Raw genomic sequence first — 41965 nt, 5'->3', positions numbered from 1 at the left:
AGTTTCTTCATACTTTTCTCCTGTGTGTAAAATTTTTTTCTTTTATTTTACATTAAACAGAAGAAAAGCAGGAAATCTCTGGGATTTTTATTGCGAAAAGTTTTTATTCTTCAGTGCTGGCACAAATAATCGGAGTGGACAGCCTTTTGGACAGTATTTTTTCATAACTCTTTTATATTTTTTCCATTTATTTGCACAAAATTATGGAAAGAATTCCAATAAAATTGTATAATAGTTGCAGAGCAAAAGAAAAGGGAGGACTCACAATGAAGCAAAACAGTATGTTAGCAATGATTTTAGCTGGTGGGAGAGGTACCCGTCTGCATGAGCTTACCACAAAAGTAGCAAAACCTGCCGTTTCATACGGTGGAAAATACCGTATCATCGATTTCCCTTTAAGCAACTGTGCAAACAGCGGCATTGATACTGTAGGAGTTTTAACTCAGTACGAATCCATTCTTCTGAACAGCTACGTTGCAGCAGGTCGTCGCTGGGGACTTGATGCAAAAAACAGCGGTGTTTATGTACTGCCGCCTCGTGAAAAAGCTGATGCGAACCTGGATGTTTACAGGGGAACCGCTGATGCGATTTCACAGAACATCGATTTTATCGACTCTTTTTCTCCGGAGTATCTCCTGATCCTTTCCGGAGACCACATCTACAAGATGAACTATGCAAAGATGCTGGCTTACCACAAAGAATGCAATGCCGACGCGACCATCGCCGTAATCGAAGTTCCATTAAAAGAAGCCAGCCGTTTCGGTATCATGAATACAGATGAAACCGGACGCATCTACGAATTTGAAGAGAAACCGGAGCATCCGAAGAGCACGCTTGCTTCCATGGGAATCTATATCTTTAACTGGAAGCTTCTACGCAAAATGCTGATCGCCGATGCGAAAGATCCGGATTCCAACCACGATTTCGGAAAGGATATTATTCCTCAGCTTCTTGCTGACGAGAAGCGTCTGTACGCTTATAAATTCAAGGGCTACTGGAAAGATGTCGGAACTATCGATTCTCTTTGGGAAGCAAATATGGATCTTCTTGACGCTCACAATGAACTTGATCTGAACGATTCTTCCTGGAAGATCTATACCGAAGACGCAACCACTCTCCCTCATTATGTAGGTCCTGATGCAGATATTCAGCGTGCATTCATTACACAGGGTTGTATAATCGACGGAACAGTTAAAAACTCTGTTCTGTTTACAGGTGCACGGATCGGTGCCGGTGCCAAAGTGATCGACAGTGTTCTCATGCCGGATGCAGAAGTCGCAGAAGGTGCGACTGTTGTCCGCTCTCTTGTAGCAGACGGTGTTAAAATCGGAAAAGATGCTGTTGTCGGAAGTGCTGACAGCGAACACATCGAATTAGTGGCGAAAAACGTAAAGGGGGCTGAATAATATGAGCAGAGCATTTGGAATTGTAAATTTTGCCGGAAATCATATCGGGGTTGACGGAATGACTGTATACCGTCCGATCGGAGCATTCTCCTTCCTTGGAAGATACCGCGTCATTGATTTTCCGATTTCAAACATGACAAACAGCGGAATTGACCACATTCATGTATATATCAGAAGAAAACCTCGTTCACTGGTAGAACATCTTGGAACAGGCCGTCACTACAACCTGAACTCCAAGAGAGGCAAACTTCTCACACTGTTCTCTGAATACAACGGTGAAAATGATGTTTACAACACAGATATCGCAGCATATCGTGAAAATCTGGAATGTATCGAAAACGCTCCGTATCCATATGTGATCCTTGCGCCAAGCTACATGGTTTATTCCCAGAATTTCGACACTCTGCTTCAGAATCACATTGATTCCGGAGCCGATATTACATTGCTCTATCACACAGTAGATACCGCAAAAGACGAGTTTTTAAAATGCGATATTCTGAATCTGAACAAACAAAAAGGTGTGCTCTCTATCGAGCCGAACAACGGAAACGCAAAAAACCGCAACATCTTCATGGATACCTATGTTATGAAGAAAGAGCTTTTCCTTGAACTGATTGCAAAAGCGAAAAAGCTCTCCTCCATTTACACCTTGTCTCAGATCGTTAATTTTGAGTGCGGCGAACTGGATGTACGCGGAGTTTCCCATCATGGATTTTTTGCTTCTATTACAGACTTCAAGAGTTACTACAATGCAAATATCAATCTGATCGATTTCAAAGCGGCACAGAATCTCTTTGAAAAGAACTGGCCGATTTATACAAGAACAAACGATTCCTGCCCGACACAGTACTTCGAGTCAGCTTCTGTGAAAAATTCTGTTGTTTCAAACGGCTGTCTGATCGAAGGAACCGTTGAGAATTCCGTAATCGGACGTGGCTGCGTAGTGAAGAAAGGCGCCGTTGTAAGAAACAGCGTGATCCTTCCTGGCGCATCCATCGGTAAGGATATTACGGTAGAAAATTATGTCGTAGACAAAAATTCCAGTATCCGCCACGTTTCCAATCTGATTGGAACACCTGAGAACCCTGGTTATATCAAACGTGGTGATACCATCTAATTACAAAAATTTTCGGGGATGCTTCATGCATCCCCGTTTTTTATTTCTTAATTATAAAGGATAGGTGAATACAATTGTATCGTTAATGGTGTACCGATAACTGTTCTCTGCTGTCTTTTCTATATCCTTCTTCGTAAATTCTCTTGCTCCATCTGTCTGGAAATATACAGTATCATTGACATTAACTTCAACTGCCCCATTTTGTATCATCCATGCCGATGATGTCAAATTATCTTCTCCTCCTAATATTTCAATATCACCTCGAAGCTGTGTTTCTGTGGATGCCGGCACACCATACGATACATACTCTCCGCTCTCTTTATCCACCAGCATTTCTGTGTAAATCGTAGCTGTCAGAATCAGGTCGTCCCCGACATTCTTATCTTTCGTCCGTTCTTCGTATACAATATTACAGTCTTCTGCCTTTATTCCGTAGCATGCCAGTAAAAACTTACGCTGGTTTTCTACCTCGGCCGGTGCTTCTTCCACAGGAATACTCTCCTGCTTTGCATAGGCAGAAAGAAAATCTTCCCGGCTGATTTCTCTTGGTTCATAAATCCGCATCTGCGTTGCCGCCAACTTTTCATCTTCCGTCACCTGAGTGATTTTCCCGTCTGAATCGCGGGTAAATGTAAATCCCGCTTCTTCCTCTCTGCCGCCCTGCATATACCGGACATGGACAGTCTCTGTATATTCACTTCTGTCTTCCAGCGTTATCTCCTTTACTTGGAGCTTGGTTCCCTCTTCTTCTGCCATCAGAAGGAATTTCATAGCCGGGCCTGAAGTAAGAAAATCCTGCATGCCGTTTTCTGTAAAATAGTCTCCGATCTTATCTTCCCAGTTCTCCATGACGGAGGCATTCTCTCCTGCTGTTTCTCCCGCATTCTCCTGCGCCTGTGTAGTGTCTACTCCTTCTCCCACTGCGGACGGCATGAACAGAAGATCTGCATTTGGGCCTGTCATCATGGCCTCAATCACTGCTTTTGCTTCCGCGCTGACTTCCTCTTCCTTTACTTCGGTCTTCTTTGGATCCGGCTCTTTCTCTTTCGTCGTCTTATCCTCAGACTGACATCCAGCCAGAAGAACTGCCATCATTAACATGAGAGCCCAGATCAGTCTCCATTTCCTTTTGCTCCTCATACTTTTCCCTCCCTTCAAAAGAAAATAGTCTTTCTATTGTTTTAATTATATCATATTTTCATTTTTTCTATTACTTATTACATGTTTTGCGAATCTTTGTGCGTTTTACACAAAAAGAGCGTCATGCTTTTCACACATCACGCTCTCATTCTTTCTTTCACTTCTTCGATTGTCTAAAACAGCGAGATCCCCATCTTGTTGGACAAGTATTCCAGGATCTTAATGCCCCCGGCACTGTTTCCCTTTTCATCCAGGGCAGGGCCGAATACGCCGATTCCCATCCGGTCTACAAGAGGAACTGCAATTCCTCCACCGACACCACTCTTTGCCGGAAATCCGACTGTCATGGCAAACTCACCGGATCCGTCATACATCCCGCATGTCAGCATCAGCGCGCGGATCGCCTTCGCATACTGCGGCTCGATCAGCTCTTCCTGATCCAGCGGATCCACACCATGATTGGCAAGCACCAGACTCATGTACGCAATATCGTGAGCGGTCACATTGACCGAGCACATCCGGAAATAAAAGTCCAGACACTCCTCCACATCACCTTCCAGAATCCCGGATGCCTTCAGATAATACGCCAGAGCCCGGTTCCGGTCTCCAGTCTCCCTCTCAGATTCGTAAACGGCCTGATTCAGGCTGATTTCCTCGTTGTTGCAGAGTTTCCTCGTAAACTCCAGAAAACGCTCAAATTTCTCATCTGCATCCTTTCCCTTGATACAGCTTGCCACAGTAATGGCTCCCGCATTAATAAACGGATTAAACGGGCGGGTCTTTGTCTCCAGCTTTACAATGGAATTGAACGGGTCTCCGGTCGGCTCCACACCAACCTTCTCATGGAAAAGATGATCCGCTCCACAGTCCCGGATCGCAAGAATCAGCGATACCAGCTTGGAAATACTCTGGATCGTAAACGGAATTCTCGTATCTCCCGCTTCCAGCACATTGCCGTCCAGATCCATTGTACAGACCCCAAGATAATATTTATTCACATCCCGCAGCTGCGGAATATACTGCGCTGTCATGCCCAGTTTGGTAAATGCTTTCCCATATTGCAGGGCATCCTTCAGAAGCTCTTCTGTCAGCATCACGCCTCTCCCTTCCTTTCTCATCCTGTCATTTCGATAAAATTATCCATAATTTTTCCGTCCATGTCAAGAAGAAAGAAACGCTTCACCGGCTTTTCCGGACTCTGTCCGTACAGCTTCCATACACTGCTATCTATTGTATGCATCTTCGTACAGACGTTCCTGAGAATTCAAAGGCTCTTCGTCATTATGCACTCTATAGTACATACCGTCCTCATGCATCTCACGCGCTTTCTGATTGTCACGATTCATCGTGTCAAAAATGTATTCCAGCTTTTCCTGAATGGCCGGATCATAAACCGGAGATGCGACTTCCACACGTTTGACTGTATTTCTTGTCATAAAGTCCGCAGATGCTATGTAATATTTTCTCCGTTCCTTCGTACCGAACATATAAATCCGGGAATGTTCCAGGAAACGTCCTACAATGCTGATAATACGAATGTTCTCGGTCTTTCCTTTCACTCCTGCCACCAGACAGCAGATTCCACGGATAATCATCTCGATCTTCACGCCCGCGCAGGAAGCCTCAATCAGCTTGTCGATGATCTTCTTGTCTGTCAGGGAGTTCATCTTGATGCCGATGTATGCCGGTTCCCCCTTCTTTGCGTGTTCGATCTCCTCGTCCATCATATCCAGTACCCGGTTCTGCAGACAGTGCGGCGCCACAAGCAGATGCTGCATGTCTTCCACCACTTCCCCTTTTGCAAGGGCGCGGAATACCTTTGCCGCCTCAATACCGATATCGGTATTTGCCGTCATCAGGGAAAGGTCTGTATACAGTCTGGACGTCTTTTCATTATAGTTTCCGGTTCCGATCTGTGTAATGCACTCAAACTGCTTATCTGTCTTTCTTGTGATCAGGCAAAGCTTGGAATGTACCTTATAGCCGTCCAGGCCGTAAATAACCTGGCATCCGGCATTCTCCAGACGGCGGGACCATTCGATATTATTTTCCTCATCAAAGCGGGCGCGGAGCTCCACAAGCACAACAACTTCTTTTCCATTCTCCGCAGCCTCAATGAGCGCCTCAATCACCTTACTCTGCTTTGCAAGACGGTACAGTGTCATCTTGATGGAAACCACGTTCTCATCCTCCGCAGCCTCGGTCAGGAGACGCAAAAACGGCCTGATTGACTCATATGGATAGGAAAGGAGCTTATCTCCCTCTTTAATCTGCTCAATAATGCTTCTTCCATCCTGAAACATCGGCGACTTCTGCGGAGTACGTTTTTCGTAAAACAGACTTTCATTTTTTCTCAGCATATCCTGAATCTGGAATACAAAAGAGAAATCCAGCGGGACTTCGGAATGGAACACATACTTCTCCTCCAGTCCCAGATAATTATCCAGCATCAGCATGCTTCCGATATCCAGATCTCCGGACATCTCAAGCCGGATCGGAGCAAGCTTTCTTCTCTGCTTCATCAGATCCGCCATAAATTCCCGGTAGTCCAGATCCTCATCATAAAGTGCATCCGCATCAATATCGGCATTTCTCGTCACACGGATCAGCGCTTTACCCTGAATCTTGTATCCCGGAAATACCTTGGATACAAAGTGAAGAATCAGATCTTCACCAAGAACATAAGATCCCTTTTCTCCCGGAATCTCAATCATCCTCTGGAAAATATTGCTTGCACACGGTACAATTCCAAGACGGACCTTCTTGCTGCTCTTTGTCGTCAGAGAAACAACCGCATAAATTTCATTATTTTTCAAAAACGGGAACGGCTGTCTCCTGCCGACCACGGTCGGGGAAATCAGCGGAAGAATCTCCGACTGGAAGAATCTTTCCATCTTCTTCTCATCTTCAATCTGATCCATGCGGTACAGACGAACGCCTTCCTTTGCAACTTTTTCAATCAGCTTCTGATATACCTTTTCTTTCCTTTTATTCAGCTTTCTGACCTCTTCAAGTATCGCGTCAATCTGCTCCTGTGAAGACATCTGTGTCTTATTGTCCCTGATATCCTGAGGCAGCAGCGTCTGGTCGTACAGGGAACCAACCCGGACCATAAAAAACTCGTCCAGATTCGTCTGATAAATCGATACGAAAGTGAAACGCTCACAGAGCGGTACGGACTTATCCTCCGCCTCTTCCAGTACCCTTTCATTAAATTTCAGCCACGAAAGCTCTCGATTCATATATTCGCTTCCCATATATTCTATACGCTCCTTCATTCCTTTTCTGCAGTACACTTTTCCTTATCGGCAGTTCCTGTATGGAACGCTGTGAAATACCTTCTTCGCATTCCCATCCACTTTTGTCTCCATGCAATAATAACGAACCACCATATCGTTTTTTATCTGTTTTCTACTGCGCTTTTCTCTTTTCATCATATACCCCTTTTCCTGAAAAATCAATTTATAGTTTCTGTTTGAGTATATAAACTTTACAACAAAAAAAGAATAACATATTGCCCCTGTAATCCGTGTCAAATCTACATTAAATTCATGTAAAACCGTGCGTCTCTTGCGTAAATCCAACGTAAAATCAATGTAAAAACAGACGTGGATCATACTACTGTATCTCCTACGTCTGTTTTATAATCCACTGATTTAATGTCACTTTTCCCCTTTATACCCCGGAATGATCATCACATCTTTTGTATACGATTTTTCTGATGGAATCGGTAGATAATTTAAATTCATCCGCAAGCGAATCTATACTATCTCCATTATGAAATTTATCCCGGATTCTTTCATTCCGTTCCTGATAATAGGTACGGGCCCCTGATACCGCTCCCCATCTTTTCTTTTCCTGCGAACGGGGAATATACACTGTTTCTCCCGACACATATTTTTGCAGTTCTTCAAGTAAATGATCCGGAATAATATCCCGAGCATTTCTATATCTCATGAAGAAATTCCTCCATGCTCTTATACTCGTGTATTTTTCCTCCCCCTTCTGTAATAATAGTTCGCATTTTCTCTTCCAGATGATCTGCATAGTCAGCAAATTCATTTAATCGATTCACATTATAATGTTCCATAAGCCCCATTCTCTTTATTCCAAAATCATCACATACAATGTTCAACTCTTGCTGAAGCAAAATTCCCCACATATAGGTCTTAACCGGATCATTCCTTCTGGAATAATATCGAATACGCAGCCATGTATAGGATAATTCCGCATACCAGTCAGCCAGCATCTGAAAGTCCGTATTGTAATTTAAACTATCTTTATCGACATTACTTTCCTTTTCCAGAAACTCCCGTACAACGCACACTGCCTCATGGCACAACTTTCTTTGAACTTCCACATCAGACTCATCAATTACATTGCGATATAACTCAAGAAATCTCTTTGGGACTTTTTTCATATCGGTAAGTTCTTCGATCTGATCGGTCTGAGATTTTCTAAAATATTGATGATTAGAAAAAGCTATCGCCTGAGCCAGATAATCCAATACATAACCTGCGCACATTTTCGCATCGCTTATCGCAGCAAACATCATTTCCGCAAAAATATTCTTTGCTTTTTCATAAGAACTCAAAGCACACTGCCTCATTTTCTCCGGATTTGAAAGATTTTCTGCCTGACGTCTTTTTAAATGATACATAAGAAATAAATGTAGAAATTCTTTCCTCTGAATAGCAATTGATGCTGAAACTTGATTATATCTTTACTATACTTTACTAGTTTTTAATCACCCTGTCATAAAGCTGCAATGAAATAGCTGAAAAACAGAAAACACAGTAAAAAACTTCTATGACACATCTCATACGAATTCTAATCTGGCAGAAAAGAACCACACTAATAATTGGAAAATGACTAAATTAAACAAAGGGGAAAAATATATGAAATACTATAGAACACGAAATACAACACAAAATAAAAAAAGCCCGCTATTTCGGGCTTTTTCGACTGCGGATGACAGGAATCGAACCTGCACGTCATGGACACCAGATCCTAAGTCTGGCGCGTCTGCCAGTTCCGCCACATCCGCGTACATTAATCCGGCCTTATTTTGCAAGGCCTCAGATAAAAGAATAGACAAGCAGTACTGCTTGTCTAAAGTGAGCGTGCGGGGATTCGAACCCCGGACAACTTGATTAAAAGTCAAGTGCTCTACCGACTGAGCTACACGCCCGTATAATATAATTCAAACCTGGGCTAGTTGGATTCGAACCAACGAGTGCAGGAGTCAAAGTCCTGTGCCTTACCGCTTGGCGATAGCCCAACAGCCCATATTGGGACTAGGGTGGATACAGGGATTCGAACCCTGGGCCTCCAGAGCCACAATCTGGCGCGCTAACCAACTGCGCTATATCCACCATGAAACGTGCCTGCGGGGATTCGAACCCAGGACCTACGGCTTAGAAGGCCGTTGCTCTATCCAGCTGAGCTACAGACACATTGTATAGTTCTTAAAGCATATCCTGCTTTAAGAAAGCGGGTGATGGGAATCGAACCCACGTATCCAGCTTGGAAGGCTGGTGTTCTACCATTGAACTACACCCGCAGATCGCAATATTGATTCCTGTCTCTACCAGGAATCGGGGTGACAGGATTCGAACCTGCGGCCTCCTGGTCCCAAACCAGGCGCTCTAGCCAAGCTGAGCCACACCCCGTTTTTTCGTCTCATCTGTTTTTTCCTGACGACAAAAGTTATTATATATGAACTCCTGATATTTGTCAACAACTTTTTTCATTTTTTTCTACATATCTGATTTCACCCGTCACAGTGCCGTCTTCTGCCATCTCCAGAACAATATAACTCGGCAGCCGGTTCTCCTGCCGAGGGTAGGTAAGGCTGCCCGGATTCATGATAATCATGTCTTTTTCAAACTTCAGACAAGGCTTGTGTGTATGGCCGAAAATAACAATGTCCGCTCCTCTTGCTCTTGCCTCTCTTCTGAGATGATCCAGAGTCATGGATACAAAATAATGATGTCCATGTGTCATAAAAATCTTGTGCGTCTCCATCTGTATTTCCACTTCCGGCGGAAGCTCACCAAAGAAGTCATTGTTTCCGGCTACCACGTAGGCCGGGCATCCGCTTCCATACTGAATTTCCCACTCTCTTCCTTCAACATCACCTGCATGAAAGAGAAAGTCTACCGGTTTCTCCTGTTCCAGAACCTTCTCGAAATTCGTATGTATTTTATGAGTATCACTTACTACCAGGATTTTCTTTTTTTTCATCCACTATCTCTCCTCTATCATCTTCTTCATCTGCCGGAGCCCTCTTCCCCTGTGGCTGATTTCATTTTTCTTTTCCGGCGGAAGCTCTGCCGTAGTGCATCCGTACTCAGGCAGGTAAAAGATCGGATCATAGCCGAATCCGTGTTCACCTTTGATTTCATAGCCGACTCTGCCCTCGATTATACCAAGTGTTGTCTTCTCCTCTCCATCCGGAAAGACTGCTGCAATCGCACATACAAACCGTGCGCTCCTCTTTTCATCCGGCACACCCTCCATACGTCTTAGGAGTTCACCATTCTTGATATCATAGGAAGTATCTTCCCCCATGTATCTGGCAGAATAGATGCCCGGCTCCTTGTTCAGATAGTCGATTTCAAGCCCTGAATCGTCCGCCATCACAATATCGTCCGGCAGAAGCGCATGAACTGCTCTCGCCTTAATCAGCGCGTTCTCCTCAAATGTAGATCCATCCTCAACGATTTCCGGGTTCACCCCTGCCTCTTTCATGGAAAGTATCTCCATGCCAAGGTCTTTTAAAATCTCCCTGATCTCCACCATCTTATCGGCATTGCCTGTGGCAAATACAATTCTGCTCATCTTACTCTTCCTTCTTTCTCCTGTTTTTATACACCCTGCTCCTCTTTTTTCCTTCTTGGCGGCTTCGGCCCCATAAACTGGTAAAAGTAGGTCTTGATCATTCCATTGTAAATCTTGCGGTTCTTATCCGCCTTTCTTCCAAACCACCGTTCTGTGTCCTCATAGCTTGTGATCATATAGGCCGACCAGTCTTTCAACCCGCGGAAGCTCTCTCCAAAATCCTGATAGATCTGCGGGAGTGTCTCCTTTTCCTCCAGACGTTCTCCATAAGGCGGATTGGTAATAATAAATCCGTACGGCTTTGGATGTCTCAAATCCCTGACCGCCCTCTGCTGGAAGTGGATCAGATGGTCTACCCCTGCGTTTACCGCGTTTTTCCGGGCGGTACGGATGACTTCCGCATCAATGTCATATCCCTGGATGTCTGCGGTCACATCCTGTCTGATCCTGTCCTGCGCCTCCGTAGACGCCTCATACCAATGCTTTTTCGGGATCAGATTGCCCCAGTTCTCCGCAGTAAACTCCCGGTTCATTCCCGGCGCAATGTCTGCCGCCATCATGGCTGCCTCAATCACGAAAGTCCCGCTTCCGCAGAACGGATCTACCAGAATCCGGTCTCTCTTCCAGGGAGTAAGCAGAATCAATGCCGCCGCCAGTGTCTCTGAAATCGGAGCCTTTCCGCTCTGCGGACGATATCCCCTCTTGTGCAGAGATTCTCCCGTCGTATCAATCCCCACTGTCACAACATCTTTCTTGATAAAGACACGCACCGGATATTCACTTCCATCTTCCGGGAACCAGTTCTTATGATAATGTTCCTTCATCCGCTCCACCATCGCTTTCTTCATGATAGATTGGATATCAGACGGGCTGAACAGACGGCTTTTGACCGATGCTGCCTTTGCCACCCAGAACTTTCCGTTCTCCGGTATGTACTGCTCCCACGGGATCTGCTTCGTCCCCTGAAAGAGCTCTTCAAATGTACCCGCCGAAAATTCGCCCGCCTTCAGAAGGACCCGCTCTGCGGAACGCAGGAACAGATTTGCCCGGCACAATGCCAGCTCATCCCCGTAAAAGGACACCCTTCCGTCCTCCACCTGTGAAATCTCATAACCGAGATCCCGGATCTCTCTTTTGAGTACCGCCTCCAGGCCGAAGTGGCACGGTACAACGTATTCTATCTGCATATTGCTTCTCCATTTCCGATTTTCTTCTTACTATATCTTACGTGCTGTCCGCCCGCTTGTCAATAAAGTCTTTTTTTACCAGATGCTGCCGTTCCGGACTCCCCACAAAAAACCTCCCCGCTTTCTTAGTGATGAAAGCGGGGAAATTCTGTTTCCTGAGACCATATTCCTAATAGTTGCTGTTGTTGTAATCGCTGTAGTCCTTGGTATGGCAGTCTGTTGTCTTATTTGTGTTTTTGTTTTTTGCAGCGTTTTTCGTACGGTCTGTCTGTTTGCTGTTTTGAGTGTGCATATTTCCGTAAGAAGAGCTGTAAGAATTGTTCTCGCTGTTGTTTTTGTTCATATTATTTGTGTTTTTGTAGTTTTTTGCCATTTCCATATCCTCCTTATTGAATTATGGTACGCTTTTAGTATGCTCGGTTTAAACTAGTTTATACACTTGCGTTTTTCCAAAAAGTGGACAGGAAAAATAAGATTTTCTTCCGATTCTTTAGTATTTTTTAACATTTTGCTTGCTTTTTTCTTTATCTTATATTATACTAACTTTTGTAGAAAGCAGGCTTTCTACACCCCTTATTAATTATTTATACTCCCCTCAAAAGACCGGTGGCTCCCCCATCGGTCTTTTATTTTAAGTTTCTGAAATAAGGAGGTACTGCCGCACAGACAGTACCTCCTGTTCTTTTGTTATCGCCCTCCCATGATGCGGAGAACGAGAATAAGAATCAAAAGCGGCAGTGCAAATGGCAGCACAGCAGCAATCAGGCCGGTCACAATCGATACGATAATCAGAAAGACAATGATGACGCCGGCAAAAAACAAGAGTCGCTTCCACCATGTGTCAATCCCCATCAGGTGAAGAATCGGATGGCGGATCTCCTTTTCTTCCTCTTCTTCTGTATACATACTCTGCCCGGAACCGTAGGCACCGGAGGTGCCGCCGTAGTAGTCCCGTTCATTTTCAGCGGAATTAATGATCGTGCGGGCAATCACCCACGGATCGCCAAGCATATCCAGTATCTCCTGCTCCGTTCTGCCGTTTTTTATCTCGCTTCTTATATAAGAATCATAGTATTCGATATTCTCCTGAACCGCCTGCGCATTCAGATCGTTTTCGAGAGCTTCGCGCAGTTTATTCAAAAATTCGCTTCGATTCATCTCTTATACCTCAAAAATCAAATCCCCGTAAGACGGCATCGGCCAGATTTCCTTATCCACAATCATTTCCAGTCTGTCAACCGGAATTCTGAGTGCTTCCATAGCCGGAACTACCTGTTCGCGGAAGTATTCTGCCTGTACCTTCCCTTCTTCTTTGGTGGATGCCTCCTGTGTCACCTGCTCCAGTGTGGTGAGTGCTGCTTTTGTCTCTTTTAAGAGGCTGCTTGTTTCAACCAGAAGATCTCTTTGCACCTCAGCGTCTACACCTGCCTGTACCACTGCGTTGACAGTCTCAGCCAACGTCTTTGTTCCGCGGATTACCGCCGGAATAATGTGTTTGCTTGCAATATCAATCATCGTACGGGCTTCAATATTCACCGCTTTTGCATAGGCTTCATATTTGATTTCCGCACGGGAATCCAGTTCCGCTCTTGTAAATACATGGAATTTTTCAAACATTTCCACGTTTTTATCCGCTACAAGCGCCGGAATCGCGTCCACCATGGACGGAAGATTCGGAAGCCCTCTTCTTTCCGCCTCTTTTACCCATTCTTCTGAATAACCGTTGCCGTTGAACACAATCTTCTGATGCTCCGTCGCATATTCCTTGATCAGATCATGTACAGCCTGTTCAAAGTCCTCCGACTGTTCCAGAATGTCGCAGGCATCGCAGAGAGCCTCTGCCACAATCGTATTTAATACGATATTCGGCGCAGCCGCAGAATCTCTGGAGCCGAGCATACGAAATTCAAATTTGTTACCTGTAAAGGCAAACGGTGAAGTTCTGTTCCTGTCTGTCGCGTCCTTATTCAGACCCGGAAGCGCTTTGACGCCTGTCTGAAGCTTTCCGCCTTTAATACTGTGTGTCGCATTTCCAGAAATAACAAGCTGTTCCAGCACATCCTCCAACTGTTCTCCAAGGAAGACGGAGATGATTGCCGGCGGCGCCTCGCTGGATCCAAGTCTGTGGTCATTTCCCGGATCTGCCGCAGACTCTCTTAAAAGGTCCGCATGTCTGTCTACAGCTCTGAGCACACAGAGAAGCATCAGAAGGAACTGAATATTCTCATGAGGTGTTTTTCCCGGATCCAGAAGATTTTTCCCGTCATCGGTTGTCAGAGACCAGTTGTCATGCTTTCCTGATCCGTTCACTCCCGCGAACGGCTTCTCGTGAAGCAGGCAGTGAAGTCCCTGCCGTTCCGCTACCTTTTTCAACGTCTCCATAATCAGCTGGTTGTGGTCAACCGCCACGTTGCACTCTACATAAATCGGAGCCAGCTCGTGCTGGGCCGGAGCAACTTCATTGTGCTGTGTCTTTGCAGTCACGCCCAGTCTCCAGAGCTCCTCATTGACTTCTTTCATAAATGCCGCGATCCTGGCGCGGATGCTTCCGAAATAATGGTCATCCAGCTCTTGTCCTTTCGGAGGCATTGCTCCAAAAAGTGTACGGCCTGTAAATACAAGATCTTTTCTTTTCAGATATTTTTGCCGGTCTACAAGGAAATATTCCTGCTCAATGCCGACCGACGGCTTTACGCGCTTTGACGTCGTATTTCCGAACAGGCGCAGAAAGCGCAGTGCCTGTTTATTAATTGCTTCCATCGATCTGAGAAGCGGTGTCTTCTGATCCAGCGCTTCTCCGGTATAAGAGCAGAAAGCAGTCGGAACATAGAGAATACATCCATTTTCGTCTTTCTTCACAAACGCAGGAGACGTAGGATCCCATGCAGTATACCCGCGGGCTTCAAATGTAGCCCGAAGTCCTCCTGACGGGAAAGAAGATGCATCCGGTTCCCCTTTGATCAGTTCTTTTCCCGAAAAGCTCATCAGCACCTTTCCATTCGCCATCGGTGCAGAAATAAAGGAATCGTGCTTTTCCGCCGTGACCCCGGTAAGAGGCTGAAACCAGTGCGTATAATGTGTGGCTCCTTTTTCTATTGCCCATTCTTTCATCTCATGGGCAATCACATCCGCTGTAGCAATATCCAGTTCTTTTCCCTCTTCGATCGTCCGTCTCAGCTCTTTGTAAATCTTCTTCGGCAGACGCTCCTGCATTACGGTATCGTTAAATACATTTTCCCCGAAAATCTCTGCTACATTGATCACCTTTTTGTTGTCCTCCATGCTTTCTCCTCCATATTCTTTATACAGAAAAAGGCACTCCATACAAGTGGAATGCCTTTTATTCTCTTGTTTCGATTATTCAGCTTTTCCAACAGAGCCGAATAATTCCATTTTTTCTTTTACTTTTTCAACGATAGCTTCTGTACCCGGTTTTAATAATTTACGAGGGTCAAAGCCTTTCTTTTCTTTGTCTTTACCTTCTTCGATGTATTTGCGTGTAGCTTCTGCAAATACAAGCTGGCATTCTGTATTTACATTGATCTTTGCTACCCCAAGGCTGATTGCCTTTTTGATCATGTCATCCGGAATACCTGTACCTCCGTGAAGTACCAGCGGCATATCGCCTGTAAGTTCCTGGATTGCATCAAGAGTTTCAAAGCTCAGTCCCTGCCAGTTTTCCGGATATACTCCGTGAATGTTTCCGATTCCGGCTGCAAGCATGTCAACGCCGAGATCAGCGATCATCTTGCATTCCTGCGGATCTGCACATTCGCCGGCTCCGACAACACCGTCCTCTTCGCCGCCGATGGAACCAACCTCTGCTTCCAGAGACATTCCTTTTTCCTTGCAGATGGCTGCAAGCTCTTTTGTCTTGGCTACGTTCTCCTCGATCGGGTAGTGAGAACCGTCAAACATAATGGAAGAAAAACCTGCTTCGATGCATTTCTGGCATCCTTCGTAAGTACCGTGGTCTAAGTGAAGTGCAACCGGAACTGTGATTTTCATCTCTTCCAGCATGCCGTTAACCATTCCGACTACTGTTTTAAAGCCTGTCATGTATTTTCCGGCACCTTCGGACACACCCAGGATAACCGGGGATTTTGTCTCCTCTGCCGCTGTCAGAATCGCTTTTGTCCATTCCAGGTTGTTAATATTGAACTGACCTACTGCATAATGTCCTGCTTTTGCTTTTTTTAACATTTCTGCTGCTGATACTAACATAATTTTTCCTCCACTTCTCTAAGATATGACCCCCAGGGGAATCGAACCCCTGATTCCACCGTGAGAGGGTGGCGTCTTAACCGCTTGACCAGGGGGCCATGTGCCAGTGAAGAACACGTCTGTGTTACCTCACTTGCTTATTGTATACTATTTTCCCGAAATATACAAGTCTTTTTTTTCGTTATTTTCATCATTATTTTCAGACAATTCTTCGTACGGATGGTGAATCAGCTCCTGGGCCTTTTCTTCCGGAACCATAATACAGAGTTCCTGCTGTCTGTTTTTGATCCGTACCCTGTCAAATTCCCCTCCGAATTCTCCGTCCAGCGTCCATGGAATCTCTTCAAGGGACTCAAAAGTTATTGTTTTTGCTTTGATATTATAAATATAGGTGGAGTTTTTCTCCTTGCTCATCAAAGCGGCGACAATGCTCTGAAGCTCTAGAAGATTTTTCGGTGATCTGATAAGGGTTGCTTCAAATTCTCCGTCGTCAAACTCCACTTCGTGGCCGAACATATTGCGGAACCCTCCCATGGATCTGGAATTTGTCACGGAACAGAATAGAAAATCATCCTCGATCTCTGTCTCATCGTATGTCACCTTGACATGATAGGACGGAATATCAAACAGCCGTTTCGCACCTTCCAGCAAGTATGCCAGATGTCCGAGCATGTTCTTCATTTCCTGCTTCGTCTGATAGGAGACGTCGGTAAACAGACCGAAGGCCGCCACATACACGAAATAATCATCGTTGAACTGGCCGATATCACAATGAAACGGCTTGCCGTTGACCGCTGCGTCAGCCGCGCTCAAAAGATCTTTTGGAATATGAAGACTGTTCGCAAAATCGTTGGTCGTACCTGTTGGAATGTATCCGACCGGTATCCTGCTTCCCCGCTTCATCATTCCGGTAACAACTTCATCCAGTGTTCCATCCCCACCGCTGCACACGACGATATCATAATCCTCTTTGAATTTCATGACTTTTTTGTATGCATCGTGATAACTCTGTGTCGGATAAATCACAACTTCACATCCGCTTTTTACGAACAGATCCACGATGTCAGATAATTTCGGCTTCAAAAGCCCTTTTCCTGCATTGGGATTATAAATAAATAAAATCTTTTTCATCTCCTGCTGCCACCTTTACTAAAACCTCTTGCCTGTTTGCTGAAACGACAGGAAAAGGATGTTAACCTTCTTGACCGGCAACACCCTTCTCATTCTCTCCTGTTTCTATGTATGTCACGGAACTATCTTGCATGTTCCAGGAACTTCTCAATGCCATTTGCTGCTGCTTCTTCGTCGACGCCTTCTGCAACCACCGTCAGATCTTCGCCCCCGCTTAATTTCAGGCTCATCATGCCCATAATGCTTTTCGCGTTGATCTTCTTGCTGCCGATCTCAATGAACACACGGCTTTCATACTGACTTGCCTCCTGTACAAGCAAAGCGATCGGTCTTGCATCCAATCCGTCGTCACATTTGATCTTCAATGGTTTCTTAATCATTTTGTACCTCCTTGAACTCCATTTGCTTTTCTTAACTTCTCAGCAATTTCGCCTAGACGGCGCAGCCTGTGGTTGACTCCGGACTTGCCAACCGGTTCCGGCATCAGCTCTCCAAGCTCTTTCAATGTCGCTTCCGGATACTGCAGACGGGCCATGGCCATATCCCTCAATCCATCGGAAAGCTTTTCAAATCCCATATGATCTCTGATATATTCGATATCTTCCATCTGCTTGACTGCAGCGGACACGGTCTTCTGAATATTGGCGGTTTCACAGTTCACCTTACGGTTTACCGAGTTCCGCATCTCTTTCAGAATCCGGATGTTCTCAAATTCCATAAGGGCAACCGGCGCATCCATCACATTCAGTGCAAGTGAGATCTGAGTGCCTTCTTTTAAATACACGACAAACGACTTCTTCCGTTTCACCACTTTTGCGTCCATCTCAAAGCCATGCATCATCTTCTGAAGAAGAGTTGCCTTTTCCCCGGACGCACATACAATTTCAAAATGATAAGATTTGTGCGGGTCACTCATGGATCCCGCTGTCAGAAAGGCTCCTCGAAGGAATGCCCTTTTGCAGCACCCGTTCTGGAAAACGAGACTGCTCACTCCGGAAAATCCCGCCTGTTTTTCTGGATCCCTGACAAGCTTTGCCGCCTGCTGAATTCTGTCGGTATGTTTCCGGCCTCCTACTGTTATCAAATATAAAATACTTTTTTTGTCCTGATTTCTACGGATAGAAATTTCAGCCTTTATATTAAACGCTTTTTCCAATAATGTAAAGTACTTTCTTGCAACTGCAATATTTTCCGTGCTGAGCCTTAAGTATGTCTGCTCCCCTTCTTCCAGAGATGCTCCGGCCGAAAAACACAGAATTGCCGCGCATTCTGCAATCTGGCAGTGTCTTGCGCTGCTTATCTGTCCTGCCAGCTCCTCCTTTACCTTTCCTGAAAATGACATCTTTATATTCCTTTCACCCGGGCATCCTTTTCAATGTCCCTGTGCTCGATCTTCAGCCCGTATCCTTCTTCCTGTTCCAGGGCATAGTACAATGCGTTGGCAAGCGTGACAGACCTGTGTTTGCCTCCGGTACACCCGATCGCAATGACAAGCTGGTTTTTTCCCTCCGCCACATAGTTCGGAATCAGAAACTGTACCATGTCCGTCAGTTTATCGAGAAAAATCCTTGCAGTTTCGCTGTTCATTACATAGTCCCTGACCGGAGCATCATTTCCGCTCATCGGGCGCAGCTCCGTAATATAGTACGGATTCGGAAGAAACCGTACATCAAACACCAGATCCGCATCCCCGGGAATTCCATATTTGAAACCAAAGGAGAGTATCGTCACATACAGATTTTTATAGTTTTTGTTCTCCACAAAAATCTTATGGATTTCGGCGCGAAGCTCTCTTGTAAGCATCTGGCTTGTATCAATGATATAGTCCGCCTGCTGTTTCAGAAACACAAGCCGCCTTCTCTCTTCGTCAATGCCTTTATCCACCCTGCCCTCGCCGGCAAGCGGATGGCTCCGTCTCGTCTCCTTATACCGTTTGATCAATGCCTGATCCGAAGCGTCAAGAAACAGGATTTCGAATTTTACGCCCTTTTCTCTCAGCTTTTCCAAAGTCTCCTGAAGCTGTACAAATTTCTGACTGCTTCGGATATCAATTCCAAGCGCCACCTTCGTGTATTCTGATCCCGGGAGGATCAGCATCTCCATAAATTTCGGCAGAAGCGGGACCGGCAGATTATCCACGCAGAAATATCCTACATCTTCCAGCATCTTAAGCGCTGTTGATTTGCCCGCTCCCGAAATGCCCGTCACAATTACAATCCGCATATTTCATACCGCCTTTTCTTTCTTGTGTCTCTTATCTTTCGTCCCGTCTGTCCCTGAATTCCCCAATCCTTCTTACTTCCGGCTCCAGCCTGACACCGAATTCCCGGTATACCCGGTCCGATACTTCCTGCATCAAACGGTTCACATCCTCAGCTGTAGCCCCGCCTTTATTGATCACGAAACCGCTGTGCTTTTCCGATACCTGCGCTCCTCCGACCGTAAATCCCCGAAGACCCGCATCCTGAATCAGTTTCCCGGCAAAATATCCTTCCGGTCGCTTAAATGTGCTCCCTGCGCTCGGGTACTCCAGAGGCTGCTTGGTAATCCTTCTCTGCTTGAAATCCTCCATTTTCATAAGGATCTCCTCCCTGCTTCCTTTTTCCAGACGGATGCATGCCTCCAGCACAATGCAGCCACGCTTCATCACGGCGCTTGTCCGGTATCCGAATTCCAGTTCATCCTGTGAAAGGACAATCGTATTTCCGTCCCGGTCAAGAGCCGTCACCTGTACAATAACATCTTTCATCTCCCCGCCGTAGGCTCCCGCGTTCATGACCGCAGCTCCTCCGATCGTTCCGGGAATTCCGGATGCAAACTCAAATCCGGCAAGTTCATTCTCCAGTGCCGCTGCCGCAATCTGGCTCATCAGGGCACCTGCCTGTGCCCGGATTTGCTCTCCCCGGACTTCAATTCCCGACATTTCCCTGCCGATCGCGATAATGACACCCCGGTATCCGTCATCGCTCACCAGAAGATTACTTCCGTTTCCAACGATATAATACTGGACTCCCTCTTTTTTACAAAGCTCTGTCAGCTTTTTGATTTCTTCGCTGTCTGATGGTGAAACAAAGTAGTCTGCCGGCCCGCCGACCCTGAAAGTCGTATGTCTTGCCATCGGTTCCTGCTCTTTTACCCGCTCCGGTGCCGTACATCCACACAGTTTCTCATAAAATTCTCTGTTCATATTCATCTGCCTATTCTCCAAAATGTTCTTTCCATCATAGTCTGTTTCCATTTCATTGTCTTATCATACATCAAAGACTGTTCAAATTCAATGAACTCTTGCAAATTCAGAAAAAATACGATAGTATAGAAATCAGTATTATTTATCAAAAGGAGTGAACTTTTCTTGGACTCGAGTACAGTCATACAAATTGTAATTCTCATATGTTTACTGGCGTTTTCCGCATTCTTTTCTTCCGCGGAGACATCTCTTACTACGGCTAACAAGATCCGTATGCGTTCTCTGGCAGACGAGGGAAACAAGCGTGCAAAAATGGTGCTCTGGCTTTCCGAGCATTCCCCTCAGATGTTGACTGCCATCCTGATCGGAAACAATGTTGTCAATCTTTCCGCCTCATCCCTTACTACGAGTATTGCTTATCAATTCGGCGGCTCCGCAATTGTCGTCGCCAATGCAGCGATCACCATCCTGATCCTGCTTTTCGGAGAGATTACGCCAAAAACGACCGCGACACTGTATCCTGAAAAGATCTCTTTGATTTACGCGCCGATTGTCAAATTTTTTACCAGAATCATGTCACCGCTCGTTGCCCTGATCAATCTGCTTTCCAAAGCAGTACTTTTTCTTCTTCACATCGATGCGAATGCTCAGAGCCGTACCATGACGGAGACTGAACTTCGTACCATCGTAGATGTCAGCCACGAAGACGGCGTCATCGAATCCGAAGAAAAAGAAATGATCTACAATGTATTTGATCTTGGAGACGCCAAGGCAAAAGATGTCATGGTCCCGAGAGTCCATGTGACATTTGCCGATATCAACAGCACCTACGATGAACTGATCGAGATCTTCCGCGAGGATAAATTCACACGGCTTCCGATCTACGAAAATACAACGGACAACGTGGTTGGTACTATTAATATGAAAGATCTTCTTTTATATGACAACACAAAAGAATTTCATGTCCGTGATATTTTGCGGGACGCATACTTTACTTATGAATATAAAAATATCTCCGAGCTCCTTGTCGAAATGCGGGAGGCCAAATTCAACATCGCGATCGTTCTCGACGAATACGGCGAGACGGCCGGCCTCATCACACTGGAAGATATCCTCGAGGAAATTGTAGGGGAGATTCATGACGAGTATGACGAGGATGAAGAAGAGGACGTAAAAGAACTGGGAACTCATGAGTATATTGTAGAGGGCTCTACCAACCTGGATGACCTGAACGATGAGCTTGGGCTGAATCTGGAATCTGATGACTACGATTCTCTTGGCGGCTTTATCATCGAGCATCTCGACCGCCTTCCTGCTGCCGGTGACGAGGTCACGACTGCGGACGGCGTCCGCCTGGTAGTGGAAAAGCTGGATAAAAACCGTATCGAGAGTGTCCATGTCTATCTTCCTCCTCACTGGATCCATCCGGACAAAGAGGAAAACTGATAAATCAGAAAACAACAAAGCGCCGTTCCCGGATCTGCTCCGGCACGGCGCTTTGTTTATCTGTCAGTTTTCTTCTTCGTCTTTCACTTCCTCGCCCGCAAGCTTTAAAACAGAGCGGATTTCCGCCTCGCTCCTGTCCGTATAAAGGGCAAGTTCTTCCAGGGTAATCTTTCTGCCCATCTCTTCTTTGAGCTTTTTGATCTGTCTTTCCAGCTCGTCCACCTTCTCAACCATCTTCCGGTCTCTGACATGGACGTCTTTCTGCTCTTCCTGAAATGCCTCGATCCCCTCCTGTACCGCTTCCAGAATCTTTTCTTCGTCTTCTGTCTCCTGAAGCGCCAGCATCAGGCTGACATTTCCTTCCTGTACCAGATCCCCGAGAAAAACGCTCCCGTCATGGACAGATTCCGCGATCCCCAGTACTTTTTCCAGAAATTCGGAAAGTCCTTTTTGCTCTCCCTGCACTTCTCTTAACTCCATCTGATAATTGCGAAGATAGCGCTTTTCTTCCTCTGAATAGGATTTCTCCCTTTCCTCTTCTGTCAGAATTCTCCCATGCTTTCTTTCGTATCCTGATACGGCTACCTTCTGAGACAAAAGGTAGTCGTATACCAGCTCCATCTGTTCGTCGCTTAAATGGTCATCTTCAAAATATTTCTCGATTTCTTCTTTCCGGATCCTGTTATCCTGCCGCTTTGCCTCTTCCAGAATCCATCCAAGTTTTCCCTGAAATTCCAGTCTGTCTGCCATCTGTATTTCTCCTTTTCTTTTTCGTGCCGGTATCTGTCTTTATTCTGATACAATCACCGTCTGATATCCGGCCCGTTTCAGTGCCTGCTCGGTATCCGCTGCTTTGTCGACGGAAGCAAAATTTCCTGTCAACACTTTATAATATGGTCCCTCATGGCTGATAAAAGCCGGGAATTCATCTGCAATCAGTTCGTCCTTCAGCCTTTGTGCATTGTCCGGATTACGGAATGCACCGGCCTGAATGTGGTAGCGGGCCTCTTCTTCTGTTTCCTCCGTCTCTGTTTCCGGCGTCACCCCCGGCATTTCCTCCGGTTCACTGTCCAGGTCCATATCCGGGCGCTGCATCAGTGTATCAAGAATTCCCTCAGCGATTGCCAGAGCAATAGCGTCAAAATTCTCATCAAAAATCTGATTATCCGTGTCGGAATTGATAAATCCCAGTTCCACAAGAACGGCCGGCATCTTCGTCCGTTTCAGGACGACCAGATTCGGTCTTGCCTTCACTCCCAGATTCCGGAAACCGATTGTCTCCAGCTGGTCATTGATATCCTCGGCCATCTCATATTTGATTCCTGAAAGATCATATACGAGACTTTCCACCCCGGACACCGCATTGTCCACCGGGTAGGAATTCCGGTGGATCGAAATAAAATAATCCACTCCGGCCTCATTTGCTTTCATCGCCTTCTGATACGGTGTCTCGTAGATGTCTGTTGTCCGTGTGTACTGAACATCAATTCCCCGGTTTTCCAGAATCTCTCCCACCGCCAGTACCATCTGAAGTGCGTCATCTTTCTCCTGTCTTCCCTTGTAAACAGCACCCGGATCTCTTCCGCCGTGCCCTGCATCCAGCATAATCGAAACAGCCATAAAAGCTCCTGCATATGTCTTTTTTACATACATATGCAGGAGTCCTGTCCTACGTTCCCGTCTAATCCACGGCTCTTCTCTCTTCCGCCAGAATCAGGTTCGCATTCTGTCTTTCATAAGAATTCAACCGTACATTCCGGGAAAATTCATCCGCTGTGTAGAGCGGTTCATACCAGTCTTTGGATGAGAACCATTCGTCAAGATCTTCGGTTTCGAAGATTCTTCCATGTCTTGCAAAAATCTCATTTCGTCCAAGACGCAGTTCTGCTTTTGTCTTTCCCTCGAAGTCTTCTTCTGTCAGAAGCCGGCTGTCACTTTCCGGGAAAATATAATCCTCATCTTCCTCTTCTTCCTGAGGTCTTGTCCTGCTGTCAGCGTACTGATCCCGCTTCATCGTGCAGTCCATTGCCGCTGTCAGCCCTTCTGACTGTCCGCCCGAGGCCCTCTTTACGACAACCTTCAGAGCCTCATCCTGGAATTCGATGGTTCCTTCCATCCGGTTGTTATATTCGTCCGAAAAGGTAAAAGAGGCCGTTTTATCAGAAACAACGCCGGTCACGTCATTCGCTCCCCGGAATACATAATCCTCGTCGCTTCCGTAAGTTTTCCGGATATCAAATACAACTCTCTGGTCTGCGGCACTTTTGATTTCCACCTCGCAGATTCCGTCCGTCGACATCACTTCAGAGCCCGCATTCGCCTCGTCACACCAGTTTCCTTTATAGTCTGCCAGGCTCCAGGTATTCTTTTCCTCTTCTTCGTTCTGGTCAGTCTCTTCGTTTTTCTCCGTCTCATTGCGGGTGACAAGCTGCCCGAGATAGTTCCCTCCAACTGCGGCAAGTCCGATAATCACCGCTGCTGCAAGGATAATCATGGCGAACCATTTCCTGAAAAAAGACTTTTCTTCGTCCGGCTCATCCTGATCTTCGATATCAAGCTCTCCTTCCAGCTCTTCATAAAGCTTCCCAAGTCTTGCCTGGCGGATTTCTTCTTCCGCGTCTTCCCGCAGAAGTTCAAACATCAGGACCATCATATCCGAAGAAATGTCCACGTGCAGATATCCTGCCTGGGTACACATCAGTCCCAGCTCAATCCTTGCATATTCCAGAATTCCCTCCAGTTTCTCGGCCGGACACTTCCACAGACGGGACAGTTCTTCCATGCTCCATCCCTCATAGTAGTATGCCAGGCAGACCAGCCTCCCGGCTGTTCCTATTTTCTTGTAGCTGGATTTCAGAATCCGGACGATCTGCTGCCGCTCCGCTGTCGTCTCCGGAGCGCGCTGTCCCTCCCAGGAAGGCGCTGTCTTTTCTTTCTCCAGAATCATTCCTTTCTTTTTCTGGCATTCTCTCTCCCCGAGTTTATAGAGAACGGTATAAAGCCACTTTTCCATCTTCGCCGGATCCTGGAGCGTGCTGATAGTCCGGAACACGACAAGGTAGATCTGGCGGACCAGTTCTCTGGCTTCGCCGCGGTTTCCCATCATCAGTCTGGCACGAAAATAGACATCCGCACAGGTTTCTCTGTAGATCGTGCCGAATCCCTCGCTCTCGCCTCTCTTTGCCTTCTCCACTGCCAACTTCAAACTTTCTTTCATATCTGCTCCCACTCAACTTTCCATGCATTGTTTTTCAGCCATTTCCTGCGGTTCCGGTAATCCGGCATTATTTCCTCCACCCGGTTCCAGAAAGCCGAGGAATGGTTCATCTCCTTCAAGTGACACAGCTCATGAACCACCACATAGTCAATAATCTTCTGCGGCATCATGATCAACCTCCAGTTGAAATTCAAATTTCCAAGGCTGCTGCAGCTGCCCCATCTTGTTTTCTGTGCCTTGATAGTCACTTTGTTCGGGCTCTCCCCGATCTTTGCGGCAAACACCTTCACCCGGCTTTCAATATTTTCTTTTGCCCGGATCCGGTACCATTTTTCCAACTGCTCTTTCCGCTTCTGAGGTGTTGCTGCTGTCTGATCTATCAGCAGCTGTCCGTCTCTCTGCCATACAGTCTCACCTTCTGATTTCTTTATCGAAAGCTTCAACGGCTCTCCCAGATAATAAAAGACGCTGCCGTCCTGAAACCGTTTTTCCATCCATTCTCTACGGCTCTTTTCGATCTTTTCCAGCTGCTCTTTGACCCATGGAGCCTTTTCTTTTAAAAATCTGCGGATGGCTGTTTCCGGCATCCGGTACGGTGCTTTTACCCGCACTTTCCCTCCGGAAAGAATGGCCACCTCAATTGTTTCCCTCTTTCCTCTCTGCAGGTCATAAAAGACCGCTCCCGTCTGTCTGTCATAAAAGCAGCGTCTCATGTTGTATCCCCCAATCAAGAAATATAAAGATATCCCCTTATCTCATATTATCTTATGTTTCCCCGCTTTACGCAACAGATTCTTTCGATTTTCGTTCTTTTCTGCGTAATATAAACGGCGTATCAGTCCTGTCTCCCAATAACTGATACGCCTCTGCGTTTATGGATTCCTATTCATTATCAGAGCTTTCCGATGTCACTTTTGCTTCATCCCAAAGCCAGGAAATCACTTTTTCATTTAATGCCTGTTCTTTCAGTTCATCTTCCGAATACTGCTCTTTCAGCTCATCCGCTGTCATCTGCTGTGCCTGCGCATTCTGTTCTACCCACTCATCAATCTCGTCGTCGGATACGGTAATGTTCTCCTCCCCGGCAATCAGATCCAGCACTTCCTGCTGTTTGACATACTCTTTGACCTGTGTATCTATCTCTTCATTAAATGCTTCCTCGTCCATCCCCATGTACTGTTCCAGAAAATCCGCATACTCCATATTTAAAGAAGTTGCGATCTGCTGGTACTGCTCTTTCATAAGGCTGGTATATTCTTCTACTTTATCCTCCGGATATTCTTTCAGCTCTACATTCTCCATCAGAGCGTCAACAATCTCCGTCTGTCTCTGTGTCTGATCCTGTACCTCGGCCTGACTTTCCAGGATATCCCTGATTTCTTTCTTATAATCATCCACTGTTGTGTCTTCGCCCTTCACCATGGTGACAAACTCATCATTCAACTCCGGAAGGGAAACTTCTTCGATCTTTGTCAGTGTGATTGTAAATACCGCATCTTTTCCGGCCAGATCAGGGTTATTCTCGTACGGGTCCGGGAATGTCGTATTGACATCAAAGGTTTCCCCTGTTGTATGACCTACAATTCCATCCTCAAATCCATCAATATATCCGCCCGCTCCAAGTTCGAGCTGCTGTCCGGATGCCGTGCCTCCGTCAAAGGCAACTCCGTCAATCGCTCCGGAATAATCGATCGTAACCATATCTCCCTCCTGAGCAGCCCGGTCTGTAATCTCCGTATAGGTCGCATAATTCTGCCGGATCTGTTCGATCTGGGAATCCACGGTTTCGTCGTTCACTTCCGTCTCTGTGATCTCGCTGACTTCCAGGTCTGTATATCCATTAATTTTGACATAATCATTTTCGATTTCCTTCGGTCCGCATCCGGCCAGCAGGGATACAGCCGCAATCATACATACTCCTGCAGCCAGAGCCTGTTTCCTTTTATTATTCATACTCCTGTCTCCTTTATTATCATCTCTTTCCAGTTATATCATACTTCCGTTCTCTTGACAAGCCGTCCTTTTCCCGCTTCTATTCAGCCTCTTTTCCTGCTTCCCGGACAAACATTCCGTGAATGTCAAAGGCATGGTTCATCGGTCCGCTGCCCTTTCCCAGATCCAGCATGGCTCCCAGCGCTCCGGATATGTAAGTTTTTGCCCGTTCCACCGATTCCTCCATGGAAAAGCCCTTTGCCAGATTGGAGGCAATAGCGCTTGACAATGTGCACCCGGTTCCATGGGTGTTCGGGTTGTCGATCCGCTTTCCGTAAAACCAGCGACAGACACCGCCCTGACATAGCAGGTCATTGGCATCATTTAACTGATGGCCTCCCTTGACCAGTACAGCCAGATGGTACGTTTCACTGATCTTCTGTCCGGCACAGATCATATCCTCTTCTGTGCAGATCCGCATCCCGGAAAGAACCTCCGCCTCCGGAATGTTTGGTGTCAGGATGTCCGCCTCCGGGAGAAGACATTCCTTTAAGGTTTCTACTGCATCTTCGCTGATCAGTCTTGCCCCGCTTGTCGCTACCATCACCGGATCCACCACAATATTTTCAGCCCTGTATTCCTTTAGTTTGTCTGCAATAGCCCGGATCAGTTCCGAAGACGAAACCATGCCGATCTTTACCGCGTCCGGCCGGATATCAGTAAAAACACAGTCCAGCTGCTCCTTTAAAAACGCAGGAGAAACCTCCATGATATCTTTCACCCCGGTCGTATTCTGTGCAGTCAACGCAGTCACCGCACTCATGGCGAACACACCGTTTGCAGTCATGGTTTTGATATCCGCCTGAATCCCCGCACCTCCACTGGAGTCACTTCCCGCAATTGTCAATGCTGTTCTCATTTTCCACACGTCCTTTCTTTTTTCGCCGCATTCCCGCCTGATTACCGAGCAGATGCCTGCTGCAAAAACAATTCCACATCCCCGTACTCCGTCAGAAATATATCCGCCTCGGATTTTAAGGTGTCCAGATCTTTTCTGCTTGCCCGGTCATAAACCGCCACCGTCCGGAAGCCTGCCCTCTTCGCGGTCAGAAGTGCATGGCAGGTATCCTCAAATACCCACGTTTCTTCCGGTCTTGTACCAATTTTTTCTGCTGCCTCCAGATAGATCTTCGGATGATTTTTCCCCTGTCCCACTTCCGAACAAGTCAAAATATCCTGAAACAGATCCAGCACCGAAAGTCTTCGAAATGCAGCTTCCACATTTTCTCTTCCGCTCGAAGTTGCAACAGCCATCGGAATCCCCGCTTTCCGGAATTGTTCCAGATACCGCCGGACTCCCGGCTTTAATTCTGCCTTCTCCGCATAAAATGTCCGGATCATCCCGTTGACTTCCTCTACCACCCGGACGGCCGTCTTCGGAAGATCATACTCCCGGATCAGATAGTCTGCTGCCTGCTCAAGACTCATCGGAAACAAAATTTCCCGAAGCCCCGGTTTCCCTTCCCGTCCCTGGCTTTTCAGATAAAGTTCGCCGATCTCTTCCCAGACCGGCATCGAATCAAGCAGGACTCCGTCCACATCAAAAATAACTCCCTTGATCATTCTTTAATCATCTCTTCCACACTCTTTTTTAACTCTGCCGCCGCTGTCCTGATATCCCTGCTTGCAAAAATCGCGCTGATCACAGCCACACCGCAGATACCGCTGCCTTTCAGCTCCATCACATTTTTTCTGCTGATACCTCCGATGGCAATGACCGGAATCCGGACCGCCCTGCAGATTTCCTTTAATACTTCATGGCTTACCTCCGTGGCATCCGCCTTGGAGCCCGTCGGGAACACGGCTCCCACTCCAAGGTAATCCGCGCCGTGCTGCTCCGCTTTTTTTGCCTGCTCCACAGTCTGGGCAGAAACACCAATAATCTTGTCCGGCCCAAGCCGCTTTCTCACATCTTCCGCTTCCATGTCTTTTTGACCGACATGAACCCCGTCCGCACCAATCTCCTCTGCAATCTTCACATTATCATTGATGACAAACGGCACCTGATATTCCCGGCACAATTTCTGAATTTCTTTTGCTTCCTCAAGAAATGTCTCCTCATCCAGATTTTTCTCTCTTAACTGGATAAAGGTTGCTCCCCCTTCCAGCGCTTCTCTCACCTGCTCTGTCAGCGTCTTACCATTCAGCCAGCTCCGGTCTGTCACCGCATAAAGAACAAAATCTTTTCTATCGCACTTCATAAACAGCTCCTTTCTCCAGGTCCTCCCCGGTCATATTGTAGATAGCATCGATAATCCGGTTCCGGTAGGTGGCATTTCCATCCCCATCCTCCATCCGCTTCCACGCCGTCTCTCCGGCAAGTCCCATCACACAGACTGCCGCTGCCGCCGCATCAAGCGGATGCTCCGGATTCGCTGTCAGATATGCCGTCATCATACCCGAAAGCTGGCATCCGGTTCCGGTGATTTTGCCCATTTCCGGACGACCATTGCGAATCACGTAACACCTGTCTCCATCGGTGACCAGATCAATCGCTCCGGTCACAGCTATGATACATCCCTCTTTCTTCGCAAACGATTTGACAAAAACGATACTCTCCTCCAGATTCTCCTCCGTCACGGCATCCGCAATATCCGCGTCTACCCCCTTTGTCGTTCCGCTCCCAAGATAAAGCGTCTTGATCTCCGAGATGTTTCCACGAATCACAGTGAGCTTCAGTTCCTCCATCAGCTTCAACGCCGTATTCGTCCTGAACACACTCGCTCCCGCCCCCACCGGATCCAGAAGCACCGGGTGGGATAACGCATTCGCCCGCTTCCCCGCACGGACCATCCCGTCAATACTCGTCTTGTGCAGCGTACCAATATTAATATTCAGACCACCGCAGATTGAAGTAATATCCTCCACATCCTCCGGCTCATCCGACATGATCGGACTTCCACCACACGCCAGCAGCACATTCGCCACATCATTCACCGTCACATAGTTCGTAATATTATGCACAAGCGGCATCAAACCTCTCACATTCTCAAGAAACTCCTTCAATATCCTCCACTCCTTTCGCATCATCGGGGACGTGTACCTGTGCACCGGAACCCGTCCCCGATGAAAAAAATCTGATAATTCAAGTTTTGTCTTATTTTATGCGGGTTTCGGGGATTTTTTTGTCATTTACGTCGTGTACCTGTGCATCGGAACACGTCCCCAAAAATACGTAAGTTCTACAGAAGTGGTGAGAACAGTCTGGAGATCTGTTCCCGGATGCGGATGGACAGGCCGCGTTGTCTGTAGGTTTCTTCTGTCACCTCTTTGCAGACGAGGAGGTCGTTTTCGAATGCGTCTTCCAGTTTTTTTGCTGTTCCTTCGCTGTAGATGGTGGCGTTGACTTCGAAGTTGAGCTGAAAGCTGCGGATGTCCATGTTGGCGGTCCCGACGCAGCTGACCAGGCCGTCAACAGTCATGGTCTTTGCGTGGAGAAATCCGTTCTGGTATGTGTAGCATCTTGCTCCTGCGGCGGCCATTTCGCCCAGATAGGAGTAAGTTGCCCAGTAGACAAACGGGTGATCCGGTTTGCACGGGATCATAATCCTTACATCAACTCCGGATTTAGCCGCGATTTTTAAGGAGTCCAGAATCGGCTGGTCCGGTATGAAATACGGGGTCTGGATGTAGATGTACTTTTCGGCCATCTGAATCATCTTTAAGTAGTTATCCCGGACGCTGTCGTATTTGGAGTCCGGTCCGCTGGATACAATCTGTACGAGAGACCTTCCGTCTCTCTCATATTCCGGAATTTCAAAAAGCCGGTCCTGAAGGAAAAGATTTTCCTTGGCCGCGTAGTTCCAGTCCAGTACAAAGCGGACAGCAAGGGATGTCACTGCGGATCCTTCGATACAAAGATGGGTGTCTCTCCAGTATCCGAATTTCTTCGTATCAAGCCCCAGATATTCTCTTCCGATATTAAATCCCCCTACAAATCCGACTCTGCCGTCAATGACCGCAATCTTTCTGTGGTTCCGGTAATTGACGCGCAGCTGCAGCTGACCCAGAAATGCCGGGAAAAACTCTGCCACCTGGACGCCGGCCTTTTCGAGACGTCTCCAGGAACGTTCCCTCATTTTCCGGCAGCCCATACTGTCAAAAAGCACCCGGACTTCAACACCTTCCTGTACTTTTCTTGTCAGTACTTCTTCAATTTCCTGCCATAGTTCGTCATTCCGGATAATATAATACTGCAGATGAATGTAATTTTTCGCCCCGTTCATTTCTGCGATCAGGGCATCGAATTTCTCCCTGCCGTCCGTGTAAATCCGAATGTCATTGTTATCTGTCAGCACTGCTTCGGCCGCATTGAGGTTATAAAGAATCAGGCTCTGGAACCGCTCCATCTCCGGGGTTTTCAGTCTCAGCTTCCTCCGGTAGATCGATTCCTCCTGGCGCCTCACCGCGTACTTGATCTCATCTTCAATCTCTTTCATCTTGAACATTTTACTTTTTCTATAGTCCTGTCCCACCACAAGGTACAGGATAAAACCGACAATCGGAATAAAGTAAAGGACTAAAAGCCATGTCCAGACCGCTGTCGGATTTCGTCTTTGAAAGAAAATAATAATGATCGATAAAATGATGTTGATGAATACGAGGTTGTCCAGTATCCAAAGAGCTGCGTCTTTTGTTAATTCGAATATTATTTCCATATACTTTTTCCTCCTCGATTCCTGCTCTTATTATACTTGCAGGGGAAAAAAGATGCAACCCGCCTGCAAACTACTTGCGCTTCCCCAAAAACAATGCTACAATACAACATGTGTAACAAAAGATTGGAGGAGAGTAATTAAGATGAGTCCGTTTTTTATCGTATCACTCGTGATTCTTGTTATTCTGGTCATCGCTCTGATCGTCCTTTATTTTCTTGGAAAGCGCGCTCAGAAGAAGCAGGCGGAACAGCAGGAGAAGATCGATGCCATGGCTCAGACAGTTTCCATACTCGTCATAGACAAGGGCCGTATGAAGCTGAAAGATGCCGGTTTTCCATCTATCGTAATGGAAAGCACGCCGAAATATTTACGCCGGTCCAAGGTTTATGTCGTTAAGGCAAAAGTCGGGCCGAAGATCATGACATTTATGTGTGATGATAAGGTTTACCCGCTTGTTCCTGTGAAAAAAGAAGTCAAAGCTACCGTGAGCGGTATTTATATTACAGGAGTAAGAGGTGTCAGAGGGCCTCTGGAAGCTCCAAAGAAGAAAAAAGGATTTTTTGCAAGAGCTAAGGAAGCAGCCAGGGAAGAGGCTTCCAAGAATTCATCAAAATCAAAAAAGAAATAAGACAGCATAAAGAGTGCGGAATATTTCATCCGCACTCTTTTTCTGTCTCTTTTTCTATTAATGATTCCGGACTCTCCGGTATCTTCTTTCGTTTTCCCCTTCCGGAAAACTATGCATTTTCCCGGTCAAGGAAAATCGGATTGCTCCATGCAGTCTTTCCGTATCGGTCAGTACATTTTACCCTCACATATTTCTCATGTCCTTTAAGGACATATTCGCCGCTTTCCACTGTCTCGTCCACAGATCTGCATACAATTGATGTCCCGTCGTTAATACAGTTGCCTGCGATGAAATCGATCCTGTACACCGGGCTTGAGCTGACATATGCTTTTCCGTCCCGGATTCCCCAGTCGTAGATTTCCGGTCCTGAGGATGAATAATAATTTCCTGCCAGCATGTTTTTTACAATCGCTTCGTGGGAAAGTTCCTCTGCCTTTACAACGATATATCCGCCGCAGGCGTCTTCCACAATCCCGTCATTATGATTGTCATCGGATGCAAAGGCAAAGATCTGTTTTCCTTCCCGCAGCATGACATCCCAGTATGTCTCATCATATCCGGTGGCACTTTCATTTACCGTGCCGTAATTATAGATTTCCATCGCCCAGATTCCTTTTGTATGGATGAATTCTTCCTCCCGCACTCTGGACCAGATCGGATGATTGTAGGTCGCGATCATTCCTCTGGACGTCATCTCATCCGCCAGTTTCTGCGCAGCTTTCGCTCCATCCCAGTCTCCGTAATATTTGTCCACCGGATGGATTTCCATATGCTTGTACGGCTCTTTTGTGGCCTGTTTCTGCATTTCTTTCGTGCCGAGAATTCCATGGATGTGATGCACCTTCGGTCTGAGTTTCGATCCTTCTGACTCATAGAGCACGGCAGAGGCCTCAAGCCCCGGAAGGATAATAAAGTCCTCACAGTCAAATTCGTCCCTGTAATCGGTATAACGATCGTGTTCGGAAAAGCAGAGGAAATGATACCCGTGCTCCCGGAACAGTTTCACCGACTCCGCCGGTGTCAGATGGCCGTCAGAATTGACCGTGTGGCTGTGAAGGTTTCCTTTGTACCAGTTTCCACTTTCTGCAAATCCCGGTACGTTCAGTGACAGGATCCGTGCCTCTTCCAGATACTGCCTGCGCATCTCTTCCGGCACCAGGCTTCCTCCGGTCGCCCAGACGATCTGTACGGCGTTTCCCATCACCGGCTCCAGCCCGTGTTCCTTCACATACTTCTGAAATTCCTCCTGTGCTGCCATCGCTGACACTCCTGCAAATCCGGCGCAGGCGCTCGGCTCCAGGAAAATCTCTTCCGTATCCATCAAAAGCTTCATATACTGAAGAAGTTTCCGGTCTTCCACTGTCACTTCGCCGCTTAATACACGTTCCATCATCTTTCCCGCAAAGGCAGACGGACGTCCTACCGCAAGTCCGTCGGCATCGGTCTTTCCTGTCAGTCCGATATCCTGAACCGCAATCTCATTGTGCAGTCCGGATGCCATACCAAGCAGCATACAAGGAGCCTGCACCGGCTCCGCGAAGAAACAATGCACCGCATCGCCAAACACCCATTTGAGTCCCGCCGTAATGCCGCCCGGCGCTCCGCCGACTCCGCATGGAATATAGACAAAGAGCGGATGCTCCTTATCTACGACAATCTTCTGTTCATCCAGCTGCTCTTTCAGCCGTTTTCCTGCTGTCGCATAGCCAATGAAGAGTGTTCTGGAATTTTCATCATCCACAAAATAGCTGTTTGGGTCCTGATCCGAGAGCGCCCTTCCCTGTCTGACCGCTTCTCCGTAGTCCTGCTCATATTCCCTGACTTCGACGCCGAACTTCCGAAGAAGCTGTTTCTTCCATTCTTTTGCATCCGCAGACATATGAACAATGACCCGAAATCCGAGAACTGCACTGATAATACCGATGCTGAGCCCCAGATTTCCTGTGGATCCCACCTGAATCGTATACTTCCGGAATACTGCACGATTCTCTTCCTCTCCAAGAACCGCGTAGCTGTCGCCATCTTTCAACATACCGTGCTTCACCGCAAGATCCTCCGCATATTTCAGCACCTCATAAATCCCGCCCCTTGCCTTGACGGAACCTGCAATGGCAAGATGGCTGTCTTCCTTTAAGAGCAGTCTTCCGGCAACAGCGCTTCCGGTCTTTTCTTCCAGCGCCGCCTTCATCTTCGGGATTTCCTCAAGAGGGGACTCGATGAGTCCTCCCCGGTCTTTCGTCTCCGGGAAATACCTGAGAATCAGCGGTGCAAACCTCTCCAGTCTTGCCCTTGCACCCTCAATCTCTTCCGGCCGGACATCAAAAGTTTCTCCAGCATCATCCCAGCATTCTTTTTTCGGATTGATCCACGCTGTTTCCTCTGCTCGTGCAAGCTTTTCTACGACCGGATTTTCACCAATCCTATCTTTGATCTTTTCCATGCTTTTTCCTCCATGCAATATGAGACATGAACTCCTGAATGATTCCTGCTGCCGCGATGGCAGTGATTCCCGAACCGTCAAATGCGTTTGCCACTTCTACCACATCGTATCCCACAACATCCAGATCTTTTAAGCCATGCAGGATCTCCAGCGTCTCCCAGGTGGAAAATCCGCCCGGCACCGGTGTACCGGTTCCCGGAGCAAATGCCGGATCCAGGAAATCGATATCAAATGTCAGGAACACTTTCTTTCCGCCAACCCTGCTTTTGATCCGGTCTATGACCTCCTGTGCACTCATGTGGTGCATCGTAAGAGCATCGATGGACTCGTACCCGAGATTTGCGGAATTCTGCGCGTCCTCCGGTCCGTAAAGCCCTTCCCTGATTCCTACCTGAATGGAGCAGGACGGATCCACCAGCCCTTCCTTTGCCGCATGGTAAAACGGTGTACCGTGGCTGTACGGTTTTCCGAAGTATTCTTTGATCGTATCATAGTGGGCGTCAAAATGAATCAGCGCCACCTCTCCGTGTACATCCTTGCATGCCCGAAGTTCCGGCAGCGTCACACTGTGATCTCCTCCTATTACAATCGGAACGGCTCCGCTTTCAAAGAGTGTTCTCATCTGCGCATGCACCTTGTCAAAAGTCTCCTCCACATACCCCGGCACCGTCGGAAGATCGCCGTAGTCCACTCCCCGGCATTCCCCGAAAATATCCACTTCCAGAACGGGATTATACGGTTTGGCCGCCAGAGAAGACATCTCCCTGACTGCGGCCGGGCCAAATCTGGCCCCTGCACGGTAAGTCGCACAGGTATCGAACGGAATTCCTGCCACGACAAAGTCCGCATCCTGAAGATCCGTGTCATTCTCCATTCTCATAAAGGTCTGAATCCCTGAAAAACGCGGGATTTCGAGCGAATTGACGATTCCATGTTTCATAGTCGTTTTTGTTCCTTTCTGCTAAATTCTGATGCAGTTGTGATCTGCTACAGACAGACGAAGTTTCTGTCCGTTTTCAAAAAGTACCTTACTCCTGAAGAGTACGTCTACTTTCATTTTAACACCATTTACGTTAATATTATACTGCAAAACGTTTCCTTTTGGTGTATTATCAATAATTACACCGTCAAATGTATAGTCTGTCTCTTCCGACGGATCTGTTACAATCTGAATCGTTTCCGGGCGGATTGCGATTCCGTTTTCAGATGCAATCTTCTTTTCGGTTACAGCTGCAAACTGCTCCCGGGAAAGAATATTATAGTTACCGATGAATGCCGCTGCAAACTGGCTTACCGGAGATGTATACATGGTAATCGGATCGCTGGACTGTTCAATGCGTCCCTCATGGAAGAGGTGGATCGTATCAGACATTACCATCGCCTCGTCCTGATCATGGGTTACGAAAATACAGGTCAGTCCCAGATCCTTGTGAATCTGCTTGATGCTGTTCTGCAGAGACTTCCGAAGCTTCGCATCGATGGCGCTTAACGGCTCATCCAGAAGCAGAACCTTTGGCTGCTGCACGATACTTCTCGCAAGCGCCACTCTCTGCTGCTGTCCTCCGGAAAGATTTTCCGGATAGGCCTTTTCCTTTCCTTCCAGCTCCACGATCTGAATCGCAGAATCCACTTTCGCCTTGATTTCTTCTTTACTTTTCTTCTGCATTTTCAGACCGAAGGCAATGTTTTCCTCCACCGTCATATTCGGAAAGAGGCTGTAGTGCTGGAACACCATTCCGATGTTTCTGTCTTTTGGTTCCAGATTCGTAATGTCTTTTCCATCCATGATGATCCGACCGGAGCTGATCTCTTCGAGTCCGGACAGACACCTAAGAAGCGTACTTTTTCCGCATCCGGAAGGTCCGAGCAATGTCACAAACTGTCCTTTTTCAATGTTCAGGCTGATATCCTTCAATACCTGGTTTTTTCCATAAAACTTGTTGATATTCTGAAACTCTATGTAAGACATCTTCTCTTATCTCCTTTTCTTGCTTTTCTGCAGACCAAATCCCACCAGTGAAATTGCCAGTGTGATAATAAACAGAATCACGATCACGGCACTTGCTTTCTGACCTGACTGTCTCATTGCCGAATACAGGTACATCTGTCCGGTCGGGAAATAGTTTCCTGCCAGTGTATTGATAATTACGAAATCTCCAAACACGATGGACATGGCCAGCATGACGGATACCATGATTCCATTTGTGATATTCGGAAGAATGATCCTCCAGAATGCATAGAACTTTCCTGCTCCCAGCATCTGCGCCGCTTCCAGAAGCCTCGGAGCGGACACTGCATCCAGATTGTTTCTCACTCCCTGATAAACATACGGAAGAACGACGATACAATAGGTGCATACCAGCATAAACACACGATTGGAAAACGGTTCCGGCGCTCCTGCGTACAGTCCGAGCACACTGATCGGGAGGATGACGCCCTGGATCGCGTACGGGATCGTACAGATCATCTTCATCACCTTGTCAAGCGCCGGCACGTATACAACTACCACATACATGGCCAGCAGCACGACCAGCGTACAGATCGCGATCGGAAGTATCGAAATCAGAAGCGTCCGCACAATACTCTGCCAAAAATAGCTGTCCTGAAATAATTCCACATAGGCATTCAAGGTAAAACCGTTTGGCAGAATGGATATCCATTCCGTAAACAGGGAATATAAAAATGTTAAAACCAGCGGGATCAGAAGGTACAGCGCAACAATAATAAGCACAACCATGCTTCCCGTCTTTTTCTTTTTACCTGCCATTGCTTCTCCTCCTGTTCTTCTTCAAAATCCCGTCATTTAAAAGAATCGAAAGTACCATCAGCGCCATCAGTACGACCGCAAGGGCACCGCCAAGCTGTGGATTCTGAACAACGTCACCGACAAACTGCTCCGAAATCCGGATCGGCAGAATGGAAACATTGTTCATGACCAGCGCGTATGCTGTTGCATAAGCCGCAATGGCATTGGCAAACAGTGTCGAAAAGGTTCCCAGGATTCCCGGCATCATAACCGGAATTCCGACTTTGAACCAGAATGTTTTCTGTGTGCCTCCCAGAATTCCGACCGCTTCTTTCCACTCCTTTTTCACGGAATCAAATACCGGAATCAGAAGCAGCGTTGCAAGGGGAACCTGGAAATAAATGTAGGTAATCATCAGCCCCACTGTAGAATAAAGCGGGAATTCCGCCAGGAATCCGATCCCGTATTTCTGCCCGATCAGGGTCAGGATTCCTGTATTTCCAAGCATGATGATGTAGGCAAAGGCAAGCGGTACTCCGGAGAAGTTGGAGACCATGTTCAGAAGGCTCATGAAGAGTCTCCCGATTTTTCCGCCTTTTTCATTGGCCGCTTTCGCGCCGAAAAACGCGATCACAAGGCCTATCAGCGAGGAAAAGACTGCGATCACCACGCTGTTGATAATTGCTGTCTGGTACAGCTTTTCACTAAAAACCCGAATGTAATTATCCAGTGTGACTCCCGCTCCCGAACCGGACGGCATGAAGCTCTGTACGATAATCGAGATGACCGGTACGATCTCAAACATCCCGACCAGCACAAGGAACGGAAGCAGTGCCAGTAAATACGTTTTGCTCCTTGATTTTTTCATGATCCCATCTCCTAATTTGCGTAGGCAAGTACCTGTTCATTCCAAAGTGTCGGAAGTTCTTCCGTTGTCTTCTGCCATCCTTCCGCATCTTCTACCATGTGTACATTCTGGTACTGTTCGTCCGGAATCATCTTTTCTTCCAGTTCTGCCGGAAGTTCTACATCTCTGACTGTTCTTGCATATCCTTTTGCCAGGTTGAGCTGTCCTTCATCACTTAAAATGTATTCTCTGGTAAGAGCCGCTGCATGCGGACGTTTCGTATAGGCATTGATGATGGTAGCGTATCCGCTCTGTACGGATCCTTCTTCCGGAATACAGATCTCAAAGTCCGCGTCCGGATTGTTTTCCTTGATCTGTTCACGGTAACCGATTCCTACGAAATCCCATACAATCGCAACTTCGATCTCTCCTTTTTCCATTCTGCTCAGCGTAAATTCTCCTTTGTCCAGTCTTCCCTGCTCTGCAATCTGTTTGAAAAAGTCAAGTCCAGGCTGGATATTGTTTTCATCGCCTCCCGTTGCATAAGCCGCCGCAAGGACTGCATACTGTGCTCTTGTGGATCTTGCAACGTCTCCAACGGAAACCATGTAGTCTCCTTCCAGAAGATCCGCAAAGGAAGTCGGTGCATCGGATACGAGTTTCTTGTTTGTGATGATTCCCATGGTTCCGTAATATGCAACGACCCAGTCGCCGTCATCGTCTTTTGCCCAGTCCGGAATCTCATCCCAGTAGCTTGTCTTATATTTCAGTGTCAGGCCCTGGTCTTCCGCAACAGCACCGTAGGTCTCTCCCACGTCTCCGATATCTTTTGTCGCATTGTTTTTCTCAGCTTCAAACATGGAAAGCTCCTCCGCGGAGGAAAGATCCACGTCCGTATGCTCCAGTCCGTATTTCTCCTTGAGGCCTGCCCAGGTGTCATCCCAGTTTGCCCAGTCATCCGGCATTCCTACCGAGTTGACTTCTCCCTCTTCTTTTGCTTTCTCTTCAATCTCTTCCAGTGACATACTGTTTAAATCCAGATTTTCATTGTTTGTGCTTCCTGAAGAACCACATCCTGTCAGTAACATTGCTGCCGCGAGAGCTGCTGCAGCCGCTTTTGCAAATCTCACTTTCATTTTCTTCCTCCTCTAATCAAACTGATTATCCTTTACGAGTTCAATTTAAATCTTTGTGTTACACAAATTTCAATGCACGTTTTTGTAAAGTACTGTTAAATTTTGTCGAAATCAGCCTGATTGGGAGGGTTTTCCCTATTCTTCTACCGGGATCTGGATCTCCAGAACCTTTTCCTCTTCTTCGTTGGTCAGGGTCGCATCCACAATATAGATCTGCAGAATCGGTCCGCAGATCCGGTAATGCTTCTGATACAGATACTGTTTGATCTTTTCAAAGGACGGATGATATTTCTCAAGAAGACCATTTTTGTACATCATGCAGACATACTTTCCCGCCTGGATTTCCCGGACGTACTTGTTTCCTTCTTTTTCCGAATCCACCAGTACCATCGGGACAGCCGGAATCATCTCGTCGCTTGGAATCAGGATTCTCTGATCCGAAAATACGCCCATCCGGTCCGTCGCAAGAATCGGGATCTTCTCTTCCAGGCTCCCTTCCAGCTTCGTAAAGGCCATGGCGTGCTCTTCCCGGTCGCCGGACTCCCTGCCAAGAGTAATCATATGGCGTAACGGAAACTCCTCCTCGAAAATCGTCTCCATTTCCGGAAGGGAGAACAGACTCCGGACGAACTCCAGCTTTTCCCGCATGATCTCATTGAGCCGGATCTGCTCCTTGAGCCGTTCCTCAAACCGCTGCTGGTACGTTTTCAGCATCTCATAGGATTTCCTCAGGTTCCGGTTCTCGAAATATTCCTTGATCTCCTCCAGCGACATCCCCATCTCTTTGAGTTCCAAAATCGTCCCAAGCTTTTCATACTGCCGGATCGAGTAATACCGGTGTCCGCCGTCCGATACATAGACCGGTTTTAACAGCCCGATCCTGTCATAATGCCTCAGCGTCTCACTTGTCGTATTTCGAAGCTTTGCAAGCTCCGAAATAGTCAGTACATATTTTCTCATATTCCCGCTCCTTTCCATCTCTGTCATGACAACACTTCTAATAGAAAAAAAGAGTACTCTTCATCCAGCATGAAATGTACTCTTTGTCCTGTCTTTATTCTGCTTTTATGAGATCCTGCTTCTGATGCTCCATCAGCTCTCTCACCATCTGAGCCGACTTTTCCCCCTTGCTGCAGGCATGAATTTTGACGCAGCAGTCCGCCATCGGCTTGTCTTCCATCTCCATCCGGTAGCGGATCTCCGCAAGGATTTCGTCCTCTTTTACATCAACATCAATACCGGTCGTCCAGACGCCAAAGTGAAGCTGACCGTACGGAGTCTCATAACAGGTAAGGGTGCGCTTGTCCTTCTCAAAGAACAGTCCTCCTCTCATCTCTCCTGCTTTCATGATTTCAACGATCCGGTCTCCCGTAATTTTGATCTTGCTTTTTCCAATCTTTCGACCGCTTCCAGACGTCTCATCATACACGAAATAATGTTTTCCATTTTTAAAGAAATAATCAGCAGAAGTAAGCATTTCCACTGCTTCGGCATCCTCTGTCTTCTGTTCTCCATCGTCCATCATCTCCCACTGCATTCCTGTAATTCCAAGTAATATCTCTCTATCCATAATCATTCCCCGTCATGTTTAATATTCTTCGATATTGATCCGCTGGGTTGTGCGGATATCATAAGGAAGGATGGAATTTGCAAACTGCTTGAATTTGTCCGCCGTATCGCTTACATAAAACTCATAGGAGCCGTTGGCACAGACCTGACCGCTCTCTTCTGCGCTGCTTTGCCCTTCATTGAGCAGATCCATCTTCCTGAGAAGCTTCTTAAGCTCCATCGCCGTCTCATAAGCAGGATTCACCAGCTGAATGCCGTCTCCCAGATATTTCATGATCCGGGATCTTAACAGCGGATAATGGGTGCATCCAAGAATCATTGTGTCTATATCCGTCTCTTTCATCGATGCCAGATAGTAATCGATGACCTCCTCCGCAATCTTGTGCTTTGCAAATCCTTCTTCCACAATCGGAACAAAAAGCGGACACGGCTTTCCGATCACTTCCACACCCGGAAGCATCTCCTTCATCACTTTGGAATACATCTGGCTCCGGATCGTCGCCTCTGTCCCGATCACGCCGATCTTTTTATTTCTGGTGGCCCGGACAGCCGCAGCGGCTCCCGGCACAATCACTCCCATAATCGGGATGTCGGTCTCCTCTTTCACCACATCCAGCGCCAGCGCACTGGCTGTATTGCAGGCGATCACAATAGCCTTGACATTCTTTGTCTGCAGAAACCGGATGATCTGCCGGCTGTAACGTATGATATTATCTTTCGATTTGCTTCCGTACGGCACTCTCGCAGTGTCCCCGAAATACACCATATTTTCGTTCGGGAGCTGCCGCATGATCTCTCTGGTCACAGTCAGGCCTCCCACTCCGGAATCAAAGACGCCGACAGGCTCTGCCTTTTTATTGCTACTCACAGTCCTAATCTCCTTCTTACCTTCTGTCCTATCATTGTACAATTTCTGTTTTTGCTTTTCAAGTATAAAAAAGTGTCTTCGACACTTCAGCCCCCTAGCCCCCATTCATGGGGGAATTGGGGGTTTCTTTTTATGTGTTTTTCCTGCATAATAGACTTATGAATATATTACAAACCATTTTTA

General features: G+C 47.0%; 42 protein-coding genes and 8 tRNA genes. 5 read left to right on the top strand and 45 right to left on the bottom strand.

All coding sequences use genetic code 11. The features are described 5' to 3' along the window. The 3 genes from B5G11_RS16570 to glgD form a co-directional block, all read left to right on the top strand. Positions 1-232: hypothetical protein (locus B5G11_RS16570; RefSeq protein WP_204229634.1), on the top strand; the 232-nt coding region annotated here is incomplete at its 5' end. Between the two features lie 34 nt (positions 233-266). Continuing rightward, complete coding sequence (locus B5G11_RS15265; protein WP_087255339.1) at positions 267-1406, top strand: glucose-1-phosphate adenylyltransferase; 1140 nt, start codon at positions 267-269, stop codon at positions 1404-1406. Position 1407: 1 nt separating this feature from the next. Next, complete coding sequence (gene glgD, locus B5G11_RS15260; RefSeq protein ID WP_087255337.1) at positions 1408-2523, top strand: glucose-1-phosphate adenylyltransferase subunit GlgD; 1116 nt, start codon at positions 1408-1410, stop codon at positions 2521-2523. Between the two features lie 51 nt (positions 2524-2574). Here glgD and B5G11_RS15255 read toward each other — a convergent pair whose 3' ends face one another. The 26 genes from B5G11_RS15255 to murB form a co-directional block, all read right to left on the bottom strand. Further along, positions 2575-3663: a hypothetical protein gene (locus tag B5G11_RS15255; protein ID WP_087255334.1), complete on the bottom strand. Its 1089-nt coding sequence runs from the start codon at positions 3661-3663 to the stop codon at positions 2575-2577. Positions 3664-3836: 173 nt separating this feature from the next. Next, positions 3837-4781 (bottom strand): glutaminase A, encoded by a 945-nt coding sequence (gene glsA, locus B5G11_RS15250; protein ID WP_242959079.1) that lies wholly within the window; start codon positions 4779-4781, stop codon positions 3837-3839. Further along, a complete protein-coding gene (locus tag B5G11_RS16910; RefSeq protein ID WP_255396462.1) occupies positions 4778-4903 on the bottom strand; it encodes a hypothetical protein in 126 nt (41 codons plus the stop codon). The genes glsA and B5G11_RS16910 overlap by 4 nt, the downstream gene beginning before the upstream one ends. Then, entirely contained in the window at positions 4887-6941 is a 2055-nt protein-coding gene (gene ppk1, locus B5G11_RS15245) for a polyphosphate kinase 1 (RefSeq protein ID WP_343215523.1), read from the bottom strand. The genes B5G11_RS16910 and ppk1 overlap by 17 nt, the downstream gene beginning before the upstream one ends. Before the next feature lie 397 nt (positions 6942-7338). After that, on the bottom strand, positions 7339-7620 hold the full coding sequence (locus tag B5G11_RS15235; RefSeq protein ID WP_087167141.1) for a CD3324 family protein: 282 nt from the start codon (positions 7618-7620) through the stop codon (positions 7339-7341). Beyond that, entirely contained in the window at positions 7610-8323 is a 714-nt protein-coding gene (locus tag B5G11_RS15230; RefSeq protein ID WP_087255325.1) for a hypothetical protein, read from the bottom strand. The genes B5G11_RS15235 and B5G11_RS15230 overlap by 11 nt, the downstream gene beginning before the upstream one ends. A gap of 306 nt (positions 8324-8629) precedes the next feature. Continuing rightward, positions 8630-8710: transfer RNA gene (locus tag B5G11_RS15225), tRNA-Leu, on the bottom strand. A gap of 71 nt (positions 8711-8781) precedes the next feature. Then, positions 8782-8854: transfer RNA gene (locus tag B5G11_RS15220), tRNA-Lys, on the bottom strand. Between the two features lie 18 nt (positions 8855-8872). After that, a tRNA-Gln gene (locus B5G11_RS15215) sits at positions 8873-8944 on the bottom strand. A 20-nt stretch (positions 8945-8964) separates the two neighbouring features. After that, positions 8965-9038: transfer RNA gene (locus B5G11_RS15210), tRNA-His, on the bottom strand. A 7-nt stretch (positions 9039-9045) separates the two neighbouring features. Beyond that, positions 9046-9119 (bottom strand) — tRNA-Arg (locus B5G11_RS15205). A 36-nt stretch (positions 9120-9155) separates the two neighbouring features. Continuing rightward, positions 9156-9226: transfer RNA gene (locus tag B5G11_RS15200), tRNA-Gly, on the bottom strand. Positions 9227-9260: 34 nt separating this feature from the next. Then, a tRNA-Pro gene (locus B5G11_RS15195) sits at positions 9261-9335 on the bottom strand. Positions 9336-9399: 64 nt separating this feature from the next. Then, positions 9400-9909 carry a metallophosphoesterase gene (locus B5G11_RS15190; protein ID WP_087167139.1) on the bottom strand — a complete coding sequence of 170 codons (510 nt, stop codon included), beginning with the start codon at positions 9907-9909 and terminating at the stop codon, positions 9400-9402. Positions 9910-9912: 3 nt separating this feature from the next. Beyond that, positions 9913-10506: an RdgB/HAM1 family non-canonical purine NTP pyrophosphatase gene (gene rdgB / locus B5G11_RS15185; RefSeq protein WP_087255322.1), complete on the bottom strand. Its 594-nt coding sequence runs from the start codon at positions 10504-10506 to the stop codon at positions 9913-9915. Between the two features lie 26 nt (positions 10507-10532). Continuing rightward, on the bottom strand, positions 10533-11693 hold the full coding sequence (locus B5G11_RS15180; protein ID WP_087167137.1) for a class I SAM-dependent RNA methyltransferase: 1161 nt from the start codon (positions 11691-11693) through the stop codon (positions 10533-10535). A 169-nt stretch (positions 11694-11862) separates the two neighbouring features. Then, the gene (locus B5G11_RS15175) at positions 11863-12066 is read right to left on the bottom strand and encodes a hypothetical protein (RefSeq protein ID WP_087255319.1); all 204 of its coding nucleotides are present in this window, start codon (positions 12064-12066) and stop codon (positions 11863-11865) included. A gap of 314 nt (positions 12067-12380) precedes the next feature. Further along, positions 12381-12851, bottom strand: a complete 471-nt coding sequence (locus B5G11_RS15170) for a DUF1700 domain-containing protein (RefSeq protein WP_087255316.1) — start codon at positions 12849-12851, stop codon at positions 12381-12383. A 3-nt stretch (positions 12852-12854) separates the two neighbouring features. Then, on the bottom strand, positions 12855-14975 hold the full coding sequence (locus B5G11_RS15165) for a glutamine synthetase III (RefSeq protein WP_087255358.1): 2121 nt from the start codon (positions 14973-14975) through the stop codon (positions 12855-12857). Positions 14976-15050: 75 nt separating this feature from the next. Next, positions 15051-15917 carry a class II fructose-1,6-bisphosphate aldolase gene (gene fba / locus B5G11_RS15160; RefSeq protein WP_087167134.1) on the bottom strand — a complete coding sequence of 289 codons (867 nt, stop codon included), beginning with the start codon at positions 15915-15917 and terminating at the stop codon, positions 15051-15053. Between the two features lie 26 nt (positions 15918-15943). Then, positions 15944-16015: transfer RNA gene (locus tag B5G11_RS15155), tRNA-Glu, on the bottom strand. 49 nt (positions 16016-16064) lie between these two features. Further along, positions 16065-17048: a diacylglycerol kinase family protein gene (locus tag B5G11_RS15150; RefSeq protein ID WP_087255313.1), complete on the bottom strand. Its 984-nt coding sequence runs from the start codon at positions 17046-17048 to the stop codon at positions 16065-16067. Between the two features lie 122 nt (positions 17049-17170). Next, on the bottom strand, positions 17171-17428 hold the full coding sequence (locus tag B5G11_RS15145) for an HPr family phosphocarrier protein (protein ID WP_087167132.1): 258 nt from the start codon (positions 17426-17428) through the stop codon (positions 17171-17173). Next, positions 17425-18390 (bottom strand): DNA-binding protein WhiA, encoded by a 966-nt coding sequence (gene whiA, locus B5G11_RS15140; RefSeq protein WP_087255310.1) that lies wholly within the window; start codon positions 18388-18390, stop codon positions 17425-17427. Before whiA ends, B5G11_RS15145 begins: the two co-directional genes overlap by 4 nt. Before the next feature lie 2 nt (positions 18391-18392). Beyond that, complete coding sequence (gene rapZ, locus B5G11_RS15135; RefSeq protein ID WP_087167130.1) at positions 18393-19271, bottom strand: RNase adapter RapZ; 879 nt, start codon at positions 19269-19271, stop codon at positions 18393-18395. A gap of 31 nt (positions 19272-19302) precedes the next feature. Continuing rightward, the gene (gene murB / locus B5G11_RS15130; protein WP_343215522.1) at positions 19303-20241 is read right to left on the bottom strand and encodes a UDP-N-acetylmuramate dehydrogenase; all 939 of its coding nucleotides are present in this window, start codon (positions 20239-20241) and stop codon (positions 19303-19305) included. Between the two features lie 159 nt (positions 20242-20400). On the opposite strand from murB, the gene B5G11_RS15120 reads away from it, so the two are divergent. Continuing rightward, a complete protein-coding gene (locus B5G11_RS15120) occupies positions 20401-21681 on the top strand; it encodes a hemolysin family protein (RefSeq protein ID WP_087167128.1) in 1281 nt (426 codons plus the stop codon). Positions 21682-21744: 63 nt separating this feature from the next. Here B5G11_RS15120 and B5G11_RS15115 read toward each other — a convergent pair whose 3' ends face one another. From B5G11_RS15115 to cls, 10 genes are all read right to left on the bottom strand, one after another. Next, entirely contained in the window at positions 21745-22431 is a 687-nt protein-coding gene (locus B5G11_RS15115) for an RNA polymerase sigma factor region1.1 domain-containing protein (RefSeq protein WP_087167127.1), read from the bottom strand. A 39-nt stretch (positions 22432-22470) separates the two neighbouring features. Next, positions 22471-23334: an N-acetylmuramoyl-L-alanine amidase gene (locus B5G11_RS15110; RefSeq protein WP_330677556.1), complete on the bottom strand. Its 864-nt coding sequence runs from the start codon at positions 23332-23334 to the stop codon at positions 22471-22473. A gap of 28 nt (positions 23335-23362) precedes the next feature. Then, a complete protein-coding gene (locus B5G11_RS15105) occupies positions 23363-24898 on the bottom strand; it encodes a YARHG domain-containing protein (protein WP_087167125.1) in 1536 nt (511 codons plus the stop codon). Further along, complete coding sequence (locus B5G11_RS15100; RefSeq protein ID WP_087167124.1) at positions 24895-25611, bottom strand: SprT family zinc-dependent metalloprotease; 717 nt, start codon at positions 25609-25611, stop codon at positions 24895-24897. The genes B5G11_RS15105 and B5G11_RS15100 overlap by 4 nt, the downstream gene beginning before the upstream one ends. Before the next feature lie 169 nt (positions 25612-25780). Further along, on the bottom strand, positions 25781-26851 hold the full coding sequence (gene tig / locus B5G11_RS15095) for a trigger factor (protein ID WP_087255301.1): 1071 nt from the start codon (positions 26849-26851) through the stop codon (positions 25781-25783). 79 nt (positions 26852-26930) lie between these two features. Further along, positions 26931-27749 carry a bifunctional hydroxymethylpyrimidine kinase/phosphomethylpyrimidine kinase gene (gene thiD, locus B5G11_RS15090; protein WP_087255298.1) on the bottom strand — a complete coding sequence of 273 codons (819 nt, stop codon included), beginning with the start codon at positions 27747-27749 and terminating at the stop codon, positions 26931-26933. A gap of 41 nt (positions 27750-27790) precedes the next feature. Beyond that, complete coding sequence (locus B5G11_RS15085; RefSeq protein ID WP_087255295.1) at positions 27791-28453, bottom strand: HAD family phosphatase; 663 nt, start codon at positions 28451-28453, stop codon at positions 27791-27793. Continuing rightward, positions 28450-29091, bottom strand: a complete 642-nt coding sequence (gene thiE / locus B5G11_RS15080; RefSeq protein ID WP_087255292.1) for a thiamine phosphate synthase — start codon at positions 29089-29091, stop codon at positions 28450-28452. Before thiE ends, B5G11_RS15085 begins: the two co-directional genes overlap by 4 nt. Next, positions 29078-29899: a hydroxyethylthiazole kinase gene (gene thiM / locus B5G11_RS15075; RefSeq protein WP_087255350.1), complete on the bottom strand. Its 822-nt coding sequence runs from the start codon at positions 29897-29899 to the stop codon at positions 29078-29080. Before thiM ends, thiE begins: the two co-directional genes overlap by 14 nt. A 173-nt stretch (positions 29900-30072) precedes the next feature. Next, positions 30073-31548 carry a cardiolipin synthase gene (gene cls / locus B5G11_RS15070; protein WP_087167119.1) on the bottom strand — a complete coding sequence of 492 codons (1476 nt, stop codon included), beginning with the start codon at positions 31546-31548 and terminating at the stop codon, positions 30073-30075. A 142-nt stretch (positions 31549-31690) separates the two neighbouring features. Here cls and B5G11_RS15065 point away from each other — a divergent pair, with 142 nt between their 5' ends. Continuing rightward, on the top strand, positions 31691-32176 hold the full coding sequence (locus tag B5G11_RS15065) for an ABC transporter ATP-binding protein (RefSeq protein WP_087167118.1): 486 nt from the start codon (positions 31691-31693) through the stop codon (positions 32174-32176). A gap of 109 nt (positions 32177-32285) precedes the next feature. Here B5G11_RS15065 and B5G11_RS17025 read toward each other — a convergent pair whose 3' ends face one another. From B5G11_RS17025 to murI, 9 genes are all read right to left on the bottom strand, one after another. After that, a complete protein-coding gene (locus B5G11_RS17025) occupies positions 32286-34616 on the bottom strand; it encodes a D-serine ammonia-lyase (RefSeq protein ID WP_343215521.1) in 2331 nt (776 codons plus the stop codon). Further along, positions 34597-35556, bottom strand: a complete 960-nt coding sequence (gene speB / locus B5G11_RS15055) for an agmatinase (RefSeq protein ID WP_087255289.1) — start codon at positions 35554-35556, stop codon at positions 34597-34599. Before speB ends, B5G11_RS17025 begins: the two co-directional genes overlap by 20 nt. A gap of 21 nt (positions 35557-35577) precedes the next feature. Beyond that, positions 35578-36585: an ABC transporter ATP-binding protein gene (locus B5G11_RS15050; RefSeq protein ID WP_087255286.1), complete on the bottom strand. Its 1008-nt coding sequence runs from the start codon at positions 36583-36585 to the stop codon at positions 35578-35580. 6 nt (positions 36586-36591) lie between these two features. Continuing rightward, complete coding sequence (locus tag B5G11_RS15045; RefSeq protein WP_087255283.1) at positions 36592-37383, bottom strand: ABC transporter permease subunit; 792 nt, start codon at positions 37381-37383, stop codon at positions 36592-36594. After that, a complete protein-coding gene (locus B5G11_RS15040; RefSeq protein WP_087255280.1) occupies positions 37373-38230 on the bottom strand; it encodes an ABC transporter permease subunit in 858 nt (285 codons plus the stop codon). Before B5G11_RS15040 ends, B5G11_RS15045 begins: the two co-directional genes overlap by 11 nt. A gap of 11 nt (positions 38231-38241) precedes the next feature. Then, positions 38242-39345 carry an extracellular solute-binding protein gene (locus B5G11_RS15035; RefSeq protein ID WP_087255277.1) on the bottom strand — a complete coding sequence of 368 codons (1104 nt, stop codon included), beginning with the start codon at positions 39343-39345 and terminating at the stop codon, positions 38242-38244. Between the two features lie 135 nt (positions 39346-39480). Continuing rightward, a complete protein-coding gene (locus B5G11_RS15030) occupies positions 39481-40305 on the bottom strand; it encodes a MerR family transcriptional regulator (protein ID WP_087255345.1) in 825 nt (274 codons plus the stop codon). 94 nt (positions 40306-40399) lie between these two features. After that, positions 40400-40915, bottom strand: a complete 516-nt coding sequence (locus B5G11_RS15025) for a DUF1934 domain-containing protein (protein ID WP_158099304.1) — start codon at positions 40913-40915, stop codon at positions 40400-40402. 18 nt (positions 40916-40933) lie between these two features. Then, entirely contained in the window at positions 40934-41782 is an 849-nt protein-coding gene (murI, locus tag B5G11_RS15020) for a glutamate racemase (RefSeq protein WP_242959078.1), read from the bottom strand. Positions 41783-41965: the final 183 nt, after the last annotated feature.

Source organism: Drancourtella sp. An57 (assembly GCF_002161525.1).
GTDB lineage: Bacteria > Bacillota > Clostridia > Lachnospirales > Lachnospiraceae > Sellimonas > Sellimonas catena.
This window is presented reverse-complemented; position numbering and strand designations above follow the sequence as displayed.

Coding starts and splice junctions, on each gene's coding strand:
- B5G11_RS15265 (WP_087255339.1), top strand. CDS start 267: ATGAAGCAAAACAGTATGTTAGCAATGATTTTAGCTGGTGGGAGAGGT.
- glgD (WP_087255337.1), top strand. CDS start 1,408: ATGAGCAGAGCATTTGGAATTGTAAATTTTGCCGGAAATCATATCGGG.
- B5G11_RS15255 (WP_087255334.1), bottom strand. CDS start 3,663: ATGAGGAGCAAAAGGAAATGGAGACTGATCTGGGCTCTCATGTTAATG.
- glsA (WP_242959079.1), bottom strand. CDS start 4,781: ATGAGAAAGGAAGGGAGAGGCGTGATGCTGACAGAAGAGCTTCTGAAG.
- B5G11_RS16910 (WP_255396462.1), bottom strand. CDS start 4,903: ATGCATACAATAGATAGCAGTGTATGGAAGCTGTACGGACAGAGTCCG.
- ppk1 (WP_343215523.1), bottom strand. CDS start 6,941: ATGAAGGAGCGTATAGAATATATGGGAAGCGAATATATGAATCGAGAG.
- B5G11_RS15235 (WP_087167141.1), bottom strand. CDS start 7,620: ATGAGATATAGAAATGCTCGGGATATTATTCCGGATCATTTACTTGAA.
- B5G11_RS15230 (WP_087255325.1), bottom strand. CDS start 8,323: ATGTATCATTTAAAAAGACGTCAGGCAGAAAATCTTTCAAATCCGGAG.
- B5G11_RS15190 (WP_087167139.1), bottom strand. CDS start 9,909: ATGAAAAAAAAGAAAATCCTGGTAGTAAGTGATACTCATAAAATACAT.
- rdgB (WP_087255322.1), bottom strand. CDS start 10,506: ATGAGCAGAATTGTATTTGCCACAGGCAATGCCGATAAGATGGTGGAG.
- B5G11_RS15180 (WP_087167137.1), bottom strand. CDS start 11,693: ATGCAGATAGAATACGTTGTACCGTGCCACTTCGGCCTGGAGGCGGTA.
- B5G11_RS15175 (WP_087255319.1), bottom strand. CDS start 12,066: ATGGCAAAAAACTACAAAAACACAAATAATATGAACAAAAACAACAGC.
- B5G11_RS15170 (WP_087255316.1), bottom strand. CDS start 12,851: ATGAATCGAAGCGAATTTTTGAATAAACTGCGCGAAGCTCTCGAAAAC.
- B5G11_RS15165 (WP_087255358.1), bottom strand. CDS start 14,975: ATGGAGGACAACAAAAAGGTGATCAATGTAGCAGAGATTTTCGGGGAA.
- fba (WP_087167134.1), bottom strand. CDS start 15,917: ATGTTAGTATCAGCAGCAGAAATGTTAAAAAAAGCAAAAGCAGGACAT.
- B5G11_RS15150 (WP_087255313.1), bottom strand. CDS start 17,048: ATGAAAAAGATTTTATTTATTTATAATCCCAATGCAGGAAAAGGGCTT.
- B5G11_RS15145 (WP_087167132.1), bottom strand. CDS start 17,428: ATGATTAAGAAACCATTGAAGATCAAATGTGACGACGGATTGGATGCA.
- whiA (WP_087255310.1), bottom strand. CDS start 18,390: ATGTCATTTTCAGGAAAGGTAAAGGAGGAGCTGGCAGGACAGATAAGC.
- rapZ (WP_087167130.1), bottom strand. CDS start 19,271: ATGCGGATTGTAATTGTGACGGGCATTTCGGGAGCGGGCAAATCAACA.
- murB (WP_343215522.1), bottom strand. CDS start 20,241: ATGAATATGAACAGAGAATTTTATGAGAAACTGTGTGGATGTACGGCA.
- B5G11_RS15115 (WP_087167127.1), bottom strand. CDS start 22,431: ATGGCAGACAGACTGGAATTTCAGGGAAAACTTGGATGGATTCTGGAA.
- B5G11_RS15110 (WP_330677556.1), bottom strand. CDS start 23,334: ATGTATGTAAAAAAGACATATGCAGGAGCTTTTATGGCTGTTTCGATT.
- B5G11_RS15105 (WP_087167125.1), bottom strand. CDS start 24,898: ATGAAAGAAAGTTTGAAGTTGGCAGTGGAGAAGGCAAAGAGAGGCGAG.
- B5G11_RS15100 (WP_087167124.1), bottom strand. CDS start 25,611: ATGAGACGCTGCTTTTATGACAGACAGACGGGAGCGGTCTTTTATGAC.
- tig (WP_087255301.1), bottom strand. CDS start 26,851: ATGAATAATAAAAGGAAACAGGCTCTGGCTGCAGGAGTATGTATGATT.
- thiD (WP_087255298.1), bottom strand. CDS start 27,749: ATGAGAACAGCATTGACAATTGCGGGAAGTGACTCCAGTGGAGGTGCG.
- B5G11_RS15085 (WP_087255295.1), bottom strand. CDS start 28,453: ATGATCAAGGGAGTTATTTTTGATGTGGACGGAGTCCTGCTTGATTCG.
- thiE (WP_087255292.1), bottom strand. CDS start 29,091: ATGAAGTGCGATAGAAAAGATTTTGTTCTTTATGCGGTGACAGACCGG.
- cls (WP_087167119.1), bottom strand. CDS start 31,548: ATGGAAATAATATTCGAATTAACAAAAGACGCAGCTCTTTGGATACTG.
- B5G11_RS15065 (WP_087167118.1), top strand. CDS start 31,691: ATGAGTCCGTTTTTTATCGTATCACTCGTGATTCTTGTTATTCTGGTC.
- B5G11_RS17025 (WP_343215521.1), bottom strand. CDS start 34,616: ATGGAAAAGATCAAAGATAGGATTGGTGAAAATCCGGTCGTAGAAAAG.
- speB (WP_087255289.1), bottom strand. CDS start 35,556: ATGAAACATGGAATCGTCAATTCGCTCGAAATCCCGCGTTTTTCAGGG.
- B5G11_RS15050 (WP_087255286.1), bottom strand. CDS start 36,585: ATGTCTTACATAGAGTTTCAGAATATCAACAAGTTTTATGGAAAAAAC.
- B5G11_RS15045 (WP_087255283.1), bottom strand. CDS start 37,383: ATGGCAGGTAAAAAGAAAAAGACGGGAAGCATGGTTGTGCTTATTATT.
- B5G11_RS15040 (WP_087255280.1), bottom strand. CDS start 38,230: ATGAAAAAATCAAGGAGCAAAACGTATTTACTGGCACTGCTTCCGTTC.
- B5G11_RS15035 (WP_087255277.1), bottom strand. CDS start 39,345: ATGAAAGTGAGATTTGCAAAAGCGGCTGCAGCAGCTCTCGCGGCAGCA.
- B5G11_RS15030 (WP_087255345.1), bottom strand. CDS start 40,305: ATGAGAAAATATGTACTGACTATTTCGGAGCTTGCAAAGCTTCGAAAT.
- B5G11_RS15025 (WP_158099304.1), bottom strand. CDS start 40,915: ATGGATAGAGAGATATTACTTGGAATTACAGGAATGCAGTGGGAGATG.